The sequence below is a fragment of the Mesorhizobium sp. B2-4-2 genome, from assembly GCF_006442845.1.
Lineage (GTDB): Bacteria > Pseudomonadota > Alphaproteobacteria > Rhizobiales > Rhizobiaceae > Mesorhizobium.
Map to the genome: position 1 here is coordinate 509995 of NZ_VFVM01000001.1, position 57671 is coordinate 567665.

General features: G+C 62.9%; 47 protein-coding genes and 1 tRNA gene (2 of these 48 only partly in view). 25 read left to right on the forward strand and 23 right to left on the reverse strand.

Translation table 11 applies throughout. The features are described from left to right. The 4 genes from FJ942_RS02480 to FJ942_RS02495 form a co-directional block, all read right to left on the reverse strand. Positions 1 to 957: the 5' portion of a DegT/DnrJ/EryC1/StrS aminotransferase family protein gene (locus FJ942_RS02480; protein WP_140897162.1), read on the reverse strand. It extends 186 nt beyond the left edge of the window; only the first 957 of its 1143 coding nucleotides appear in the window; it begins with the start codon at positions 955 to 957; its stop codon lies off the left edge, out of view. 495 nt (positions 958 to 1452) lie between these two features. Next, positions 1453 to 2376, reverse strand: a complete 924-nt coding sequence (locus FJ942_RS02485) for a carbohydrate kinase (protein ID WP_140494831.1) — start codon at positions 2374 to 2376, stop codon at positions 1453 to 1455. Further along, on the reverse strand, positions 2373 to 2819 hold the full coding sequence (locus FJ942_RS02490) for an RbsD/FucU domain-containing protein (protein ID WP_140494830.1): 447 nt from the start codon (positions 2817 to 2819) through the stop codon (positions 2373 to 2375). The genes FJ942_RS02485 and FJ942_RS02490 overlap by 4 nt, the downstream gene beginning before the upstream one ends. Further along, positions 2820 to 4046 carry an ROK family protein gene (locus tag FJ942_RS02495; RefSeq protein WP_140728149.1) on the reverse strand — a complete coding sequence of 409 codons (1227 nt, stop codon included), beginning with the start codon at positions 4044 to 4046 and terminating at the stop codon, positions 2820 to 2822. It lies immediately after the preceding gene. 228 nt (positions 4047 to 4274) lie between these two features. Between FJ942_RS02495 and FJ942_RS02500 the strand changes: the two genes are divergently transcribed. The 10 genes from FJ942_RS02500 to FJ942_RS02545 all read left to right on the forward strand — a co-directional run bounded on the left by FJ942_RS02500 (position 4275) and on the right by FJ942_RS02545 (position 20510). After that, positions 4275 to 5291, forward strand: coding sequence for a sugar ABC transporter substrate-binding protein (locus FJ942_RS02500; protein ID WP_181165177.1), 1017 nt, complete (start codon positions 4275 to 4277; stop codon positions 5289 to 5291). 156 nt (positions 5292 to 5447) lie between these two features. Continuing rightward, complete coding sequence (locus tag FJ942_RS02505; protein ID WP_140494823.1) at positions 5448 to 6509, forward strand: ABC transporter permease; 1062 nt, start codon at positions 5448 to 5450, stop codon at positions 6507 to 6509. Further along, on the forward strand, positions 6506 to 7288 hold the full coding sequence (locus FJ942_RS02510; protein WP_140495053.1) for an ATP-binding cassette domain-containing protein: 783 nt from the start codon (positions 6506 to 6508) through the stop codon (positions 7286 to 7288). The genes FJ942_RS02505 and FJ942_RS02510 overlap by 4 nt, the downstream gene beginning before the upstream one ends. Before the next feature lie 132 nt (positions 7289 to 7420). After that, on the forward strand, positions 7421 to 9889 hold the full coding sequence (locus FJ942_RS02515) for a glycogen/starch/alpha-glucan phosphorylase (RefSeq protein WP_140897163.1): 2469 nt from the start codon (positions 7421 to 7423) through the stop codon (positions 9887 to 9889). A 104-nt stretch (positions 9890 to 9993) separates the two neighbouring features. Further along, positions 9994 to 12240, forward strand: coding sequence for a 1,4-alpha-glucan branching protein GlgB (glgB, locus tag FJ942_RS02520; RefSeq protein WP_140494818.1), 2247 nt, complete (start codon positions 9994 to 9996; stop codon positions 12238 to 12240). A 3-nt stretch (positions 12241 to 12243) separates the two neighbouring features. Continuing rightward, complete coding sequence (glgC, locus tag FJ942_RS02525; protein ID WP_140494816.1) at positions 12244 to 13509, forward strand: glucose-1-phosphate adenylyltransferase; 1266 nt, start codon at positions 12244 to 12246, stop codon at positions 13507 to 13509. A gap of 135 nt (positions 13510 to 13644) precedes the next feature. After that, positions 13645 to 15090 (forward strand): glycogen synthase GlgA, encoded by a 1446-nt coding sequence (gene glgA / locus FJ942_RS02530; protein WP_140897164.1) that lies wholly within the window; start codon positions 13645 to 13647, stop codon positions 15088 to 15090. A gap of 3 nt (positions 15091 to 15093) precedes the next feature. Then, complete coding sequence (locus FJ942_RS02535; RefSeq protein WP_140514918.1) at positions 15094 to 16722, forward strand: alpha-D-glucose phosphate-specific phosphoglucomutase; 1629 nt, start codon at positions 15094 to 15096, stop codon at positions 16720 to 16722. 157 nt (positions 16723 to 16879) lie between these two features. Beyond that, a complete protein-coding gene (gene glgX / locus FJ942_RS02540; protein WP_140897165.1) occupies positions 16880 to 18883 on the forward strand; it encodes a glycogen debranching protein GlgX in 2004 nt (667 codons plus the stop codon). Continuing rightward, positions 18876 to 20510: an alpha-glucosidase family protein gene (locus FJ942_RS02545; RefSeq protein WP_140897166.1), complete on the forward strand. Its 1635-nt coding sequence runs from the start codon at positions 18876 to 18878 to the stop codon at positions 20508 to 20510. Before glgX ends, FJ942_RS02545 begins: the two co-directional genes overlap by 8 nt. 20 nt (positions 20511 to 20530) lie before the next feature. Here FJ942_RS02545 and FJ942_RS02550 read toward each other — a convergent pair whose 3' ends face one another. Together FJ942_RS02550 and FJ942_RS02555 are read right to left on the reverse strand one after the other, a co-directional pair. After that, positions 20531 to 22300: a TadG family pilus assembly protein gene (locus FJ942_RS02550; RefSeq protein WP_140897167.1), complete on the reverse strand. Its 1770-nt coding sequence runs from the start codon at positions 22298 to 22300 to the stop codon at positions 20531 to 20533. Next, positions 22301 to 22747, reverse strand: a complete 447-nt coding sequence (locus FJ942_RS02555) for a TadE/TadG family type IV pilus assembly protein (protein WP_140897235.1) — start codon at positions 22745 to 22747, stop codon at positions 22301 to 22303. It abuts the gene before it with no gap. Between the two features lie 285 nt (positions 22748 to 23032). Between FJ942_RS02555 and FJ942_RS02560 the strand changes: the two genes are divergently transcribed. The 4 genes from FJ942_RS02560 to FJ942_RS02575 all read left to right on the forward strand — a co-directional run bounded on the left by FJ942_RS02560 (position 23033) and on the right by FJ942_RS02575 (position 28452). Further along, positions 23033 to 24625 (forward strand): peptide ABC transporter substrate-binding protein, encoded by a 1593-nt coding sequence (locus tag FJ942_RS02560; RefSeq protein WP_140897168.1) that lies wholly within the window; start codon positions 23033 to 23035, stop codon positions 24623 to 24625. 171 nt (positions 24626 to 24796) lie between these two features. Next, positions 24797 to 25720 (forward strand): ABC transporter permease subunit, encoded by a 924-nt coding sequence (locus FJ942_RS02565; RefSeq protein WP_140494801.1) that lies wholly within the window; start codon positions 24797 to 24799, stop codon positions 25718 to 25720. Further along, positions 25713 to 26831, forward strand: a complete 1119-nt coding sequence (locus tag FJ942_RS02570) for an ABC transporter permease subunit (protein ID WP_140494797.1) — start codon at positions 25713 to 25715, stop codon at positions 26829 to 26831. Before FJ942_RS02565 ends, FJ942_RS02570 begins: the two co-directional genes overlap by 8 nt. 1 nt (position 26832) lies before the next feature. Next, entirely contained in the window at positions 26833 to 28452 is a 1620-nt protein-coding gene (locus tag FJ942_RS02575; protein WP_140520752.1) for an ABC transporter ATP-binding protein, read from the forward strand. 27 nt (positions 28453 to 28479) lie between these two features. On the opposite strand, the gene FJ942_RS02580 is transcribed toward FJ942_RS02575, so the two are convergent. Then, positions 28480 to 28824, reverse strand: a complete 345-nt coding sequence (locus tag FJ942_RS02580) for a hypothetical protein (protein ID WP_140555952.1) — start codon at positions 28822 to 28824, stop codon at positions 28480 to 28482. Between the two features lie 304 nt (positions 28825 to 29128). Here FJ942_RS02580 and FJ942_RS02585 point away from each other — a divergent pair, with 304 nt between their 5' ends. Further along, the gene (locus FJ942_RS02585) at positions 29129 to 30247 is read left to right on the forward strand and encodes a glycosyltransferase family 9 protein (RefSeq protein WP_140520751.1); all 1119 of its coding nucleotides are present in this window, start codon (positions 29129 to 29131) and stop codon (positions 30245 to 30247) included. Between the two features lie 160 nt (positions 30248 to 30407). On the opposite strand, the gene FJ942_RS02590 is transcribed toward FJ942_RS02585, so the two are convergent. Next, positions 30408 to 30484 (reverse strand) — tRNA-Pro (locus FJ942_RS02590). Between the two features lie 199 nt (positions 30485 to 30683). Between FJ942_RS02590 and FJ942_RS28400 the strand changes: the two genes are divergently transcribed. Together FJ942_RS28400 and FJ942_RS02595 are read left to right on the forward strand one after the other, a co-directional pair. After that, positions 30684 to 30845 carry a hypothetical protein gene (locus FJ942_RS28400; protein WP_181167741.1) on the forward strand — a complete coding sequence of 54 codons (162 nt, stop codon included), beginning with the start codon at positions 30684 to 30686 and terminating at the stop codon, positions 30843 to 30845. Between the two features lie 10 nt (positions 30846 to 30855). Next, complete coding sequence (locus FJ942_RS02595; protein WP_140494790.1) at positions 30856 to 33096, forward strand: AGE family epimerase/isomerase; 2241 nt, start codon at positions 30856 to 30858, stop codon at positions 33094 to 33096. Between the two features lie 30 nt (positions 33097 to 33126). Here the strand turns inward: FJ942_RS02595 and betB are convergent, their stop codons facing one another. From betB to betI, 5 genes are read right to left on the reverse strand one after another with little or no spacing between them, the layout of a single operon-like run. Continuing rightward, positions 33127 to 34590, reverse strand: coding sequence for a betaine-aldehyde dehydrogenase (gene betB / locus FJ942_RS02600; RefSeq protein ID WP_140897169.1), 1464 nt, complete (start codon positions 34588 to 34590; stop codon positions 33127 to 33129). Positions 34591 to 34646: 56 nt separating this feature from the next. Further along, the gene (betA, locus tag FJ942_RS02605) at positions 34647 to 36299 is read right to left on the reverse strand and encodes a choline dehydrogenase (protein ID WP_140567645.1); all 1653 of its coding nucleotides are present in this window, start codon (positions 36297 to 36299) and stop codon (positions 34647 to 34649) included. A gap of 3 nt (positions 36300 to 36302) precedes the next feature. After that, complete coding sequence (locus FJ942_RS02610) at positions 36303 to 37310, reverse strand: threonine/serine dehydratase (protein ID WP_140520747.1); 1008 nt, start codon at positions 37308 to 37310, stop codon at positions 36303 to 36305. Next, entirely contained in the window at positions 37307 to 38836 is a 1530-nt protein-coding gene (gene betC, locus FJ942_RS02615; protein ID WP_140897170.1) for a choline-sulfatase, read from the reverse strand. The genes FJ942_RS02610 and betC overlap by 4 nt, the downstream gene beginning before the upstream one ends. After that, positions 38833 to 39423, reverse strand: coding sequence for a transcriptional regulator BetI (gene betI / locus FJ942_RS02620; RefSeq protein WP_140897171.1), 591 nt, complete (start codon positions 39421 to 39423; stop codon positions 38833 to 38835). The genes betC and betI overlap by 4 nt, the downstream gene beginning before the upstream one ends. A 188-nt stretch (positions 39424 to 39611) precedes the next feature. On the opposite strand from betI, the gene FJ942_RS02625 reads away from it, so the two are divergent. Together FJ942_RS02625 and FJ942_RS02630 are read left to right on the forward strand one after the other, a co-directional pair. Beyond that, complete coding sequence (locus tag FJ942_RS02625) at positions 39612 to 40778, forward strand: acetyl-CoA acetyltransferase (RefSeq protein ID WP_140520744.1); 1167 nt, start codon at positions 39612 to 39614, stop codon at positions 40776 to 40778. Between the two features lie 26 nt (positions 40779 to 40804). Continuing rightward, positions 40805 to 41809 (forward strand): asparaginase, encoded by a 1005-nt coding sequence (locus tag FJ942_RS02630; RefSeq protein WP_140897172.1) that lies wholly within the window; start codon positions 40805 to 40807, stop codon positions 41807 to 41809. 11 nt (positions 41810 to 41820) lie between these two features. Here FJ942_RS02630 and FJ942_RS02635 read toward each other — a convergent pair whose 3' ends face one another. Continuing rightward, entirely contained in the window at positions 41821 to 43197 is a 1377-nt protein-coding gene (locus tag FJ942_RS02635) for a TIGR03808 family TAT-translocated repetitive protein (protein WP_140897173.1), read from the reverse strand. Positions 43198 to 43312: 115 nt separating this feature from the next. On the opposite strand from FJ942_RS02635, the gene greA reads away from it, so the two are divergent. Further along, positions 43313 to 43789, forward strand: coding sequence for a transcription elongation factor GreA (gene greA, locus FJ942_RS02640; RefSeq protein WP_140494772.1), 477 nt, complete (start codon positions 43313 to 43315; stop codon positions 43787 to 43789). A 9-nt stretch (positions 43790 to 43798) separates the two neighbouring features. Here the strand turns inward: greA and FJ942_RS02645 are convergent, their stop codons facing one another. The 4 genes from FJ942_RS02645 to FJ942_RS02660 all read right to left on the reverse strand — a co-directional run bounded on the left by FJ942_RS02645 (position 43799) and on the right by FJ942_RS02660 (position 48077). Beyond that, positions 43799 to 44188: a type II toxin-antitoxin system death-on-curing family toxin gene (locus FJ942_RS02645; RefSeq protein WP_140494770.1), complete on the reverse strand. Its 390-nt coding sequence runs from the start codon at positions 44186 to 44188 to the stop codon at positions 43799 to 43801. After that, on the reverse strand, positions 44185 to 44406 hold the full coding sequence (locus tag FJ942_RS02650; RefSeq protein ID WP_140494768.1) for an AbrB/MazE/SpoVT family DNA-binding domain-containing protein: 222 nt from the start codon (positions 44404 to 44406) through the stop codon (positions 44185 to 44187). Before FJ942_RS02650 ends, FJ942_RS02645 begins: the two co-directional genes overlap by 4 nt. A gap of 111 nt (positions 44407 to 44517) precedes the next feature. Beyond that, positions 44518 to 46638, reverse strand: coding sequence for a methylmalonyl-CoA mutase (gene scpA / locus FJ942_RS02655; RefSeq protein WP_140897174.1), 2121 nt, complete (start codon positions 46636 to 46638; stop codon positions 44518 to 44520). Continuing rightward, positions 46635 to 48077 (reverse strand): methylmalonyl-CoA mutase subunit beta, encoded by a 1443-nt coding sequence (locus FJ942_RS02660; protein WP_140897175.1) that lies wholly within the window; start codon positions 48075 to 48077, stop codon positions 46635 to 46637. Before FJ942_RS02660 ends, scpA begins: the two co-directional genes overlap by 4 nt. 283 nt (positions 48078 to 48360) lie before the next feature. On the opposite strand from FJ942_RS02660, the gene FJ942_RS02665 reads away from it, so the two are divergent. Beyond that, the gene (locus tag FJ942_RS02665) at positions 48361 to 49899 is read left to right on the forward strand and encodes a helicase HerA-like C-terminal domain-containing protein (RefSeq protein ID WP_140897176.1); all 1539 of its coding nucleotides are present in this window, start codon (positions 48361 to 48363) and stop codon (positions 49897 to 49899) included. Between the two features lie 85 nt (positions 49900 to 49984). Here the strand turns inward: FJ942_RS02665 and FJ942_RS02670 are convergent, their stop codons facing one another. Both FJ942_RS02670 and FJ942_RS02675 read right to left on the reverse strand, forming a co-directional pair. Then, on the reverse strand, positions 49985 to 50809 hold the full coding sequence (locus FJ942_RS02670; protein WP_140494760.1) for a L,D-transpeptidase: 825 nt from the start codon (positions 50807 to 50809) through the stop codon (positions 49985 to 49987). A 215-nt stretch (positions 50810 to 51024) separates the two neighbouring features. Next, entirely contained in the window at positions 51025 to 51687 is a 663-nt protein-coding gene (locus tag FJ942_RS02675) for a haloacid dehalogenase type II (RefSeq protein WP_140494758.1), read from the reverse strand. A gap of 154 nt (positions 51688 to 51841) precedes the next feature. Between FJ942_RS02675 and FJ942_RS02680 the strand changes: the two genes are divergently transcribed. From FJ942_RS02680 to FJ942_RS02695, 4 genes are all read left to right on the forward strand, one after another. Next, positions 51842 to 52720, forward strand: a complete 879-nt coding sequence (locus FJ942_RS02680) for a branched-chain amino acid aminotransferase (protein WP_140517955.1) — start codon at positions 51842 to 51844, stop codon at positions 52718 to 52720. A 173-nt stretch (positions 52721 to 52893) separates the two neighbouring features. Beyond that, positions 52894 to 53496 carry a superoxide dismutase gene (locus tag FJ942_RS02685; protein WP_140567666.1) on the forward strand — a complete coding sequence of 201 codons (603 nt, stop codon included), beginning with the start codon at positions 52894 to 52896 and terminating at the stop codon, positions 53494 to 53496. Between the two features lie 157 nt (positions 53497 to 53653). Continuing rightward, positions 53654 to 54091, forward strand: coding sequence for a cytochrome c (locus tag FJ942_RS02690; protein ID WP_140559431.1), 438 nt, complete (start codon positions 53654 to 53656; stop codon positions 54089 to 54091). Positions 54092 to 54100: 9 nt separating this feature from the next. After that, on the forward strand, positions 54101 to 55051 hold the full coding sequence (locus FJ942_RS02695) for a cytochrome c (protein ID WP_140559432.1): 951 nt from the start codon (positions 54101 to 54103) through the stop codon (positions 55049 to 55051). On the opposite strand, the gene FJ942_RS02700 is transcribed toward FJ942_RS02695, so the two are convergent. The 3 genes from FJ942_RS02700 to FJ942_RS02710 form a co-directional block, all read right to left on the reverse strand. Continuing rightward, positions 55052 to 55441, reverse strand: coding sequence for an SET domain-containing protein-lysine N-methyltransferase (locus FJ942_RS02700; protein WP_140494748.1), 390 nt, complete (start codon positions 55439 to 55441; stop codon positions 55052 to 55054). 160 nt (positions 55442 to 55601) lie between these two features. Then, positions 55602 to 56228, reverse strand: a complete 627-nt coding sequence (locus tag FJ942_RS02705; RefSeq protein WP_140517957.1) for a LysE family translocator — start codon at positions 56226 to 56228, stop codon at positions 55602 to 55604. Positions 56229 to 56295: 67 nt separating this feature from the next. Further along, on the reverse strand, positions 56296 to 57671 hold the 3' portion of the coding sequence (locus tag FJ942_RS02710) for a S9 family peptidase (RefSeq protein WP_140567669.1). The gene runs 739 nt beyond the window's last position; the window shows 1376 of its 2115 coding nt (coding positions 740–2115); its start codon lies beyond the right edge, outside the window; the stop codon is at positions 56296 to 56298.

The following is a 57671-nucleotide window of genomic DNA, read 5'->3' on the forward strand; positions in this document are numbered from 1 at the left end:
CAGCGGCTTCACATAGTAGATGACCGACGGAATGCCTTTTTCGCCGAGATGAGCCTTCAGCCCGTCGCGCTTGGGCGTCTCGATGGCGTATTGCGCCCAGGCCGAGCGGCTGCCGTCCAGGTTGCGGGCTGCCGTGACGACATCAGCAAGCCCTTCGGCATAACGGTTCGCCACCATTTGCCGGGCAACCATCTCGTCCTCGAGAATGGCGAGCTTTTCGATCAGGATCGCGGCCTGCAGCGTGTCGAGCCGTGAATTGATGCCGACCCGGATGTTGTCATATTGCGTCTCGCCCTTGCCGTGGAAGGCGAAGGAGCGCAGCTTGTCGGCCAAGGCGTCGTCGTTGGTGAACATCGCTCCGCCGTCGCCGTAGCAGCCGAGCGGCTTCGCTGGATAGAAACTGGTCGAGCCGACCGTGCCTAACGACCCGCACATCTTGCCGTCCGCCGAACCGCCCATCGATTGGGCGGCATCCTCGATCACCATCAGGCCTTCTCGGTGGGCGATCGCCATGATGGCATCGTAGTCGGCGGCAAGGCCGAAGAGGTCGACCGGAATGATCGCCCTGGGCTTCAGCCGGCCTTCTTTCTTGATCATCGTGATCGCCGCCTCGAGGCTGGCGATGTCGATGTTGTAGGTCTTGGGATCGACGTCGACGAAAACCGGCTCGGCCTTGGCCAGCGCCACCACTTCCGCCGTGGCGGCAAAGGTGAAGCTCGGAACGAACACGGCATCGCCCGGGCCGATCCCGGCGGCGAACAGCGGCAAAAGCAGTGCGTCGGTGCCGTTGGCGCAGGCCACGACGTGCTTGACGCCGACATAGGCGGCGAGCTTTTTCTCGAATTCGGCTACCTGGGGACCGAGGATATAGCGGCCGTCCTCGACGACATGGTCGATCGCGGCCTTCAGCCGGTCGCGGATTCGTTCGCGCTGTGCGCCAAGATCGATGAACTGCATGTCGTCCTCAAACGATTTTAACCGGGCGGTCTGGCCTCGACCCGCTGGTATCAGAATTGCGCCTGCCGAGAAAGCCGGGCGCGCGGAGCGACAAATTGCCCGGTCGTGGCAGTCTGTTACCGCATTTTTCGGTGTCGGTCAGCCGGACGCCGGAAATCCGGGATTCGTGCGGCGCAATTACGGCCTTATAACCCCAGAGTCGACCCTGCTAAACATAAAGTGATCGGCCGGCTCAATCCATGTTGGGCCTTACCACGGCCCGAACTTGGGTCAGCCAAGGCCTGAGAACGGCCAGTCCGCAGTGCGGCAACTATCCGAAGATAGGAATTTTTTCTTGACGGGGTGAAGGCAACTATGCTACATATCTGCCTATGGTGCTGAGTTGCGCCAAGGACCCGCCGCACAGGCGGGTTTTCTTTACTGCCTCATCAACAGCGCGCCGGCGAAGGTTCCAAGGAACCTGTTAATTTGGATTCGTTTCCTCTGGCGCGCCACTCAGGCGATCTCATGGCGCCAGGGCGGATTGGCGCCGGCCCGCGATACCGTCACCGCCGCCGCTTTGGCGCCGAGTGTCAGGGCCGCACGGATGGCGTCCTCGGAAAGGCCTGAAATCGCCGCTTTCGTTAGCCGGCCCTGCTCATGCAGCGAGGCGAGGATGCCGGCATTGAACGTATCACCGGCGCCGACCGTATCGACCACCTCGACTTTTCGCGGCGTTACGCTGACCGTGTGGTCCCTGGTGTAGCCGACGGCGCCTTCGCTGCCATGGGTGACGACGATCAGCTTGGGTCCGCGGTCGAGCCAGTTGCGCACGACGTCCTCGTGCGAGCCGGCTTCGTCGAACCAGTGAAGATCTTCATCCGAGAGTTTCACGATATCGGCCATCGCCATCATCTCGCGGATACGCTTCAGATGCTTTGCCTTGTCCGGGATGAAGTTCGGCCGGATGTTGGGGTCGAGCATCATGACGCGACGACCATGCTCGCGCTTCATCAATTCCTCGTAGGCGGCCCCCGCCGGGTCCGAAATAAGGCTGATGGCGCCGAACAGCATGGCCTCGATCTCCGGACCAAGTTGCGGCAGATCCTCGCCGGTCAGCATGCGCCCGGCGGTGTTCTCGTCGTAGAAAGTGTAGGTTGCCTGGCCATCGTTCAGCCGCACGAAGGCGAGCGTCGTCGGCCGGGGCGAAGTGTGCGCATAGGTGGAACTGACCTTGCTCGCCCCGAGCGCTTCGCGGAGCTGGCCGCCGAACAGGTCCGACGACAGGCCCGAGAAGAAGCTGGCAGGAGCGCCCAGCCGGCCGAGCGCAATGGCGGTGTTGAACACCGCGCCGCCGACATAGGGTGCGAAGGCCCGTTCTCCCTCCGTCGTCGTGCGCGGCAGCATATCGATCAGGGCCTCGCCGCAGCAAAGGATCATTGTCTTGTCGTCTCCGGCGGATGGATCACGCCCTTGCGGATGATGATGTTGGCGTAGAGCCTGGGTTCGCTGGTCGCGACGATGGCGTGCGCGGCCCTGACGCGTGCATAGAAGTCGGCACCGGCCAGCGCAACCACCTTGCGCCCGGGCGCGCGTTTTGCACACAGCACTTCGATTTCATGATGCACGGGATCGGCGAGCGAGGGGTCGCCCTTGGCCGAGGCGCGAAACAGCGCCTCCGGCACGACGTCATCGACGGGCAGCACGCTCAATATGGCGTCCAGCACCGGAATGAGATGGTGGCCGTCGGCCCGCACCAGCCGCCTTGCCTGCTCTTCGGCCGGGTAGTTTCCATCGACCAGGGCGATTTCGTCGCCATGCCCCATCGCACGCAGGATCGCCAGAAGCTCCGGACCGAGCAGCGCCGGAATTCCGATCAGCATTCAGATGCTCCTGGAAATCGTGGTCGAACCGATCAGGAAGCGCTCGGATAGTGGCAGGCTGGCGCCGCCGAGAGCGCGCGCGTGAATACCGACGGTGCCTTCGCGGACGTTTGGCAGTTTCAATCCCTCGGCATCGATAGTGTCGATGGTGGCGATGACGGCGTCGACCAGCCTGCGGCGCACCTGCGTCGGCATCCAGCCGTCGATCACCGCCGCCTCGAAGTCGATGACGGACGACGCCGCGACGATGGCATAGGCGAGCGCCCGCGAGGCGTTTGTGATCCAGTCGTCGAGCTCGGCGCCGATCTCGCCCCAGTCCTCGGGCGACGTCCACAGATGCGACGCCTCGACGCCACGTGCATTGAGCGCTTTTTCGAGCATGGCGATCGAGGCCACGTCGATCAATTGGGTCGGCTTTCCCTCCGGTCCGGGCACCGGCATGGAGCCCAGCGCGCCGGCGTTGCCGGTCGGGCCGCCAAAGAGCCGTCCGTTGAGGACGATGCCGCCGCCGGCAAAGGCGCCGATATAGAAATAGACGAAATCGCGCGGGGCGCCTGCCTGACCGAAGACCAGTTCCGCGCCGCAGGCCGAAGTGGCGTCGTTCTGCAGATAGACCGGAAAATCGCATTGCGCCTGGATGTCGGCGCGGATATCGCGATGGCGCCATTCGTCCATGACGTCGCGCGGCGCGCCGGCGGTATCGGCCCAGTTCCAGAGCTCGAACGGCATGGCGATGCCGAGTCCCGCTATGCGTTTGTCCTGCGCGGGCGAAAGCTCGCCACGCATCTTCTTCATGCCTGATGTGACGAATTCCACCGTCTCGCGCGGGGCAGGGTAGCGGTAGGAATGCTGCAGCATCGAACGTACATTGCCGAGGAAATCGATCAGCACGAGTTCGGCGCTGCGGCGGCCGATCTTCAGGCCGATGAAGAACGCGCCTTCGGGATTGAGCGCCATGGGGATGGAGGGCTGGCCGATCTTGCCGCGCAGCGGCGCCTGCCGCAGCAACAGGCTTTCCTCCTCGAGCTCGCGCATGATCACGGAGACGGTTTGCGCCGACAGTCCGGTCATGCGGGCGATGTCGGACTTCGCCAGGCTGCCATGCTGGCGCACCAGCGACAGCACCAGCCGCTCATTGTGGTCCCGCATGCCGCTCTGGTTGGTGCCGCGGTGAATAAGGCTCTCATTCGCCTCGGGCGAACCATGCCTGGCAATGGCCGTCTCCACCCTGTTCCTCCCGTTATTACCCCTCGATGCTTTTGGGGCAGAATGTGCGAACGGCGCAAGGCTGTCAATAATAAATAAGAGTGATTTAATTATTGACAGAGAGATTGGTCTGGTGTCATTTGAGGCAGGCATCCGTACCGGGAGAGGTTGCTTGGATGCCGGAGGGGTGCCGGTTGGCCGGCATCTGAAATGTTCCACTGGGAGGAAATCGTGACCAATACAAAACTGTTGAAATCCACCGTTTTTGCGGCGGCTGCTCTGGGCCTGATGGCATTCGCCTCGTCCGCATCCGCGGCCGGTGTCGGCGCCTGCTTGATCACCAAGACCGACACCAATCCCTTCTTCGTCAAGATGAAGGAGGGTGCGACCGCCAAGGCCAAGGAGCTTGGTGTCGACCTCAAGACTTATGCCGGCAAGATCGACGGCGACAGCGAAAGCCAGGTCGCGGCGATCGAGAGCTGCATTGCCGACGGCGCCAAGGGCATCCTCATCACCGCGTCCGACACCAAGGGCATCGTGCCGACGGTGAAGAAGGCGCGTGATGCCGGCCTGCTGGTGATCGCGCTCGACACGCCGCTCGATCCGATCGACGCCGCCGACGCGACCTTTGCTACCGACAATTTGGAGGCCGGCAAACTGATCGGCGCCTGGGCCGCCGCGACGCTCGGCGACAAGGCCAAGGACGCCAAGATCGGCTTCCTCGACCTGACCCCCTCGCAGCCGACCGTGGACGTGCTGCGCGACCAGGGCTTCATGATGGGCTACGGCATCGACGTGAAGGATCCCAACAAGATCGGCGACGAGGATGACGCGCGCATCGTCGGCCATGACGTCACCAACGGCAATGAGGAGGGCGGCCGCAAGGCGATGGAGAACCTTCTGCAGAAGGACAACACCATCAACGTCATCCACACCATCAACGAGCCGGCCGCGGTCGGCGCCTATCAGGCGCTCAAGGCCGTCGGCCTGGAAAGCCAGGTGCTGATCGTCTCCGTTGATGGCGGCTGCCCCGGCGTGAAGTCGGTGGCCGAAGGCGTCATCGGCGCGACATCGCAGCAATATCCGCTGCAGATGGCGGCGCTCGGCATCGAGGCCATCGCCAACTTCGCCAAGGACGGCACCAAGCCGAAGCCGACCGAAGGCAAGAACTTCTTCGACACCGGCGTCAATCTGGTGACCGACAAGCCGGCCAATGGCGTGAAGTCCATCGACACCAAGGAAGGCCTCGCCAAGTGCTGGGGCTGATGCCGGTCTGACTGGCAACTAAAAACGGAGCGGCCGGACTTGATCCCCGGCCGCTTCGGGTGGACGATGGTCGCGTGACCGCGAACAATCCCGGCAGGAGACCGGAAAAGCGTGGACGGGTGTCGCCGCGTGGCGGATACCCTACGGGGAGGAAACATGTCTCAAGCTCAGGAATTCGAGAAGGTTCTCTCAGGCAGCGACACGAGCGTTGCCGCGTTTGACGAGCATAAATCGGCGGTCAGACGCATCCAGCATTTTCTGCATTCGACGCCAGCCGCGGTGCCGCTGATCGTTCTGGTCCTGGCGATCATCGTGTTCGGCCTCACCATTGGCGGGCGTTTCTTCTCGTCCTACACGCTGACGCTGATCCTGCAGCAGATCGCCATCGTCGGCATACTGGGTGCCGCCCAGACCCTGGTCATCCTCACCGCCGGCATCGACCTGTCGATTGGCGTCATCATGGTGATTTCGGCTGTGATCATGGGCAATTGCGCCGTCAGCTACGGCCTGCCGAGCGTCCTTGCCGTGGCGATCGGACTTGCCGCGGGTGCTGCCTGCGGGCTGCTCAACGGGGTGCTTGTCGCCTACATGAAACTGCCGCCATTCATCGTGACGCTCGGCACCTGGAACATCGTCATGGCGACGAACTTCATCTATTCGGCCAATGAGACGATCCGCGACACCGACGTCGACGTTCAGGCGCCGCTGCTGCATCTGTTCGCGCTCAGCTTCAAGGTCGGCACCGCTGTGCTGACGGCCGGCGTGATTGCGATGGTCGCGCTCGTGCTGCTCCTCTGGTACGTGCTCAATCACACGGCATGGGGCCGCCATGTCTACGCTGTCGGCGACGACCAGGAGGCGGCGAAACTGTCGGGTATCCAGACCAAGAAGGTGCTCATGACGGTCTATACCCTGGCCGGGCTGATCGCCGCTTTCGCCGCCTGGGTCTCCATCGGTCGCAATGGGTCGATCTCGCCGTCGGCCGCCGTGACCGACTACAATCTGCAGGCGATTACCGCCACGGTGATCGGCGGTATTTCTCTTTTCGGCGGCCGCGGCTCGATCCTCGGCACGCTGTTCGGCGCGATGATCGTCGGTGTCGTCTCCATGGGCCTCAACATGCTGGGCGCCGATCCGCAATGGAAAGTGCTGCTCACCGGCGTGCTGATCATCGGCGCAGTGGCGGTTGATCAATGGATCAGAAAGGTTTCGGCATGACCCAGGACCCTATCCTCACCGCTCGTGGACTGGTCAAGCGCTACGGCCGCGTCACCGCCTTGGACAATGCCGATTTCGACCTCTACCCCGGCGAAATCCTCGCTGTTATCGGCGACAACGGCGCCGGCAAGTCGTCGCTCATCAAGGCGATTTCAGGCGCTGTCGTGCCCGATGAAGGCGAAATCCGGCTTGAGGGCAAACCGGTCGCCTTCAAATCGCCCATGGAGGCCCGCGAAGCCGGCATCGAGACCGTCTACCAGAACCTGGCGCTGTCGCCGGCGCTGTCGATCGCCGACAACATGTTTCTCGGCCGCGAGATCCGCAAGCCCGGCTTTGTCGGCCAATGGCTTCGCATGCTCGACCGTCCGGCGATGGAAAAGCGCGCCCGCGACAAGCTGACTGAACTCGGCCTGATGACCATCCAGAACATCAGCCAGGCGGTGGAGACGCTATCCGGCGGCCAGCGCCAGGGCGTGGCAGTGGCGCGCGCCGCCGCTTTCGGCTCCAAGATGGTTATCATGGACGAGCCGACGGCAGCACTTGGCGTCAAGGAAAGCCGCCGCGTGCTGGAACTCATCCTCGACGTGAAGAAGCGGGGCCTGCCGATCGTGCTGATCTCGCACAACATGCCGCATGTCTTCGAAGTGGCAGACCGCATCCACATCCATCGGCTGGGTCGTCGGCTGTGCGTCATCGATCCCAAACAACATACAATGTCCGATGCCGTCGCATTCATGACCGGGGCAAAGACGCCGCCGGAGGCGGCGCTGGCGGCCTGAACTGCCAAATTGCCGCTGGGTAAGTCGCCTCCGGCTTACTTAAATCGATTGAACGTTTGCTGCAATGCGGTAGCATGGGCTGGGATGAATGATGAAAGCCGGTATGATCGTGGCAAACGCACGAGAGGCAGCATGACGCGCACGATGACATCCGCCCCCCTCCCGCCACTGCTTGAAAATCCCGACCCCAAGACGCTCGCAAGGGAAGTCTTGATGGCCCTCAAATACAGGGTCGGCAAGGACACCACCGTCGCCACCCAGTACGATTGGCTGACCGCCTCGATCAAGGTCGTGCGCGACCGCATCGTCGATCGCTGGATGCAGGCGACGAAAGAGGCCTACGCCCAGCAGGAAAAGCGCGTCTATTACCTCTCGCTGGAGTTCCTCATCGGCCGCCTGATGCGTGACGCCTTCTCCAATCTCGGCCTGATGGAGAACATGCGCGAGGCGTTGTCGTCGCTGGGTGTGGAACTCGACCTCATCGCCACGCTCGAGCCGGATGCAGCACTTGGCAATGGCGGCCTCGGCCGGCTCGCCGCCTGCTTCATGGAAAGCATGGCCACCGTCGATATTCCCGCGCATGGCTACGGTATCCGCTACGCCAACGGCATGTTCCGCCAGGAGATACATGACGGCTGGCAGGTAGAATTGCCCGAGACTTGGCTCGATCACGGTAACCCCTGGGAGTTCGAACGCCGCGAACGGTCGTTCGAGGTCGGGTTCGGCGGCTCGGTGGAATCGGTCACCACCAGGGATGGCCGGCTGGAACGCCATGTCTGGAAGCCGACCGAGCATGTGCTGGCCGTCGCCTACGACACACCCGTCGTGGGCTGGCGGGGGAACCGCGTCAACACCTTGCGGCTTTGGTCGGGCATGCCGGTCGATCCGATTCTGCTCGACAAGTTCAATGCTGGCGACCACATCGGCGCACTCGCCGAAAGCAACAAGGCCGACGCGCTGTCGCGCGTACTCTATCCCGCCGATTCCCACATGGCAGGGCAGGAACTCAGGCTGCGGCAGGAATATTTTTTCTCCACCGCCTCTTTGCAGGACATCGTGCAGCGGCATCTCAGCCAATATGGCGACTTGAAGTCGCTGCCCGACAAGGCGGCAATCCACCTCAACGACACCCATCCGGCGATCGCCGTGCCGGAGCTGATGCGCCTCCTGATGGACGTCCACGGCATGGATTTCGACCGGGCCTGGGACACCACCAAACGCACCTTCGGCTATACCAACCACACGCTGCTGCCGGAGGCGCTGGAAAGCTGGCCGGTGCCGCTGTTCGAGCGGCTTTTGCCGCGCCATATGCAGATCGTCTACGCCATCAACGCGCAGGTGCTGCTTGAGGCGCGCGCCACCAATCAGTTCTCCGGCGAGCAGATCAGCCGCATCTCGCTGATCCAGGAGAATGGCGACCGCCGCGTGCGCATGGGCAATCTCGCCTTCGTCGGTTCGCATTCGATCAACGGCGTCTCGGCGCTGCATACCGAGCTGATGAAGGAAACGGTATTCGCCGACCTGCACACGCTCTACCCCGACCGCATCAACAACAAGACCAACGGCATCACGCCGCGGCGCTGGCTGATCCAGTGCAACCCAGGTCTGACCGCACTCGCCCGCGAGGCGATCGGCGACCGCTTCCTGGATGACATCGAGGCCATCAAGGGGCTCGATGCCTTTGCCGACGATACCGCTTTCCGCGAAAAATTCGCCGGCGTGAAGCGGCAGAACAAGGTGAAGTTGGCCAATCTCGTCGCCGACCGGCTCGGTATCAGGCTTGATCCCTCGGCGCTGTTCGACATCCAGGTCAAGCGCATCCACGAATACAAGCGCCAACTCCTGAACATCCTCGAGGCGGTCGCGCTCTACGACCAGATCCGCTCGCACCCGGAGCGCGACTGGATGCCGCGCGTGAAATTCTTCGGCGGCAAGGCGGCGCCCAGCTACCACAATGCCAAGCTGATCATCAAACTGGCCAACGACGTTGCCAGGGTCATCAACCGCGATCCGGCCGTTCGCGGCTTGCTCAAGGTGGTGTTCGTGCCGAACTACAATGTCAGCCTCGCCGAGATCATGATGCCGGCCGCCGACCTCTCCGAGCAGATATCGACCGCCGGCATGGAGGCTTCGGGCACCGGCAACATGAAGTTCGCGCTGAACGGCGCGCTGACCATTGGCACGCTCGACGGCGCCAATGTCGAAATCAAGGAGTGCGTCGGCGACGACAACATCTTCATCTTCGGCCTGACCACGGCGGAGGTCGCCGAGCGCCGCAACAATGGCTACGATCCGCGTGGCGTCATCAAGGCATCGCCCGAACTGTCGCAGGCGCTCGCGGCCGTTTCATCGGGCGTCTTTTCGCCCGATGATCCCAACCGCTACCGCGATCTCATCAATGGTCTCTACGACAGCGACTGGTTCATGGTCGCGGCGGATTTCGACGCCTATGCCACTTGCCAGCGAGACGTCGACGCCGTCTGGCGCAACAGTCCGGACTGGTACGCCAGGGCAATCCGCAACGTCGCGCGCGTCGGCTGGTTCTCTTCCGATCGCACGATCCGCCAATACGCGAAAGACATCTGGAACGTACCTGCCTGATGTGATTGCATGAGGCCACGAACGATGTAGTCCGGGGTGTGAGTTCAAACGCCGAATTTATACCTTAAAACAAACATTTGGTGCCCGGGGAGGGACACTGCCCGATGAGGAAACCGCGCGCGACCGCTGCGACAAGCGGGCCGGACGGATCGGCCCCGGCCAGCGATGTCGCGGCGATTGTCGCCGGCACGCACGGCAATCCGTTTGCGGTCCTCGGCGTCCATGAGGTGGGCAAGAACCTGTTTGCCCGCTGTTTCGTTCCGCATGCGGAGTTCGTCACCGCCTATACGCTGACCGGCATGATTGCTGGTGAACTGTCCAGGCGTGACGATGGCGGCTTTTTCGAAGGCAAGCTGTCGATCAAGAAGCGCCAGCCATTGCGCTATCACGCCAGGAATGCCGGGGGCGACTGGTGGTTGACGGATCCCTATTCTTTTGGCCCGGTGCTCGGTCCGATGGACGATTACTACATTGCCGAGGGCTCGCATCTGAGGCTGTTCGACAAGCTCGGCGCGCATGTCATCGAGCACGAAGGCGCCACCGGAGTGCATTTCGCCGTCTGGGCCCCCAATGCAAGGCGCGTCTCGGTGGTCGGCGATTTCAACGACTGGGACGGTCGCCGCCATTCGATGCGCGACCGCCGCGACACCGGCATCTGGGAGGTATTCATCCCCGATATCGGCGCCGGCAGGCCCTACAAGTACGAGATCATCGGCCCCGATGGCGTGAGATTGCCGCTGAAGGCCGATCCGTTTGCCTTCAAGTCCGAACTGCGCCCGGCGACCGCGTCGGTGACCGCTGCGTCGCCCGCCCATCAATGGGGCGACGAGGCGCATCGCAGTTTCTGGCGCAATGCCGATCCCCGGCGCGAGGCCATCTCCATCTACGAGGTCCATGCCGGCTCCTGGCAGCTTCGCGACGATGGAACGTTTCTGTCATGGGATGAACTGGCCGACCGGCTGATCCCCTATGTCGTCGAGACCGGCTTCACCCACATCGAGTTCATGCCGATCTCCGAACATCCCTATGATCCCTCCTGGGGCTACCAGACGACAGGCCTCTATGCGCCATCGGCGCGCTTTGGCGACCCGGCCGGCTTTGCCCGCTTTGTCGACGGCGCCCACCGTGCCGGCGTCGGCGTCATCCTCGACTGGGTGCCGGCGCATTTTCCGGTCGACGAGCACGGCCTTGTCCATTTCGACGGCACTGCGCTCTACGAGCATGCCGATCCGCGCCAGGGCTTTCATCCCGACTGGAACACCGCGATCTACAATTTCGGCCGCCGCGAGGTGGTGTCGTTCCTGGTCAACAACGCGTTGTTCTGGGCCGAAAAATATCATGTCGACGGCCTGCGCGTCGACGCGGTCGCCTCGATGCTCTACCTCGATTATTCGCGCAAGGCAGGCGAATGGATTCCTAACGAGAAGGGCGGCCGCGAGAACCTCGAGGCGGTCAGCTTCCTGCAGAAGATGAACAAGGAGCTCTACGGCCACCATCCGGGCGTCATGACCATCGCCGAGGAATCGACCTCGTGGCCGAAGGTCTCGGCTCCGGTCCATGAAGGCGGGCTGGGCTTCGGCTTCAAGTGGAACATGGGCTTCATGCACGACACGCTGGAGTATTTCTCCAAGGAGCCGATCTTCCGCAAACACCACCACAACGACCTTACCTTCGGCCTGGTCTATGCCTTCTCGGAGAATTTCGTGCTGCCGCTCTCGCATGACGAGGTCGTGCACGGCAAAGGCACGCTGCTTGGCAAGATGGCCGGCGACGACTGGCAGAAATTCGCGACATTGCGCGCCTACTACGCTTTCATGTGGGGCTACCCCGGCAAGAAGCTGCTGTTCATGGGCCAGGAGTTCGCGCAGCGCCGCGAATGGAGCGAGGCGCGCGCGCTCGACTGGAATCTTCTCGATTTCCGCTCGCATCGCGGTGTCTGGCAGGTGGTGCGCGACCTCAACTATCTCTACCGCTCGCGACCGGCCCTGCACGGCCGCGACTGCGAGCCGGAAGGCTTTTCCTGGCTGATCGTCGACGACAGCCAGAATTCCGTCTTCGCCTGGCTGCGCAGCGCGCCGGGAGGCAATCCGGTCGCGATCATCTCCAATTTCACGCCGGTGCCGCGCGACAACTACCGCGTCCCGCTGCCGAAAGCCGGCACATGGCGCGAGATCATCAACACGGACGCTTCCGAATATGGCGGATCCGGCAAGGGCAATGGCGGCGCCGTCGAAGCGCGGGCGGAGGAAGGGGGCATCTCCGCAACGATGCTCTTGCCGCCGCTGTCGACGATCATGCTTGAACTGGTCGCGGAACAAGCCATGTCGAGACCGGGTAACTTGGGAGGGTAGAAAATGGCAAACTCGAAACGAACCCAGCCGCTGGCCCGCGACGCCATGGCCTATGTGCTGGCCGGCGGGCGCGGCAGCCGCCTCAAGGAACTGACCGACCGGCGCGCCAAGCCGGCGGTCTATTTCGGCGGCAAGACGCGCATCATCGATTTCGCGCTCTCCAACGCCCTCAACTCCGGCATCCGCCGCCTTGGGGTTGCAACCCAATACAAGGCGCATTCGCTGATCCGCCATTTGCAGCGCGGCTGGAACTTCCTGCGGCCCGAACGAAACGAAAGCTTCGATATCCTGCCGGCCAGCCAGCGCGTGTCGGAAACCCAGTGGTATGAAGGCACGGCCGACGCGGTCTACCAGAACATCGACATCATCGAGGCCTATGGCCCCGAATACATGGTCATCCTCGCCGGCGATCACATCTACAAGATGGACTACGAGCTGATGCTGCGCCAGCATGTCGACGCCGGCGCCGATGTCACCGTCGGCTGCCTCGAAGTGCCGCGCATGGAGGCCACGGGCTTCGGCGTCATGCATGTCGATGCCAAGGACAACATCATCGCCTTCGTCGAAAAGCCGGCCGACCCTCCCGGCATTCCAGACAAACCGGAGTTTGCCCTGGCCTCGATGGGCATCTACGTGTTCAAGACCAAGTTCCTGATGGAGCAGCTGCGCCGCGATGCGGCCGAGCCCGGTTCAAGCCGCGACTTCGGCAAGGACATCATCCCCTATATCGTCGAGCACGGTAAGGCGATCGCCCACCGCTTCGCCAAGTCCTGCGTGCGCTCGACCGCGGAAAATGAGGCCTACTGGCGCGATGTCGGCACCGTCGATGCCTATTGGGAAGCCAATATCGACCTGACCGACGTGACGCCCGAACTCGACCTCTACGATCGCGACTGGCCGATCTGGACCTATGCCGAGTTGAAGCCGCCGGCGAAGTTCGTGCATGACGAGGATGGACGGCGCGGTTCGGCCGTGTCCTCGCTGGTATCGGGCGACTGCATCGTCTCGGGCGCGACGCTCAGGAAAAGCCTGATTTTCACCGGCGCGCGCATCAATTCCTATTCGACGCTGGAAGAAGTCGTCATGCTGCCCGACGTCCATGTCGGCCGGAACGCAACGTTGAAGCGCGTCGTCATCGACCACGGTGTAAGGATACCGGAAGGGCTGGTGGTCGGTGAGGATCCCGTGCTCGACGCCAAGCGCTTCCGCGTTTCGGAAAAGGGCATCTGCCTGATCACGCAGGACATGATCAACAAGTTGTCAACCTGATCAGTTTGATCAACAAGTTGTCAATCCGATCGGGTTGATCAACAAGCTGTCACTTTAGGGTGGTTTGTGCATGTCCTTGCCCCAGAACCGCTGCACGGTTTGGGCTACATGCACCAGGAGCGGTTCGGTAAGCGCATGCAGGTTCTGTCGGTCACGCCCGAGATATTTCCGCTGATCAAGACCGGCGGGCTTGCCGATGTGACCGGCGCGCTGCCCGTCGCGCTGGCCGCCAAAGGCGTGACCATGCGCACGCTTATTCCCGGTTTTCCCATGGTGATGGACGCCTTCAAGAAAAAAAAGTCTGTCTACAAGTATCCGCTGCTGCAGGGCGGCAAGGCTTCGGTCCATTCTGTCCAGCTTGCCGGGCTCGATCTTTTCGTGCTCGATGCGCCGCATCTGTTCGATCGTCCCGGCGGTCCTTATGGCAATGCCGCGGGTGCCGATTGGCCGGACAATTGGCGCCGTTTCGCAGCGCTCAGCCAGGCCGGCGCCGACATCGCCGGCGGTGCCATCTCCGGTTACATGCCCGATATCGTGCATGCCCATGACTGGCAGTCGGCGATGACGCTGGCCTATATGCGCTATGGCAAGGCGGTCGGCACACCGTCGATGATGACTGTCCACAACCTCGCCTTCCAGGGGCAGTTCGGCGCCGGCATCTTCGGCGAACTCGGATTGCCGACGGCGGCGATGGCGCTTGACGGTGTGGAATATTATGGCGGCGTCGGCTTCCTCAAGGCCGGCCTGCAGGCTGCCTGGGCAATCACCACCGTCAGCCCGACCTATGCGCAGGAAATCCGCTCACCGGAATTCGGCATGGGTCTCGACGGCCTGATCAACATGCGCTCCAGCGATCTCTATGGCATCGTCAACGGCATCGACACCGCCATCTGGAACCCGGAGACCGACAAGCATCTGGTGTCGAACTATACAGCCGCCTCGCTCAAGGCGCGCGCGCCCAACAGGGCCGCTGTCGAGGGCCGTTTCGGGCTCGATCGCGACGGTAGCCCGATCGTCTGCGTCGTTAGCCGCCTGACCTGGCAGAAGGGCATGGACATACTGGCGACGGCGGTCGACGGCATCGTTGCGACGGGCGCGCGGTTGGCTATTCTGGGTTCGGGCGATGCCGGCCTCGAAGGCGCGCTGCTCGCCGCCGCCGCACGCCACCGCGGCCGCATAGGCGTCGTCGTGGGGTATGACGAAGGCCTGTCTCACGTCATGCAGGGCGGCTGCGACGCCATCGTCATCCCGTCGCGCTTCGAGCCTTGTGGACTGACGCAGCTTTATGGCCTGCGCTATGGCTGCGTGCCGGTGGTCGCCCGCACCGGGGGGCTCGCCGACACCATCATCGACGCCAACGAGGCGGCGATTGCCGCCGGCGTGGCGACCGGGTTCCAGTTCGCGCCCAGCGACGGCGGCGCGCTGCTTCATGCCATCCGCCGCCTGGCCGAGGCCCATGCCAGCCCCGCGATCTTCGAGGCCATCCAGCGCCAGGGCATGAAGACCGACCTGTCCTGGGACCGAAGCGCTGACAAATACGTTAAACTCTATCGCCTGCTGCTTTCGAAAAGGGTTGCTTGAAGCATGATACGCACCGTTCCCACCAAACCCTATTCCGACCAGAAGCCCGGCACTTCGGGGCTGCGCAAGAAGGTGCCTGTATTCCAGCAGGAGCACTATGCCGAGAACTTCATCCAGTCGATCTTCGACGCGCTGGACGGGTTCAAGGGCGAGACCCTGGTGATCGGCGGCGACGGCCGCTTCTACAATCGCGAGGTCATCCAGAAGGCCATCGCCATGGCCGCCGCCAACGGATTCGGCAAGGTGATGGTCGGGCAGGGCGGCATCTTGTCGACGCCGGCCGCTTCGCATGTCATCCGCAAATACAAGACGTTCGGCGGCATCATCCTGTCGGCCAGCCACAATCCGGGCGGCCCGCACGAGGATTTCGGCATCAAGTACAATGCCGGCAATGGCGGCCCGGCGCCGGAAAAGCTGACCGATGCGATCTTCGCCAGGACCAAGGCGATCTCCAGCTTCAAGACCGTCGACATCGATCCGATCGACATCGACGCGATCGGCACGGTCAAGGCCGCCGGCATGACGGTCGAGATCATCGATCCGGTCGTCGACTATGCCGAGCTGATGGAAAGCCTGTTCGATTTCGACGCGCTGCGCAAACTGTTCAAGTCGGGCTTTCGCATGCGCTTCGACGCCATGCACGCGGTGACCGGCCCCTACGCCAAGGAGATCCTCGAACACCGGCTTGGCGCGCCCGACGGCACCTGCCGCAACTTCAAGCCGCTGCCGGATTTCGGCGGCCACCATCCGGATCCGAACCTGGTCCATGCCAAACATCTCTATGACGAGATGATGGGACCGGACGCCCCGGATTTCGGTGCCGCTTCCGACGGTGACGGCGACCGCAATTTGATCATCGGCAAGGGCATTTTCGTCACCCCGTCGGATTCTGTCGCCATGCTTGCCGCCAACGCCCGCCTGGCGCCGGGCTACAAGGAAGGCCTGAAGGGCATTGCGCGCTCGATGCCGACCAGTGGGGCCGCCGACCGCGTCGCCGAAAAACTCGGCATTGGCATGTATGAGACGCCGACCGGCTGGAAATTCTTCGGCAATTTGCTCGACGCCGGCATGGCGACGATCTGCGGCGAGGAAAGTGCGGGCACCGGCTCCAACCATGTGCGCGAGAAGGACGGCCTGTGGGCCGTGCTTTTGTGGCTCAACATCCTCGCCGCGCGCGGCGAGAGCTGTAAGCAGATCGTCACCGAGCACTGGGCGACCTACGGCCGAAACTATTATTCGCGCCATGATTACGAGGAAGTCGAGAGCGGGCGCGCCAATGCGCTGGTCGATGAACTGCGCGCAAAGCTTGGCTCGCTGCCGGGCACCAGCGTGCGCGGCCTGAAGATCGCCAATGCCGACGACTTCACCTATCACGATCCGGTCGACGGTTCGGTGAGCGAGCATCAAGGCATCAGGGTGCTGTTCGAAGGCGGCTCGCGCGTCGTCTTCCGGCTTTCCGGCACGGGCACCTCGGGCGCCACCTTGCGCGTCTACATCGAGCGCTACGAGCCGGACAAGGCCAGGCACGATCTCGATACGCAGAAGGCGCTCGCCGATCTGATCGCAGCAGCGGATGACATCGCGGGAATCAGGAGCCATACCGGCCGCGACAAGCCGAGCGTGATTACTTGAGCGTGGCGGTGGCTTCACCCTCCCCCTTGTGGGGAGGGTCGATCCGCGTAGCGGGTCGGGGTGGGGGTGCTCGTAGAGGGCTTTGCCGGCGTCACCCCCCACCCCGCTCACTTCGTTCGCGACCCTTCCCACAAGGGGGAGGGTGGAGGACGCGCCGATGACCTCACTAGGCGCCACCATCACCCCCGACGGCATCCGCTTTGCCGCCTGGTCCTCGTCGGCGCGCCGCCTCTGGGTGTCGATCTTCGATGAGCAGGGTGAGCGCGAACTCGACAGGCTGGAGCTGAAACCGGAAGGCGACAGCGTGCATGGCCTCTTCGTCTCCGGCCTCGGCGAGGGCACCCGCTACGGCTTTCGCGCCGATGGCGATTACGCGCCCGAGCGCGGATTTTGGTTCGACCCCGACAAGCTGCTGACCGATCCCTACGCCGTCGAGATCGATCGGCCCTATGCCTATCACTGGCGTCTCGCCGCGCGGCGCAACGAAGGAGCCGACACCGCGCCGCTGATGCCCAAGGCGGTGGCGAAAGCCTTGTCCACGGCTGTGCCTGTGCTGCCGCCGCTGTTCCGTCCCGGCGACCTGATCTACGAAGTGCCGGTGCGCGCCTTCACCAAGCTGCATCCGGATGTGCCGGAAAAACAGCGCGGCACGACCGCCGCGCTTGCTCATCCGGCTATCGTCGAGCACCTGCGAAGGCTCGGCGTCTCCGCCGTCGAGCTGATGCCGGTGACCGCATCGATCGACGAGCGGCATCTGCCGCCGCTCGGGTTGAGCAACGCCTGGGGTTATAACCCTGTCACCTTCATGGCACTAGACCCGCGCCTGGCCCCTGGCGGCCTAGCCGAATTGCGCGTTACCGTTGCCGCGCTGCGTGCGGCCGGCATCGGCACCATTCTCGACCTCGTCTTCAACCACACGGGCGAAAGTGACAGGCTCGGTCCGACATTGTCGCTGCGCGGCCTAGACAATCAGGCTTATTACCGGCATCAGCCGGATGGCAGGCTGGTCAATGACACCGGTACCGGCAACACGATTGCCTGCGATCACCCGGCGGTGCAGGAAATGGTGCTCGACACGCTTCGCCATTTTGTCCGCCATGCCGGCGTCGACGGTTTTCGTTTCGACCTGGCACCGGTGCTGGGGCGCGTCAACGGCACATTCGAAGCGCAAGCGCCGTTGCTGGAGGCGATGCGCGAGGATGCGCTGTTGGCCGGCCGTGTGTTGATCGCCGAGCCCTGGGACATCGGTCTCGATGGCTATCAGCTCGGCAACTTCCCCTCCCGCTTCCTGGAATGGAACGATCGTTATCGCGACGATGCCAGGCGCTTCTGGCGCGGCGATGCCGGCATGGTTGGTACGCTGGCGACACGACTTGCCGGTTCGTCCGATATTTTCGCCAAGGGCGGCCAGCCCGCCAGCCGCACGGTGAATTTCATCGCGGCCCATGACGGCATGACGCTGGCCGACATCGTTGCTTATGAGGAGAAGCATAACGAGGCCAATGGTGAGCAAAATCGCGATGGCCACAACGAGAACCTGTCCTGGAACAACGGCGTCGAGGGCGCGACGGACGACGCGGCAATCGCGAAGGCGCGCTTCAGCGACCAGTGTGCGCTGCTCGCCACGCTGTTCGCCTCGCGCGGCACGATCATGCTGACGGCCGGCGACGAATTCAGCCGCAGCCACCAAGGCAATAACAACGCTTATGCGCAGGACAACAACATCACCTGGCTCGACTGGAAGGGGCGTGACCAGGCGCTGGAAGGCTACGCGCGTGCACTGGCCGCCTTGCGCCGCGCGGTGCCGGCGCTCTCTAATACAGATTTCCTCACCGGCCAGCCGCTGGCCGGGTCGGACACTGCCGACGTCGCCTGGCTCACCGAGACGGGGGCGCTGCTCGGCGAGGCGGAGTGGAACGATCCCGCCCGGCATCGCCTCGTCATGCTGCTCGGCGGCGTGGATGGCCGGCTTGCCGTCATGGTCAATGGCGATCGCCGCCAATGCATCTTCACATTGCCCGCGCGAGACGGATTCCGATGGCATCCCGCCATCGAAGCGCAAGCAGTTGATCTTTCTCGCGCGCTGCCGGGCCGCAGCGTGAATTTCATGATCGAGCGCAGGACGGAAGGGCCCAGACAGGGAAAGGGTCGTGATGACTGACGACAATGCCGAGCGAGCGGCCGACTGGTGGCGCGGTTGCGTCATTTACCAGGTCTACCCGCGTTCCTTCCAGGACACGACCGGCGACGGCAGCGGCGATCTCGCCGGCATCACATCAAGGCTCGCCCACATTGCCTCGCTCGGCGCCGATGCCGTCTGGCTGTCGCCTTTCTTCAAGTCGCCGATGGCCGATATGGGCTACGACGTGTCGGATTATTGCGACGTCGATCCGATGTTCGGCACGTTGGAGGATTTCGATACACTGGTTGCCGAAGCGCACCGGCTTGGCCTGAAAATCATCATCGACCAGGTGCTGTCGCACTCCTCCGACAGGCACGAATGGTTCGTCGAAAGCCGCGCCAGCCGCGACAATCCAAAGGCCGACTGGTATGTGTGGGCCGACGCCAGACCGGATGGTGGTGTGCCCAATAACTGGCTGTCGGTCTTCGGCGGCCCCTCGTGGGAATGGGATGCGACCCGCCGGCAGTACTATCTGCACAATTTCCTCGCTTCGCAGCCGGATCTCAACTTTCACAACCCGGAGGTCCAGGACGCGCTCCTGGATACAGTGCGGTTCTGGTTGGAGCGCGGCGTCGGCGGCTTCCGGCTGGACACCGTCAACTACTACGTCCACGACCGCTGGCTGCGCAGCAACCCGCCCTTGGCGTCGAGCGTTGCAGGCACCAACACCGAGACCAACACCTACCTCTACCAGGAGCACCTGTTCGACAAGACGCAGCCGGAAAATCTAGCGTTCCTGCGGCGCTTTCGGGCGCTGCTCGACGAGTACGGGGATCGCGCCGCCGTCGGCGAAATCGGTGATGAGGGGCGCTCCCTACAGACGCTGGCCGCCTACACCTCCGGCGGCGACAAGCTGCAGATGTGCTACACCTTCGATCTGCTTGGCCCGCAATTTTCGGCGGCGCATGTGCGCGGCTGTGTCGAGGCTTTCGAAAACGCTGTCGTAGATGGCTGGGTCTGCTGGGCGTTTTCCAACCATGACGTCATGCGTCATGTCAGCCGCTGGACGCGGCCGGGCGGCGATCCTGACGTGGTGGCCAAATTCTCGATCATGCTGCTCTCTTGCCTGCGTGGCTCGATCTGCCTCTACCAGGGCGAGGAACTCGGTTTGCCGGAGGCGGAACTTGCCTATGAGGACCTGCGCGATCCGGTAGGCATCCGCTTCTGGCCCGGTGTGAAGGGAAGGGATGGCTGCCGCACGCCCATGGTCTGGGAGTCCGGCGCCGATAATGCGGGCTTCTCCACCGGTAAACCCTGGCTGCCGGTGCCGGAAAGCCATCGCGCTCGCGCGGTCGATGTACAGAGCGGCGATGAGCAATCGGTACTTTCCGCCTACCGTTCGGCACTCGCTTTGCGCAAGCGGCATCCGGCGCTGGTCGGCGGTTCGATCCGCTTTCTCGACGCCGAAGGCGACGTGCTGGCCTTTGTCCGCGAGCATGGCGATGAGAGGCTGCTTTGTGCCTTCAATTTCGCCGGGGAACCGGCCAATTGGCCGCTGCCGCAAGACTTAGGAGCGGTTGCGAAACTTGGCGGCGATGCCTCGCTCGCCGGAGAAGCCGTGCTTTTGCTGCCGACACTCGGATGCTTTCTTGGACACCTTGCCTAGATCAGCGCGTGCCGGCCATCTTACTGGACAAGCACGGCACGTCCGCACGTTGCGCCGGTGACCCGGACGTCGGCTTCACCGAGACGCACGCCAAGAGCTCCGAGCAGATTGGTAAGCAACGTGTCGACCGGAGCTGTTACGCTGTTCAGAAGTGCCACCACTGGCGGGCTTACGGTTGCGATCAGCGTGTTCAGATTCAGCAGCGGCAGACCGAGTAAATTCGCCGTCAGCGACAAATCGCTGACCAGCGACGTAGTCAACGACTGGGTAAAATTTTGGGTGTAAGCGGTCCTTATCGTCTTGGCATCGATATCGGCCTTGTTGAAAGTCAACGTCGTTGGCGTGTTGTTGGCCATGTCGAACGCCGCTGAGCCCACCACCGACAGCACCGGGATGATCAGAAGTTTCACGCTCGCGATTTCCGTGTTGGAAAACGTCTCCTTGTTGGTGAAATCGGCAAAGCCGGCGCTGCTGCTGTCGCCGAGATGCCCTTCGACGATACCGGGACGGGTGGCGATGGTCACCTTGATGCTGCTGGGGCCTGTCGGACAACTTATGTCGGTGAGCTTGGCCTCGGCATAGGCGACTTCGACATGCAGAGGCAGACTGAACGACACCAGGGTGATACCGCCTCCGACATTGCTGTTGCCGGCTCCGATCTTCACCACCAGCTTGATACCGGTCTGGGCCGTCCGCACAATGGTGCCGACTTCGCCAACCTTCAGCCATGGCGAGGATTGCGGCGGTTCGCCAAAGGCGATGGCGAGCGTGCTCGACAGCACCCCCGGTATGCCGGTGCTGAGACCGAGGTCGATCTGCTTCGAACCGTTTGCCAGTTCGGCGGCGGCCATCAGCATTCCCATCGCGCTGGCGTCAACGCCAAGGCCGGCCGGCCTCTGCCCGAGGCCAAGTCTGCCGAGGGGGCCGAGGTCAATGAGATGGCTGAGCGGAATTTTGACCGTGTTGGTCGATTTGCTTGCCATGGTTTGCAAGGCGACCTTGGCCGTGTTGCCGAGCCCGGGAACATTGGCCATGGCGGTGGCGATCTGGCCGACTGTAGCCTTTGAGGCCAGAACGTCCGAATAGGTCACGCCCGTCAGGTTCAATTGCACCGCCAGGGCATCGACGAAGGAAAGCACGCTGACATCGGCGGAGATCAATCCGTTGTAGTCCATGACGCTGAGCGAGATGTTACCGCCTAGGAGGCCGCCGAGAAGCGCGTTGAGGATGGGGCTGTTGCTGGTATTGACGCTGAGCAACCTCGATCCGACCGAGAAAGTGGCCTGTGGCGTCATGCTGGCGGTGGCTTCGGTGCCGATGATGGGCGTTGGGATCAGCGAGCTTGCGAAATAGCGGTTGGGGATCTTGCGCAGGGTCACATGAACCGCGTTGTAAGGGGTTACGCCTGCTTGGAAGCGTTGATCCACATTGACCGAGGATGCCCCTGCATATCGGCCCCGCGTGACCGTCACGACGGTTTTGCCCACCGCCGCGGGAATGGTTTGACCCGAGCCCTGAACGACGACACCTGGCATCCCGTTGTCGGTGAGCGTGGTCAAGACCGCGGTCTGGACGTTGTTGATGTTCGAAGCCGCGGTGATCGCTGCCAGGTCGACCATCGCCTGTGCTTCTCGGCGCTCGGTGTAAATGGAGGCCTCGTCGATCGCCACCGCCGCCAGCGCCAGCGCGACCGGCGCGCTCAACGCCGTCATCACCGTGAAATTCGCTCGCCGGTCACCAAGCATCAGGCGTGCAAGCCTGCCAATCTTCAAGTGCGCGCAGAGCAGCATTCAGATGCCCCCGACCCTGATCGTTGATTGGCGTTTGATCGTTGTACCCGGCATGGCTATGCCCGGAAAGAGATTCCAGATCGGCAGGTTTCGGGCATCGTACTGGATCGACACCACGAACTGATTGCCGTCCGCCGTGCTGTCATTGGCCTGATAAGTCAGCTTGCTGGCGTCGACGAAGGGATATCCACCGGCATTATTGGCGAGAAACGAGGCCACGAGCGTCTGCCGCTCGGTCTGGTTCAGCCCCGAGATGGCCGTCCGGGCGGCGTCCGCCGCGATCTGCTGTATTGAATTGGCCGCGCCGAAATAGACACCGTATGCAACCATTCCGAGCAGGAGAAGGATGAATATCGGTGATAGCAGAGCGAACTCAACCGCCGAAGTTGCCGAAGTGTCTGTCTGGAATCGGCGCCCCTGGATCCGGCGAATGAGGTTCTGAACCATGCCGCCGAGCATGCCAAAGTTCGCATGCAAAAAGCGAAAACTCTAGGCGCAACCTGGAAGTGTGTATGATTGAAAAGCTACGCTAATTTAGCCGCGGCTTCTTTGATTCCTGGCTATTGACTTAGGGTCAATCAGTACTCGGTTGAAAAGAGCTTGCCGCCTGTCTAGTCTCCTGCCACCAGCCGACGGAGGGAACCGGCGGCGCGCTCAAAGGGGCCAGACATCGGTCCCGGGGCGTCAACACGCAAAGGCGCGCCGTTGGCAGCGCCGACAGGGAGAAACTTCATGCTGAAAAACATGCTGAAGGCGACGGCATTCGCCACAACCATGGCGCTGGCCGCCGGAACATTCTACACGCCGGCCTTTGCCGAGGTCGTCTACAACAGAGGCACTGCTGCCGAATCCGAGTCGGTTGATCCGCATAAGACCTCGACGGTCTATGAAGCCAACGTCTTGCGCGACCTGTTCCAAGGGCTGGTGATGCAGGACCAGAAGGCCAACGTCATCCCCGGCGCCGCCGAGAGCTGGACGGTGTCGGATGACGGCACCGTTTACACCTTCAAGCTCAGGAAGGACGGCCAGTGGTCCGACGGCAGCCCGGTGACGGCCGAAGACTTCGTCTTCGCTTTCCGCCGCCTCGAAGACCCGGCGACGGCCGCCGAATATGCCTCGATGCTCTATCCCGTCAAGAACGCCGAGGAAGTCAACACCAAGAAGGGCAAGCCCGAGGACATGGGCGTCAAGGCCATCGACGCGACCACCCTTGAAGTGACGCTGAAGGCGCCGACGCCCTATTTCCTCGAAATGCTGACCCACCAGGCGACCTATCCGGTCAACAAGGCGTCCATGGACAAGCTCGGCGCCGACTGGATCAAGCCCGGCAATCTCGTTTCCAACGGCCCCTATACGTTGGCCGAGTGGGTTCCCAACGATCATATGAAACTGGTCAAGAATCCGAAATTCTGGGATGCCGGAAGCGTCAAGATCGACGTCGTCAACTACATCCCGACAGAGGATCGCTCCTCGGCGATGAAGCGCTTCGAGGCCGGCGAACTCGACAGCTACGACGATCTACCGACCGAGCAGCTCGCCGACCTCAAGGCCAAGTTCGGTGATCAGATCAAGGTGGGGCCGTATCTCGGCACCTATTACTACGCGATCAAGACCGACAAGAAGCCCTGGGACAATGTCGAGCTGCGCAATGCCATCTCGATGGCCATCGACCGCGATTTCATTGCCGAAAAGGTCTGGCAGAATTCAATGCTGCCAGGCTATTCGATGGTCCCTCCGGGCATCGAGGGCTACACGCCGGCGATGGCCAAATATGCCGACATGTCGCAGATCGACCGCGAGGACGCAGCCAAGAAGATACTCGAGAAACTCGGTTACACGCCGGAGCATCCGCTGAAGATGGAGATCCGATACAACACCTCGGAGAACCACAAGAATACCGCGGTCGCCATCCAGGAACAGCTGAAGCCGCTCGGCGTCGACGTCACGCTGCTCAACACCGACACCAAGACCCACTACTCCTTCCTCGAGCAGAGGGGTGACTATGACGTTGCGCGCGCCGCCTGGATTGCCGACTACAAGGATCCCGAAACCTTCCTGGGCATCTCGCGCAAGGCCAGCGGCAACAACTATTCGGTCTATGACAGCCCGCAATATGAGGCTGCCATGGACAAGGCGGCCGCCGCCGGCGGCAAGCCGGAAGAGCGCATGAAGGAACTCGCCGCCGCCGAACGTGTCCTCGTCGACGACGTCGGCCAGATCCCGCTTCTCTACTATAGCTACCACGATATCGTTTCCCCGAAGCTGCACGGCTTCGTCGACAACGTCATGGACGTGCATCCGTCCCGCTTCATCTCCAAGGATTGAAAACCTTGATCGAACCGCCGCCCGTTCAGGACGGCGGTTCGATCTGTCGTCGCATGGGGCCCGAAAGTCGAAATCGATTTTCGCAGGCCATGGTGCGAAGATGAGAGGTGCCAGAGCGCTGCGGGCGTCCGGTTGGATGCCCGTCACCCTGGCCGAAGCAGGGCACCGCCGATGCTACGCTACATTTTCAGGCGGCTTCTGACCGCCATTCCAACGCTATTCGTCATCGTGACCTTGGCGTTCTTCCTGATGCGCGTCGCACCGGGCGGCCCGTTCAACCAGGAGCGGGGCCTGAGCCCCGAGATCAGGGCCAATCTTGAAGCCCAGTTCGGGCTCGCCGACCCGCTCTGGCTGCAATATGTCCACTATCTCGGCAATCTCCTGCGCGGCAATTTTGGCCCGAGCTACAATATGCCGGACTTTACCGTCACCGAGCTTTTCGCGAAGGGCTTGCCTATTTCCATTCAGCTCGGCGCCTCCGCGCTGATCTTGGCGCTGCTGCTCGGCAGCGTGCTCGGTACCATTGCGGCGCTCAACCAGAACAAACTTGGCGACTACACGGTGATTGCGCTGGCAACCGCGGGCAGCACCATCCCGACCTTCGTCATCGCGCCGATTATCCAGCTCGTGTTCGGATTGACCTGGAAGCTGTTGCCGATCGGCGGCTGGGGCGATGGCGCGCTTATCAACAAGATCGGTCCCGTGCTGACGCTTGCCCTGCCGCAGATCGCCATCGTCGCCCGCCTGATGCGCGGCTCGATGATCGAATCGCTGCGCTCGCATCACATCCGCACGGCGCGCGCGCTCGGCCTGTCCGACTGGTCGGTGGTGGTCAAGCACGCGCTGCGCGGCGCCGTCCTGCCGATCGTCTCCTTCACCGGTCCGGCTGCCGCCGCCCTGCTCACCGGCTCGATCATCGTCGAGACGATCTTCTCCATTCCCGGCGTCGGGCGCTACTTCGTCGATGCCGCGCTCAACCGCGACTACACGCTGGTGATGGGGACGGTGGTGGTCATCGCCATCTTCACCATCGTCTTCAACCTGATCGTCGACGTCATGTATGCCGTCGTCGATCCGAGGGTGCGCTATGACTGATATCGCGATCGCCGCACCGGTCGTCGGCCGTTCGCTGTGGGGCGATGCCTGGGCGCGCCTCAAGGCCAACCGCGCTGCCATGTTCAGCCTCTACTATCTGATCCTGATCGCCGTGATCAGCGTGTTCGGGCCCTGGTTCGTGCCGCACCAATACACCACCATCTATGGTGATTATGTGCGTACGCCGCCGAGCCTGTCGGCCTATCCGAAGGCGGACATGATCGAGACCGCGCTTAATGAGGCGATCAAGCGCATGCGTGTCGACATCAAGGACTGGCGCCAGGACGGCAATCGCGTCTTCGTCACCGTCACCTCCAGCAAGGCGATCGACGACCGCAACATCCGCTATCTCGACCGGTCCGACGCCTTCGACGACACCAGGATCGAAAGCAAGTCGCCTGACGGCCTCGAAGCGACGATGAGCGCCTCGGTCAAGCAGCAATATTTTCTTTTCGGCACCGACAACACCGGCCGTGATCTGTTGTCGCGGACGCTGATGGCCGGGCGTGTCTCGCTGGCCATCGGTCTGCTCGCCGGCGTCGTGGCCGTGGCCATCGGCGTGCTCTACGGCGCCACTGCCGGCTTTGCCGGAGGCAGGGTAGACGAGGTGATGATGCGCATCGTCGACGTGCTTTATTCGCTGCCCTTCATCTTCTTCGTCATCATGCTTGTGGTGTTCTTCGGCCGCAACTTCGTGCTGATGTTCCTGGCGGTCGGCGCCGTGCTGTGGCTCGACATGGCCCGCATCGTGCGCGGCCAGGCGCTGTCCATCCGCCGCCAGGAATATGTCCAGGCGGCAGAGGCCATGGGCGTCGGCCAGCGCGGCATCCTTTTGCGCCACGTCATTCCCAACCTGCTCGGGCCGGTGGTGATCTACATGACGCTGCTGGTGCCGCAGGTCATTATCCTGGAGAGTTTTCTGTCGTTCCTCGGGCTCGGCATTCAGGAGCCGATGACCAGCTGGGGCGTGCTGATCTCGGTCGGCGCCAAGAACATCGGCACTGCAAACTGGCTGCTTCTGTTCCCTGCCTTCTTCCTGGTCTCCACCTTGTTCGCCCTGAACTTCGTCGGCGACGGCCTGCGCGATGCGCTCGACCCCAAGGACCGCTAAGATGGACGCAGCAGAGACCATCCTCAGCGTAAAAGATCTTCGCGTGCGCTTCCGCACCCTCGACGGCGCGGTCGAGGCGGTGAAAGGCATCAACATCCACGTCAAGGCGGGCGAAACCGTCGCCGTGGTCGGCGAATCCGGCTCAGGCAAAAGCCAGACGATGATGGCGGCGATGAGCCTGCTGGCCTCCAATGGAGAAGCCACCGGCAGCGTCGATTATCGCGGCCGTAATCTTCTGACGCTAAGCAAATCCGAGCTGAACAAGGTCCGCGGCCGCAAGATCAGCATGATCTTCCAGGAGCCGATGACCTCGCTCGATCCGCTCTATTCGATCGGCAACCAGCTGATCGAACCGATCCGCCGGCACCGGGGCTTGAATGCGGCGCAAGCGCGCGAGGAGGCGCTCAACCTGCTCAGGCTGGTGCATATTCCCGATCCCGAACGGCGCATGAAATCCTATCCGCACGAAATGTCGGGTGGCCAGCGCCAGCGCGTCATGATCGCCATGGCTTTGGCAAACGATCCCGATATCCTGATTGCCGACGAACCAACGACGGCGCTCGACGTCACCATCCAGGCGCAGATCCTCATGCTACTTGCCGAGCTGCAGCGCAAGCTCGGCATGGCGATCGTCTTCATCACCCACGATCTCGGCATCGTGCGGCGCTTTGCCGACCGGGTCTATGTCATGCGCTCCGGCGAGGTGGTGGAGGAGGGGGACGCGCAAGCCATCTTCGCCAGTCCTCAGCATGCCTACACCAAGATGCTGCTGGCGGCCGAGCCGACCGGGACCAAGGCGCCGCCGCCGGCCAATGCGCCCGTCCTGCTCGAAGGCAGAAACGTCGAGGTCACCTTCCGCATCGGCGGCGGCTTTCTGGCCGGCGAACCGCTGATGCTGCGCGCCGTCGACCATATCTCGATCAGGCTGAGGCGCAATCAGACGATCGGCATCGTCGGCGAATCAGGCTCTGGAAAATCGACGCTTGGCCGCGCTTTGCTGCGGCTGTTGCCGAGCGATGGCGTGATCCGCTTCGGCGACCGCGATATCTCGACCGCCGACCGCCAGACGATGCGGCCGCTGCGGCGCCAATTGCAGCTGGTCTTCCAGGATCCGTTCGGTTCGCTGTCGCCGCGCATGACCATCGGCCAGGTCATTACCGAAGGGTTGCTGGTGCATGAACCGAACCTCTCGGGCAAGCAGCGCGACCAGCGCGCCGTCGAGGCGCTGCGTGAAGTCGGCCTCGATCCCAATTCGCGCAATCGCTATCCGCACGAATTCTCAGGCGGCCAGCGCCAGCGCATCGCAATCGCCCGGGCCATGATTCTCAAGCCCAAGCTGGTGGTGCTGGACGAGCCGACCTCCGCCCTCGACCGCTCGGTGCAGAAGCAGATCGTGGAGTTGCTGCGCAAGCTGCAGGCCGACCATGAGCTGTCTTACCTCTTCATCAGCCACGATCTGGCCGTGGTGCGCGCCATGGCCGACTACATCATCGTCATGAAGCAGGGCAAGATCGTCGAGGAAGGGCCGACGGAAGACATTTTCAGCAATCCGCAGGCCGGCTACACGCAGACGCTGATGAGCGCCGCAATCGATGTCACGCGGTTTCGCTTGAGTGCGTGAGGCGAGCCGGGGCGGCGGCGCCTCAGCTCAACTCGCCAGCCCTGGGCATTTGCGCGCCCTGGCGGCGGCCATGGCCGCTTGCTGCTGCTTCAGCCGATCGATCCTGGTCGTTTCGCGATTGGCGACGGCGGCCTTGACGCTTGAGCCGCCCAGCAGCCATCTCGGAACACTGGTGCTGGCGACCTTGCCCCGCGTGATGGCTGTCTGCGAGATGCCTTTGGCGGCTTCGCCTATGGCGCTGTTCAGTTCGGCGCATGTCATCTTGTCGTAATTCGCCGGATCGATCGATCCGCTGGTCGACGCGCAGCCTCCGACAAGGGCGAGGAGGAGCACGGGGATGAACGGCCTGCTGGGGGTCGAATGCAATTTCATGTCCACGACCTTACTCCAGCGTAAGCGACCATGGCCACCCTCCGATATGTCCGCATGCGTGCGTACGCCGAAACGAACCGGGGTCATTCACATTCACGACGGACACGAGTTCGACCTCGGCGGAACCCTTGAAAGAGAGCCTGCGAGCCCCATCTGCGTTGACAAATATTCCTGGTTGGTTGATGGCTGAGGCGATATCCTATATCAGCGGACAGAACGAGCTTGTCATTGCGCGGCTATTGCCTACATCGATCGTTTGTCGAAAATTTTGGATTCTTTTTGGCTGAAATGGAATAGTCATTCCATGAAAAGTTGGATCAAGAATTCAAAAGAGCCGGCAAAGGCGCTGCCGAAGGCTGGCAACGTACAATCAATACTCATAAATCAGACGAAGTTTATCGGGGATGTTGTTCTAACTTCGGTTCTGGTCAGGCATCTGCGGGCAGAGTTTCCGAACGCGACGATCACCATGCTATGCCAGGCGGCGCTGGCGAAATTCGTTCTGGAGCAAGGCATCGCCGACAGCGTGGTTTCGCTCGATCGCGGCAAAATGCGCGGCTCCCCTTTCGAGCGCATGTCCGGAATGACCAGGCTCCTGCACGATCTGAGGAAGTCGGATTATGATCTTATCATCGATCTGTCCGACTCCAAGACATCACGGCTTGTGATGCGCTTCGTCAAGGCGCCTTTTCGCGTAGGCTATGTTCCATCGGAGCAGCCCCTGAAATTCTGGGAGCGCCAAAGCGCCAACATCTTTGCCGCCACATACGGCCATGGCGGCGAGCATTATCTGCATCGGTACCTGTCGCCGCTGTTTGCCCTTGGCATTCCTGTGACCGATCCTATTCCGTCCCTCAAGCCAACCGAATCCGGTTCGCGTCAGGCAAAGCAGCTGCTTGCCCGACACGAATTGGAAACGAAGTCGTTTGTCGCCGTCCATGCCGGCGCCAGTTTCCCAGGCCGTTGCTGGCAGCCTGACCGTTTCGCATCGGTCCTGGGAGAGATTTACCGTCGAAAGGGTCTCCGGGCGGTCATCGTTGGCGGCCCGGACGAGGCAGGTATCGCAGGCAAGGTGTTGGATGCGGCAACATCGCCGATCGTGAATCTCGTTGGCCAGGCACCCCTGACCACCCTTTTGCCCCTGCTGGGCGAGGCCCTGATCTTCCTGGGCAACGAAAGCGGACCCATGCACCTGGCCGCGGCCATGAAAACGCCCGTCGTTGGCCTGTTCGGTCTGACCCAACCTGACATCTGGGGGCCTCTTGGCGTTCCTAACCGTACGCTGCAGCCTCCGATGCCATGCAAGTGCATAGCGCCGGGCCTCTGCAAGGTGGGCAATGCAGGGGGCGTTTATTGCGTTCAACGGCTTGACGCCGCCGACGTCACCAAAGCGGCAATCGAACTCATAGAACGCGTCAGCTAAACCAATTCCAGGAAAACTGCGCAGCGGTTTTTCCGTCCGGAATTGCGTAAAGCGATGAATTGGAGCCGGAATTGCGTAAAGCGATGAATTGGAGCAGGCGACGATCAAACATCGAGCCGCTGCAGCGGGAACAACAAACACGCGTATCGCTTTGTTTTTCTGGTCGGAGTGGCAGGATTTGAACCTGCGACCCCCTCGTCCCGAACGAGGTGCGCTACCAGGCTGCGCTACACTCCGTGACCAGACGCGGGCTTATAGCCGCCGCATCTGGTTCCTGCAAGCGTCAATGGCAGCACTTCTGTCGCATTTCGCCAGCTTTCTTCGCGAGCCTGTTTCAGCGCCTCGAATAAACGCCGCTTAAAGGCTTCCGTGGTAGGGCACTCCTCGGCAAACGTTTGCGCGATTTGTGTTTCCAGCCGCCCGGAGATTTCCAGTCTTGACCCTCAGGATCGTTGGCGAAGCACGGCCCAACAGTTTCGGATTGCCGGAGCTTGTCGTGGTGGTGGAGAGCCCGGTATCGTGGCAGCGGCGCCGGCAGACGTTCGACGCGGTGCTGCGCCGTAGTCCGGAAGTCGGCGCCTACAACCAGATCTTTTGACAAGGGCATCATGAGCCAGCGCATCGTCAGTTTCGTCATGAGCGGCGGCGTCGGCTCGCGGCTCTGGCCGCTGTCGCGCGAGGACAATCCCAAGCAGTTCCACGACCTTTCGGGCGACGGCTCGATGCTGGCAAAGACCTTGCGCCGGCTGGCGTCACGGCCCAGCGGCGATACGCCCATCTTCATGATCGCTTCCGAACGCCATGCCGAGCGCGTCCATGCCGATCTCGCCGGCATAAACCTTGCCGGCGGTGGGCCGCTGTTCGAACCTACCGGCCGCAACACCGCCGCGGCGGTGGCGCTGGCAAGCCTGCGCACGCTCGCCGAATTCGGTGACGAACTGGTGCTGGTGGTGCCGTCCGATCACGAGATTTCGACCGCGCGGCAATTCTGGCAGAGCGTCGAGGCGGGCACCGCCGCTGCCAGCGCCGGGCGGCTGGTGGTGTTCGGCCTCAAGCCGACACAGCCGGAGACCGGCTATGGCTACATCGAAGTCGCCGCCGAAAGAGCAGGCGTGTTCGATGTCTCGCGCTTCGTCGAAAAGCCGGACCTTGCCACCGCCCAGGCCTATCTCGAAGCCGGCAATTTCCACTGGAACACCGGCATCTTCCTGTTTCGCGCCGGCGCCATGCGTGATGCTTTCGCAGCTTTCGAGCCGAAGATCTGGCAGGCGACCGAAGCTGCCTACAAGGCTGCGACATCGGACCTTTCCGGCTTCTACATGCCGCTGGACCTCTACGGCGCCATTCCTTCGGTCTCGATCGACTATGCCATCATGGAGCGGGCAAAGGACATCGCCATGGTGCCGGCCAGCTTTCGCTGGAACGATCTCGGCTCCTGGCAGTCGCTGCTCGATGTCGGGCCTGCCGATAGCCAAGGCAATGTCATCGCCGGCGACGTCGTCGCCATCGATTGCGAGAATTCCTACATTCGCAGCGATGGCCGGCTGCTGTCGGCCATCGGCATGAGAGATGTCGCCATCGTCTCGACATCGGACGCTACCTTCGTCGCCCCGGTCAGCCATAGCCAGCACGTCAAGAAGATCGTCGAGCAGCTCGAAAAATCCGGCCGGTTGGAAACCCGCTTCACGCCTGCCCACGACCGGGTCATCGAAAGCGGCGCTTGGCGTCGCCGCGTCCATCACTGGCTGTTTCAGGAGACGCTTCCGCTGTGGTCGACATCAGGCGTCGACGAACGCTATGGCGGATTCCACGAGGCTCTTGGCTTCGACGCCACGCCGCTGATGAAGCCCAAGCGCATGCGCACGCAGGCCCGCCAGGTCTACGCCTTTGCGGTCGCCAAGCAACGCGGCTGGGACGGCCCGGCCGACCGGCTCATCGCCCACGGCATCGACTTCATGGCCGGAAGCGGCCGAACGGCAAGGGGCGGCTGGGTGCGTACCCTCGACATCGACGGTTCGGTCGCCGACCCGGTCGAGGACGCCTACGATCATTCCTGCGTGCTTCTGGCGCTGGCGCATGCCCACATGTCGGGCCATCCGGATGCGCTGCGGCTCGGCGAAGAGACCTTCGCCTTCCTCGATGCCCATCTCGAGGATAGCCGCATGACCGGCTTTCTCGAAACCTCGGACGGGCAGGGCGAGCGGCGCTCCAATCCGCACATGCATTTTTTGGAAGCCTTCCTCGCCTGGCACGAGGCGACAGGCGAGCGCGCTTATCTGCGCCGCGCGGCACGCATCATCGACCTGTTCCGCAACCACTTCTTCGATCCCGAAAGCTGGACGCTGGGTGAATATTTCGACGCCGGCTGGAGGCCCGTGGCGGGCGAGAAGGGTACCTGGACCGAGCCCGGCCATCATTTCGAATGGGCCGCGCTGCTTGTCGATTTCGCCGCTCTTAGCGGCCAGGCCGAACTGAGTGGCTTCGCCAGGAAACTCTATGCCTCGGCCATCGCCAATGGCCTCAACCGCGCCACAGGCCTTGCGTATGGCGCCGTCTCCCGGCAGGGTCTGCCGCTGGACCTGGTCTCGCGTAGTTGGCCACAGGCCGAAGCGGTCAAGGCGGCGATTGCGTTGGACGGTTCTGGCGGACCCGATCTCAAGCCGGAGATCGAGGAACGCGTAGGCCGGCTGTTCCGCTGGCACATCGACCCGGCGCCGCTGGGTCTGTGGATCGACCGCGTCGACGAGCGCGGCCGCTCGCGGGCATCAGATGTGCCGGCCAGCATTTTTTATCATCTCGTGTGCGCGCTCACGCAGTATCTGGATGGGACTGCCGAGAAGGGCGGCTGAGAAAGAGGCGCTGTCCCGACGACATTTTGCTCAATAAGGGCTGACCACATCCCCGGTCTCGACATAAACCGCCTTCATCTGCGAATAGAGCGCCAGCGCGGCCAGTGAATTTTCTCGCCCAATGCCGGATTGCTTGACACCGCCGAAGGGGATTTCGACCGGGGTCAGGTTGTAGGTGTTGATCCAGCACGTGCCGGCCCGCAGCTCGGCGATGACGCGGTGGGCGCGCGACAGGTCGCGCGTGAACACGCCGGCCGCGAGACCGAACTCAGTGTCGTTGGCGCGCTCGACCACCTCGTCCTCGCCGTCGAATTTCAGCACGCTCATGACAGGCCCAAAGATTTCTTCGCGCGCGATGCGCATGCTGTCGCTCACCCCGGTGAACACCGTCGGCTCGACGAAGAAGCCGCCTTCAAAACCTTGCAGCGAAGGCACGTTGCCGCCGCAGGCGAGCGTGGCGCCTTCTTGCTTGCCCGCCGCGATGTAGGAGACGACCTTCTCCTGCTGTGCCTTGCTGACCAGCGGGCCCATCTGGGTTTCGGCATCGAGTGGGTCGCCGATGCGGATCTTCTTGGTTCGCTCGACGAGCCGGTCGACGAAGCGGTCATGGATGCCCTTCTGGACGAAGACGCGCGTGCCGTTGGAGCAGATCTGCCCCGTCGAATAGAAATTGCCGAGCATGGCGCCGCCGACGGCATTCTCGAGATCGGCGTCGTCGAAGACGATCAGCGGCGACTTGCCGCCGAGTTCCATCGTCGCGTGCTTCATCTTCGAGCCGGCGAGCGACAGCACCTTGCGGCCGGTCGGCACCGAGCCGGTCACCGACACCTTGGCCACGACATCGTGGCTGACTAGGCTGGCGCCGACATCGCCATAGCCTTGCACGACGTTGAACAGCCCGTCGGGCAGGCCTGCCTCGCTGTAGATCTCGGCCAGGGCCAATGCCGACAATGGCGTGTTTTCCGATGGTTTGAACACCATGGCGTTGCCCATGGCGAGCGCGGGCGCGGATTTCCAGCCGGCGATCTGGATTGGATAGTTCCGGGCGCCTATGCCGACGCAAACGCCGAGCGCCTCGCGCCGCGTGTAGGCGAAGGCCCCGCCCAAATCGACAGCCTCGCCATTGTAAGCTGCAACCGCGCCGCCGAAATATTCCAGGCAATCCGCGGCCGATGGCGCATCCGCCACCAGCGTTTCCTGAATCGCCTTACCGGTGTCGAGCGTCTCGAGGCGGGCAAGATCGGCGTTGCGGGCGCGCAAGATGTCGGCGGCGCGGCGCAGGATGCGGCCGCGCTCCACCGGCTTCAGCCGCGCCCAAGCCGGTTGCGCGGCACGCGCAGCCTCGATGGCGAGTTCCAGCACGTTCGGCGTCGCCGAGCGCAGCAGGGCGATGGTCTCGCCGGTTGCCGGATAGATGACCGGCAGTGGCGCGCCTTGCTCGTCGTCTATGTAGCGTCCGTTGACATAGTGCGATGCCGTTGGCTGGGCGCGCATGGGCTTCTCCAAATCGTCTTAGCGGCATGCCGATCGTGCGGTTGCACGATCATGCTCTATCTGTCGGACGCCTGCCAGCGGGGATTGATCCATGGTTCCTGGTTGGAAGGCGCCAGCGGCGTGCGGCCGAGAATGTGGTCGGAAGCCTTCTCGCCAGTCATGATCGACGGCGCGTTGAGGTTGCCGTTGGTGACGCGCGGGAAGATAGAGGAATCGGCTACCCGCAGGCCCTCGACGCCGATCACGCGGCATTCCGGATCGACGACGCTCGTGACCTCGTCGGCGCGGCCCATCCGGCAGGTGCCGCAGGGATGATAGGCGCTTTCGGCGTGATCCCTGATGAAGATGTCGAGGTCGTCGTCCGATTGCACGTGGCTGCCGGGCGAAATTTCCTGGCCGCGGAAGCCGTCGAAGGCCTTCTGGCCGAAAATCTCGCGCGTCAGCCTGATGCAGTGGCGGAACTCGCTCCAGTCGTCGGGATGCGACATGTAGTTGAAGTGGATCACCGGTTTCGAATTCGGATCCGGCGAGCGCAGCGTCACCGAGCCGCGCGACTTCGAGCGCATTGGCCCGACATGCGCCTGAAAACCATGCGACTTCGCCGCCGCCTTGCCGTCATAGCGCACCGCCGCCGGGATGAAGTGGTACTGGATATCAGGATAGTCGACCCCGGCGCGCGAGCGCACGAAGGCCGCCGCCTCGAAATGATTGGTGGCGCCAAGGCCGGTCTTGAAGAACAGCCACTGCGCCCCGATCATCGCCTTGGAAAACGGGTTGAGCACCGAATTCAGCGTGATCGGCTTTGTCGATTCCTGCTGGATATAAAGTTCCAGATGGTCCTGCAGGTTGCGGCCGACGCCGGGTCTATCGGCCACCACCGCGATGCCGTTTTCCCTGAGATGTTCCGCAGGCCCGATGCCCGACAGCATCAGGATTTTCGGCGAGTTGATCGACGATGCCGCGACGATCACCTCACGTCGCGCCTTAACGACTTGAATCTGTTTGCGAGCTTCGATTTCGACCCCGATGGCGCGTTGATTCTCGATGATCACCCGTCGCGCAAAGCCCTTGACCAGGCTTACGTTTTTGCGCCTGAGCGCCGGCCTCAGATAGGCTGATGCCGCCGACCAGCGGCGGCCGCCGAAAATGGTCTGCTCCATCGGGCCGAACCCCTCTTGCCTGGAGCCGTTATAGTCGTCGGTCAGTTCGAAGCCGGCCTGGCGGCCCGCTTCGACGAAGGCGCCATAGAGCGGATTTTTCCGCGTGCCGCGCCGCACGTGCAGCGGCCCACCACGGCCCCGCCAGCCGTCCTCGCCGCCCTCCGCATCTTCCATGCGCTTGAAATAGGGAAGCACGTCGGCGAAACCCCAGCCGGCGGCTCCCTGTTCGGCCCAGTGGTCGAAGTCGCGGGCGTGGCCGCGCACATAGACCATGCCGTTGATCGAGGACGAGCCTCCGATCACCTTGCCGCGCGGCGTCGCCAGCACGCGGCCGCCGAGATGCGGCTCGGGCTCGCTGGCAAAACCCCAGTCGTAGAGGCTCATATTGAGCGGGATCGACAGCGCCGATGGCATCTGGATCAGCGGCCCGATATCGGAGCCGCCGAATTCGATAACGATGACCGAGTGCTTGCCATCCTCCGACAGGCGATAGGCCATGGCCGAGCCGGCGGAGCCGGAGCCGATGATGACGAAATCCGCTTCAAGCATTGTTCATATGCGCCCATCGTTCATATGCGTGATGAAATCGGCGAGCGAGACATTGCCGCCGGTAGCCACCACAAGGACGGTCTTGCCGGCCACATCCACCTTGCCGCCGAGCAGTGCCGCCAGCGAGGCAGCTCCGGACGGCTCAAGCACCAGCTTCATCCGCTCGAAGGCGATTTTCATTGCCCGCCGCACCAAGGCGTCGTCGACAGTGATGCCGCGAACGCCGGCGGTTCTGACCGCCGCGAACGGCGCGTCGCCGGGCCGCCGCGACATCAGCCCGTCACAGATCGAATTCGGGGCGAGCGGCATGGTCTCGATGCTGCCATGCGCCAGCGAGGCGCCCATGCCGTTGAAACCTTCGGGCTCGACGCCGATGATTTCTGTGGCCGGCGACAGGTAGTGGAAAGCGAGCGAAACGCCGCCGATCAGGCCGCCGCCGCCGACCGAGCAGAACAGCACGTCCGCCTTCGCGCCCTTGGCAGAAAGCTGCTCCAGCGCCTCCAGCCCGGCACCTGCCTGGCCGGCGACGATTTCCGGATCGTCGAAGGGATGCAGCAATGTCAGCCCTTCGGTCTCGGCGATCTCGCGCGCCTTGGCGGCGGCGACTTCCTCACGCGCGCGCTCGCCGTGATCGGTAAGCACCACGCGCGCGCCGTAGCCTGCTGTGGCGTCGCGCTTGGCGGCCGGCGCGTCGATCGGCATGACGATGGTAACGGGGATGCCGAGCGCCTGGCCCGCAGCCGCCAGTCCTTGCGCAAAATTGCCGGAAGAATAAGCGACGACGCCCTTCTTGGCTTCGTCGGGCGACAGCCGCTTCAGCCGCCAATAGGCGCCCCGAACCTTGAACGATCCCGCCCATTGCAGCGATTCCGCCTTGACGAAGACGCGAGCGGCGCCGGTTTCCCTGGCGAGCGCCGCCGATTCCAGCAGCGGCGTGATCTGCGTCGCCTTGGCGGTGACCGCATAGGCTTGCTTCAGGTGGTCGAGTGAGGGGACAAGCGTAGTCATCATTCGCCTCGCGGATACCGCTTGCTCTCTTCGAGATTGTCGAGGTTCATGTGGTTGCGCATGTAGCGCTCGGACGCTTTCTGCAGCGGCTGGAAATCCCAAGGGTAGTAGGCGCCGTTGCGCAGCGCCCGATAGACGACCCAGCGGCGCGCCTGGCTTTCGCGCACCGCAGCGTCGAAGGCGGCCATGTTCCAGCGCGCCCGCACCTTGTCCATGAACGCCGCGACCAGCGGTTCGTTGGCCGGATCGGCCGCGAGGTTTTCCCGCTCCAGCGGATCGGATTGGAGATCGAACAGTTGCGGCGCATCGAGCTCGCAATGGACGAACTTGTATCGGCCCTCGCGGATAGCCACCAGAGGCGCGTATGAACCCTCAGCCGCATATTCCATCAGCACAGGCGCGCTGCGCCGCTCACCGTCGATCAGAGGCAGCAGCGATTGGCCATCGGTCCATGGCGAGACGGCATCGATGTCGATGCCAGCGAGTTCGCAAAGCGTCGGCGTCACGTCGAGATTGGAAACCGGCGCTTCGATCAGCCCGGCCGCAACGCCCCTGCCGGCAATCATCAGCGGCACCCGCGCCGAGCCCTCGAAGAAGCTCATCTTGAACCACAGGCCGCGCTCGCCGAGCATGTCGCCATGGTCGGAGCAGAACAGGATGGTGGTGTCGTCAAGCATGCGCGTCCGCTTGAGGACGTCTAGGAGCTCGCCGAGCTTGTCGTCGACATAGGAAATATTGGCGAAATAGCCACGCCGCGAACGGCGCACCTGCTCAGGGGTGATCTGGAACGACGGATAATCGCTGGCGACATACAGCCGCTGCGAATGCGTATCCTGTTCGTCATACGCAATGAAATTGGTTTCCGGGTCGAGCGCTTGGCAATTTTCGTAGAGATCCCAGTACTGCTTGCGCGCGACATAGGGGTCGTGCGGATGTGACAGCGAAACGGTCAGGCACCAGGGCCGGCGCTCCTCATCATCCTGCTCCCGCGAAAGCTGGTAGAGCTTCTGCGTGGCGAGGAACACGACCTCGTCGTCATATTCCATCTGGTTGGTGGTTTCCGCAATGCCGGCCCCGGTCACCGAACCCAGATTGTGATACCACCAGTCGATGCGCTCGCCGGGCTTACGATAATCCGGCGTCCAACCGAAATCGGCGGGGTAGATGTCCGTGGTCAGCCGTTCCTCGAAGCCGTGCAACTGGTCCGGCCCGACGAAGTGCATCTTGCCCGACAGGCAAGTATGGTAGCCGGCGGCGCGCAGATGATGAGCGAAGGTCGGGATCGACGAGGCGAACTCGGCGGCATTGTCATAGACTCCGGTGCGCGACGGCAACTGGCCGCTCATGAACGAGGCACGGCCCGGCGCACAGAGCGGCGAGCCGGTGTAATTGTTGCGGAAGCGCGCTGAGCGGGCGGCCAACGCCTTCAGATGCGGCGCGTGCAGGAAGTCAGCCGGCCCGTCCGGAAAGAAAGTTCCGTTGAGCTGATCGACCATGACGATCAGGAAGTTAGGGTGCTTGCGTGTCACTGCGTCTGCCGTCCGCTGAGTTTCGTTTCGAGATAGTCTTCGACCAATGCGATCGCGGTCGCGGCATCGGGCACGCCGTCCTTGAGCGCGCGCCGGATGTAGAGCCCGTCGATCATCGCCGCCGTCGCTTCGGCGACGCGGTCGGCCTCGGCTCGGGACAGGATGCCGGCCAGCCCGCTCATCAGGTTCGAATGCAGCCGCCGCGCATAAATCCTGAGCAGCCGGCGCAGCGCAGCCGATTTCTGCGCCTCGACATAGAAGGCGAGCCAGGCGGCGATCGTTTCGGCTCGGAACTGGATGTCGGAGAAATTGACGGCCACGACCGCCGAGACGCGCTCGCGTGGGGAACCGGCGGATTGAAGCGCGCGCCGCATGTCTGTGGTCAGTTCGGCCAGGATATGCCGCATCGTCGCGAACAGCAGCTCATCCTTGGCGCCGAAATAGTGATGGGCCAGCGCCGACGACACGCCGGCGCGCCCGGCGATCTCCGACATCGTCACGTCAAGCGAGCCGCGCTCGCCGATCGCCGAGATCGTCGCGTCGATGAGCGCTTTACGGCGCAGTGGCTCCATTCCGACTTTCGGCATGCTGTTCCCATTGTTTCGGTGAAGATTATTTTTTATTGACGGGTCAATCAACAAAAATTCAGCCCAAACAACAACCGATTGTCGGCTCTGGCTCATCCCGCGGACTGGAAAACGGTTCATTATTGAACAATATTGAGTGCTCAGGCCGCGATATGACGTGTTAGGATCCGCGGCAAATGGAGGTTGCCATGACCGCATGCATCGTTGGCTGGGCGCATTCGCGCTTCGGCAAGCTTGAAGGCGAAACATTGGAGAGCCTGATCGTCAAAGTGGCAACCGAGGCGCTCGACCATGCCGGCATTGGCCCGGACGACGTCGACGAGATTGTGCTCGGACATTTCAACGCCGGCTTTTCCGCACAGGATTTCACCGCCAGCCTTGTCCTCCAGGCCGACGACCGGCTGCGCTTCAAGCCGGCGACGCGCGTCGAGAACGCCTGCGCCACCGGTTCGGCCGCTGTCCGGCAAGGCATCCGCGCCATCGATGCCAATGCCGCCCGCATCGTGCTGGTGGTCGGCGCCGAGCAGATGACCACGACGCCCGGCCCCGAGATCGGCAGGAACCTGCTGAAAGCCTCCTATTTGCCCGAGGATGGCGACACGCCGGCGGGCTTTGCCGGCGTCTTCGGCAAGATCGCGCAAGCCTATTTCCAGCGCTATGGCGACCAGTCGGATGCGCTTGCCATGATCGCCGCCAAGAACCACAAGAACGGCGTCGACAATCCCTATGCGCAGATGCGCAAGGATTTCGGCTACGAATTCTGCCGCCAGGAGAGCGAGAAGAACCCCTTCGTCGCTGGCCCGCTGAAGCGCACCGACTGCTCGCTTGTCTCCGACGGTGCCGCCGCTCTCGTCCTCACCGACACAGCGACGGCACTGAAGATGCGCCGCGCCGTCACCTTCCGCGCCAACGAGCACGTGCAGGATTTCCTGCCGATGTCGAAGCGCGACATCCTGACCTTCGAAGGCTGCGAGCAGGCCTGGAGCCGGGCGCTCAGGAATGCCGGCGTGACGCTTGATGATCTCTCCTTCGTCGAGACGCATGACTGCTTCACCATCGCCGAATTGATCGAATATGAAGCCATGGGCCTGGCGAAACCCGGGGAGGGCGCGAGGCTGGCGCTGGACGGCACGACCGCAAAGGACGGACGGCTGCCGGTCAACCCGTCCGGCGGCCTGAAGGCGAAGGGTCATCCGATCGGCGCCACCGGCGTGTCGATGCATGTGCTGAGCGCCATGCAGCTCGTCGGTGAGGCCGGCGGCATCCAGGTGCCCAACGCCAAGCTTGGCGGCATCTTCAACATGGGCGGCGCGGCGGTCGCCAACTACGTTTCCATTCTCGATCGGATTCGGTAAAAGCGACCCGCATCCGCGGGGGCAACATGACAAATCCGGTTCTGATCGAAGTTCTGCGTGGCGCCATCGTCGAGAGCGCGCACCGATGCGCGGTCGCGGTTTTCGACGCCGATGGCAGGCCGGTTCTCGAGATCGGCGACACATCGAGGCCGGTGTTTCCGCGCTCCGCGGTCAAGGCGATCCAGGCGCTGCCTCTAGTCGAAAGCGGTGCTGCCGATGCCTACGGCTTCGGCAACTGCGAACTGGCGCTGGCCTGCGCCTCTCATTCGGGCGAACCGGCCCACGTCGAACTGGCGCGGTCGATGCTCGCCAGGGCCGGGCTGGACGGGTCGGCGCTTGAATGCGGCGCGCATTGGCCGTCGAGCCATGAGGCGACGATCGCACTCGCCCGCGCCGGCGGTTCCCCGAACGCTTTGCACAACAATTGCTCCGGTAAGCATTCCGGCTTTCTTTGCACCTGCGTCCATTCAGGCGTCGAGCCTCAAGGCTATGTCAGGGCGGATCACGCCTTGCAGGAGATGGTGCGCGACGCTATGCAGGCGGTGACAGGAGCTCGCCACGGCGCCGACGAGCGCGCGACCGACGGCTGTTCGATCCCGACCTACGCGGTGCCGCTCAGGAGTTTCGCGCTTGGCTTTGCCCGCATGGTGACCGGCACCGGCTTCGCGCCTGGGCGCGCCAAGGCGGCAAAGCGATTGTTGTCGGCTTGCATGGCCGAGCCGTTCTTCGTCGCCGGCACAGGCCGCGCCGATCTCGCGCTGATGCAGGCGGCGCCCGGCCGAATATTTGCGAAGGGCGGCGCCGAAGGGGTCCATTGCGCGGCGCTTCCCGAGCTTGGCCTCGGCATCGCACTCAAATGCGATGATGGTGCCGGCCGGGCCGCCGAATCCATGGTGGCCGTAATCATCGCCCGACTGCTGCGCGCGGACGAGGTTTTGGCGGCGAAGCTGCTCGAAATGGCGAATGCACCCATCGAAAGCCGGATAGGCGCCAAGGTCGGTGCGCTCAGGCCGACGGCGGCACTGGCCTGAGACGGACGCTCTCAACTGACATGATTGCGCTCGACGGTCAGATGCGGAAAGCCGGTATCGGCTGACGCGGCGAGATCGCCCGTGGCCGGATCGGCCCAGCGCTGCCCTACAATGGCGCCATTGCGTGCGCCGTCGATGACATTGTCGGAGATGATGGCGGTTCCGGCACCGTCGACCACGCTGACGACGATGCCGGTGCCAGCCTTGCGGATGATGTTGCCGGTGGCCACGACGTTGCGCAGATACGGTCCCCAGCCGATCGATATGCCGTAGAGCGGCGCGTTCTCGATGACGTTGTTGGACACTGTGGTGTCGGCCTCGACGCCGATGCCGACGCCGAATCCCGGCGGGTCGGCGGGGTAGGGGCCTGATGTCGACAGGTTGCGCACGATGTTGCCCGAGCAAACACCCATGCGTCCGCCTTCGTTGAAATTGACGATCGAGATGCCGTTGGCGGCACCATCGACGATGTTGTTGCTGATAACGGCGCCCTCGAACGAGAATTCGGAATAGACCGCCGTTTCGCCGGAACGCATGCAAGTGTTGCTCGATACTTGCAGATTGCTGGCGCTGTTGGCGCGGATGGCGGAGAATGCGCAGTCCGAAACGATGTTGCCGGAGACGATCACGTTGGCGGCGCGGAAGGCATTGATGCCATTGCCGTTCTGGCCAGTGCCGCCGCCGCGCGCCGCGATGCGTTCGACCCGGTTGCCGGTGACGATAGTGCCGTCCTCCGCCGCCTGCCAGCGGTGCACGAGGATGCCGCCATTGGCGCAGTCGGAGACGGTGTTGCCTGTGATCGCCAGCCCTGCGGCCTCGACCGAATAGATGCCGGCGTCCGCCGCTCCGGATATTTCCGTGCGCTCGACCCGGCCCGCCGCGTGCTCGAGCGCCAGCCCGTTCTTGCCGCTGCCGGTTATCTGGCAATTATCGACGATGAGATGCGCCACGCGGCGCAGATCGAGCAGTCCTTGCGCGTAGTCGCCCATCGAGCGGTTTGAGCCGTCGAGGACCAGGCCGCTGAGCTCGATGTGATCGGCTTGTTCGGCCATGAACAGGTGGCCGTCGCCACCATAGACGATGCGCGTTGCGCCAGGCACGCCGGTAAGGCGCACCCGGCCGGGCAGCGTCAGGTTGGACACGACATAGGTGCCGGGCTGCAGGAAAACCGGCATGTCGCGATCGCTGGCCTCGCGCAGCAGCTTGGCGAAAGCCTTGCTCTGATCGTCAAAGGTGCCGGGTTGCACGCCAAGCTCGGTGGCGTTGATCGATCCGCGCATCGAGGCTTTCTCGACGCCGGGCAATCTCGCGGCGGCTGCCTTGCCCAGCGAAAGCCCGAACACGGCAAAACCGGCTGTCCGGACAAGCAGCTTGCGTCTGTTCAACATCGGCACAGGTCCTGGCTTTTGCCGTCTAGTGGCAGGATTCGTGCCAGTCAGGCACCTGCGTCCCCGGCGAGGGCAATGACTTGTGAAGTCGTGAGGGCGGGCATAAGTTCAAGGAATGAGCAGAGCCTTTACCCGCGAGGAAGACAGCGAAAACGCCATCGCAGGCGTCGGCGAACGGCCGATCAGTCAACACCGCAACCTGGTGACGGAGCGTGGCCTGGCAATGATCGACGAGAATCTGGCCGATCTGCGCGACATATTGGCCAAAGCCGAGCGGCGGGGAGACCGCGAGCGCATCGCACTGGTATCTCGCGACCTGCGCTATTGGACCGCGCGGCGCGAAAGTGCCGAGCTTTCGGTGCCCGAGCCCGGGAGCGACGTCATCCGCTTCGGCATGGGCGCCACGCTCGAAGCCGACGACGGCAAGAAGGTGCACTGGAAGATCGTCGGCGAGGACGAGGCTGACCCATCGAAAGGCAGCATTTCCCATGTATCGCCAATGGCGATTGCTTTGTTTGGCAAGAAGGTCGGCGATGTCGCCACCGTCAATGGCAAGGAATGGGAAATCGTCAAGCTGAGCGCGGGCGGCTGAACCCCAACATCAGTCCTCGGTCTTCACGATGTGGTCGCGAAAAAATGCGGCGGCACCCGCTTCATCGATCTCGCCGGCGGCGATAGCCATCACGAATTCATAAAGCGTGCCGTTGTCCGCCGTCAGGACGTGACCGTTGACGATCAGGAAGGCGCCGGCGGCGACAATAGCCGTGCGTTTGTTGCCGTCGACAAAGGCATGATTTCTGGCAATGCCGAAGACATAGGCTGCTGCAAGATCTGCAATCGACGGAGTGCCGTAATTAGCCTTGTTCTCGGCCCGGGCCAGTGCCGATTCAAGTGCATTTTCATCCCGCAAACCTTGTGCGCCGCCATGCCGGCGCAATTGTTCGGCATGCATCGCCTCCACCGCGCGGCGCGACAGGAACTCCCAGTTCATTCGGCGAGCTTCTGAAGCGCGACCTTGTACTTGTCCATGACCTTGCGAGCAGCTTCCATCTGCCGCTCGAAACTATCGTCGACCGGTTTGAGGACGATGTCCTTGTCTGTTTCGAGAACCTGAAGCTGATCACCGGCTTTGAGATTCAGGCGGTCGAGTAGCTCCTTGGGCAGGATCACACCTTCGGAATTGCCGATCTTGCGAATGGTGGTGTTCATGCTGGATTGCTCCTGTTGCAACGTCAATTATAACTCGACCGCAGCACCGTTGCAACAGATATTATAACTTACGAATGGGAGGAAGGCCCGGACACACTCGTTGCCGATAACTCAGGACGCCAGCAGCCGGTCGATCAGCCGCTCCGCTGCTTCCGGGATCACGGTACCGGGCGGGAAGATTTCCGCCGCACCCGCTTGCAGCACGGCATCATAGTCCTGCGGAGGGATCACGCCGCCGGCAATGATCAGCATGTCGCTGTGGCCGAGCCTCTTCAGCGCATCCCTGAGTTCCGGGATGAGCGTCAGATGTCCCGCCGCCAGCGACGACGCGCCGACAATGTGCACATCCTGCTCGTGGGCGAGCTTCGCGATCTCCTCCGGCGTCTGGAACATGGCGCCGACGGTGACGTCGAAGCCGAGGTCGGCAAAGGCTGTGGCGATCACCTTCTGGCCGCGGTCATGTCCGTCCTGTCCCATTTTGGCGACCAGGATGCGCGGCTTGCCGCCGGTCTTCTTTTCGAACGCGCCGATCTTCTCCTGCAGCCGGTCGACGGCCGGATTGTCGCCGAGCGCCTGGCGGTAGACGCCGGAAATCGTCTGCACCGACGCGATGTGGCGGCCAAAGACCTTTTCCAGCGCCAGCGAAATCTCCCCGACCGTCGCATTGGCGCGCGCGGCGTGGATGGCGAATTCGAGCAGGTTCTCGCCGCTCTCGGCCGCGCGGGAGAGCGCTGCGAGCGCATTCTCGAGCACCGCGACGTCGCGCGTGCCCTTCAGCCGCTGCAGCTTCGATAGCTGCCGGGCTCTTACCTCGGCATTGTCGATCTTCAAGACGTCGACTTCGATATCCGCACCGGGCCGGTGCGCGTTGACGCCGACCAGCACCTGCTCGCCTGAATCGATGCGCGCCTGGGTGCGGGCGGCCGCCTCTTCGATGCGCAGCTTGGGAATGCCCTTCTCGGTGGCCGCGGCCATGCCGCCGAGCGCCTCGACCTCCTCGACATGGGCAAGCGCACGCGCTGCCAGATCATGCGTCAGCCTCTCGAGATAAGCCGAACCGCCCCACGGATCGATGATGCGCGTGGTGCCGGATTCCTTTTGCAGGATCAGCTGCGTGTTGCGGGCGATACGGGCCGAATGATCCGTCGGCAGCGCCATGGCCTCGTCGAAGGAATTGGTGTGCAGCGATTGTGTATGACCCTGTGTGGCGGCCATCGCCTCGATCATCGTGCGGATGATGTTGTTGTAGGGATCCTGCGCCGTCAGCGACCAGCCAGAAGTCTGGCAGTGGGTGCGCAAGGACAGCGAACGCTCGTCCTTCGGCGAAAAATTCTTCATCATCAGGCTTGACCACAGCAGCCGCGCCGCCCTGAGCTTGGCGACTTCCATGAAGAAGTTCATGCCAACAGCCCAGAAGAAGGACAGGCGCGGGGCGAAGCGGTCGATGTCGAGCCCGGCCGCGACGCCGGCGCGGGCATATTCGATTCCGTCGGCAATCGTATAGGCGAGCTCCAGGTCCGCCGTCGCGCCGGCCTCCTGCATATGGTAGCCGGAGATCGAGATCGAGTTGAATTTCGGCATATGCCTGGATGTGTAGGAGAAGATGTCCGACACGATCCGCATCGAGGGCTTCGGCGGATAGATATAGGTGTTGCGGACCATGAACTCCTTCAGAATGTCGTTCTGAATGGTCCCTGCGAGATCCTTCTGCGCAACCCCTTGTTCCTCGGCCGCCACGATGTAGAGCGCCATGATCGGCAGCACCGCGCCGTTCATGGTCATCGACACCGTCATCTCGCCGAGCGGAATGCCGTCGAAGAGCTGGCGCATGTCGAGGATGGAATCGATGGCCACGCCCGCCATTCCGACATCGCCGGCCACCCGCGGATGATCGCTGTCATAGCCGCGGTGCGTGGCGAGATCGAAGGCGACCGACAGGCCTTTCTGGCCGGCGGCAAGATTGCGCCTATAGAAGGCGTTGGACTCTTCCGCCGTCGAGAAACCGGCATATTGCCGGATCGTCCACGGCTGCTGGACATACATGGTCGGATAGGGTCCGCGCACGAAGGGCGGCATGCCCGGATAGGTGTCGAGATGCGGCAGCCCCTTGAGATCGCCCTGATTGTACAGATGTTTGACGGCAAGGCCTTCCGGCGTCATCCGCTGGCCCTTGATCTCGACCGGCGCCCGCCGCGGCGGCGCCCAGCCGACCTGGCTGAAATCCGGAATCAAGAAGCGGCTCCGATCGATTGATCGATGCGGACCGGAAACAGCGGCTCGCACATGACGATGCCTTCCGTGAAGGCAGGTCGCCGCTCCGCGGCCAGCGTCTCGACAGCGCGCTCGGTTTTCTGCGGATAGAGCGTGGCGCCGACGATGGCGCGCTCGCGGGATCGGAAGGCGGCAGCACGCCGGGCGGCGGCGGTGCGAACACGTTCCTGTATGCGTCCGTCCTGAAGGCTGGACAGCACGCCGCCCTCGGCCTCGATCGCCTGCAACTCGGACCAGGCCGCTTCGCAGAGGCCAGCGGTGAGCGCTTCGACGCCACCGGAGCCGCAGGCGGGATCGGCGACCTGATCGATGTGGCTTTCATTGGCCATGATCAACTGCGCATTACGGGCCACGCGGCGTGCGAAAGGCGCCGGCAGGCCATGCGCGACGGTGTGCGGCAGGATGGCGATCGAATCGGCTCCGCCCGCCGCCGCGGCGAAGCAGGCGATCGTCGTGCGCAGGATGTTGGTCTCCGGGTCCAATGCCGTCATCATCCGAAACGACGTCTCGGCGTGAATATTGGCCGTCGAAGTCGGGATCGAGCAGGCTTCTTGGACGCGAGCCCACAGCCTGCGCAAGGCCCTGACCTTGGCCATCGACAGGAACTGATCCTGGTCGGCGCTCAGCGCAAACCCGATATGGGGCGCTGCGTAGACGAGCGGTTGCCGTGCTTTCTCGAACATCCTGAGATAGGAGACGGCCGAAGCGAGCATGATGCCAAGCTCCTGCGCCTCCGTGGCGCCGGCATTGTGGAACACCCGCCCATCCGCCTCGAGCAGCACGCCGGGCACGCCCATCGAAAAGAAATGTGCCAGCGATTGCGGCATGGATTCCTGCAGCGCCTCGATCGACATGCGCAACCGGCCGGTTCCGGCCAGGATCGCCGCCGGATCGATGCCGAAGGAGAGGTTGAGCTTTGCCGGATCGGAGCGGCGCTTGCCAAGGAACGCCACCAGCCAGTCGGCCATGGGGCGGCTCCATGGGTGGGCGTCGATCCGGATCTGGACGCGGTTTAACGGGATGCCGTCCAGAACCGTCTCCAGCGCCTGCGCCGTTCTCGGCAGGCCGTAGCCGAAGGCGTTCGGGGCACCTTCGAAGACGAGCGACAATCCCGTCGCGCCCTGCGCGACGTCCTCCAGCGCCTGGGCTTTGGCGCGACCAATGTCGGGATCGTCGATGCGCTGGCTGACGATCCACGGCGATCCGGGGTTGGCGCGCACGATCGGCTCGGCCGCCGCCGCGCGCTCATAAAGCGGTTCCACGCGGATGCCGTCATCGGTGTGCGAGACCAGTTTTTCCTCGAAAGATGCGCCGGCGAGCGCCTTTTCAGCCAGGGCCAGCCATCGCTGCCGGTCGGCATTCGGAACTTCGTTATCCCTGGTCAAGGCTCCGGCGCTCATCCACTGTCCTCGTCACTATGCGGCCGCATCAGCCTGGAGCACTTCAGTCTACGGGTCCCGGTGCGATACCGCAATGCAATGCGCTTCCAAGACTCGAATTCGATCCCTCGAGCGTACACCAGCCTTCGAGCACGAAGCATGAACGATTGCCAAACATGGGCAAAATCCGCAAGCTCCAAAAAAGGCCATTTTCGCCGATCGCCATTGTCGCTGTGCAAGGCCCCCACTATACCTTCGGGCGAAGGGCTGGTTTTTATACACAGCAGTTGCGGAGACCGGACATATGGCTGACGACACCATTTTCATCGGCGCCAGCCGCAAGCCCGACGACAGCTATCAGCGTCCCGAAAACCTGCTTTTGCACTATGGCAACCGTCACGGCCTGGTGACCGGTGCCACCGGCACCGGCAAGACGGTCACCTTGCAAATATTGGCCGAGGGATTCTCCAATGCCGGCGTGCCGGTGTTCTGCGCCGACATCAAGGGCGATCTCTCCGGTATAGCCATGATCGGCACGGCGCAGGATTTCCTGGTCAAGCGCGCCGAGCAGGTCAAGCTCGCCCCCTATGACTTCCAGGAATTCCCCGTCATCTTCTGGGATCTGTTCGGCGAACAGGGCCACCCCATCCGCGCCACCATCTCCGAGATGGGCCCGCTGCTCTTGTCGCGGTTGATGAATCTGTCCGAAGCCCAGGAAGGGATCATGAACATCGCCTTCCGCATCGCCGATGAGGAAGGCCTGCTGCTGCTCGACCTCAAGGACCTGCAGGCGCTGCTCGCCAATATCGCCGGGCGCGCCGAAGAGATCAGCGCCCGCTACGGCAATGTGACGAAACCCTCGGTCGGCGCCATCCAGCGCACGCTGCTGGTGCTGGAGCAGCAGGGGGCGGCGAATTTCTTCGGCGAGCCGGCATTGCGCATCGCCGACATCATGCGCACCACCCGCGACGGCCGCGGCGCCATCAGCGTGCTGGCCGCCGACAAGCTGATGATGAATCCGCGACTCTACGCGACGTTCCTGCTTTGGCTGATGTCGGAACTGTTCGAGGAGCTGCCCGAAGTGGGCGATCCCGACAAGCCGAAGCTGGTCTTCTTCTTCGACGAGGCACATCTGCTTTTCGACGACGCGCCGAAGGTGCTGATCGACCGCGTCGAGCAGGTGGTGCGTCTGATCCGCTCGAAGGGGGTCGGCGTCTATTTCGTCACGCAGAACCCTCTGGATATTCCTGAGAAGGTTCTGGCCCAGCTCGGCAACCGGGTCCAGCATGCGTTGCGCGCCTACACGCCGCGCGAGCAGCAGGCGGTAAGGACCGCGGCCGAGACGTTCCGGCCAAATCCGGATTTCGATTGCGCGACCGTGATCACGCAACTGGGCACCGGCGAAGCGCTGGTTTCAGTGCTGGAAGCCAAGGGCATCCCGTCCATGGTCCAGCGCACGCTGATCCGTCCGCCATCGTCACGACTTGGGCCCATAACCCCAGCCGAGCGGCGGAAGCTGATCCAGGAAAGCCCGGTGATCGGTCAGTACGATGAGGGTGTCGATCGCGAATCGGCTTTCGAGATGCTGCAGAAAAAGGCCAAGGACGCGGCGGATGCCGAGGCACAGCAGGCCGACGCCGGCCGTTCACGCTGGACCATTCCGGGCTTCGGCAATGATGCTCCGCCGCCGCAACCCGGCGGCAGACGCCCGCCTCAACCACGCCCGTCCAACCGCCAGACGGTGGCGGAAGCCGCGATCAAGTCGGTGGTGCGCTCTGTCGGCTCGTCGGTCGGCCGCGCCATCGTGCGCGGGATACTCGGGAGTCTGTCGAGGGGCAGATAGGGAAGCGCGATCGCGCAACGGCCATGCAGGGACAGGCTGATGTGGAGGTGAAGGCGGCGAGTCGCCGCATTCACCCTCGCTCCCATCAGAAAATCGCGTCGCTCACCGCTTTCACCGGGCCAAGCAGCACCGATCCGTCCGGCACGCCGGCATCGATCGGGATGGCTTTGTGATTCGCGGTCGCCACCATGGGCTGGCTGGCGTCGCTGGTCACGATGACCGGGGTCTTCGAAGGCACGCGATCATATAGGTCTATAATGTCCTGGTTCATCAGGCGCACGCAGCCCGACGACACCGACTTGCCGATCGAACGCCATTCCGGCGAGCCGTGCAGCCGGTAGAGCGTGTCGACGTTGCCCTGGAAGAGATAGAGCGCACGTGCACCGAGCGGGTTTTTCAGCCCGCCCGGCATACCGCCATTGTCAGCGCTGTATTGCCTCAGTTCCGGCTGCCGGGCGATCATCTCGTCCGGCGGCGTCCATTTCGGCCACTTCTGTTTCCACTGGACGACGGCATCGCCCGACCATTCGAAGCCGGCGCGGCCGAGGCCGACGCCGTAGCGGATCGCCTGGCCGCCCGGACGAACCAGATAGAGGAAGTGGCCGGTCGTATCGACGACGATGGTTCCCGGCTTCTGGCCGGTCGGGTCGGGCACGATCTGGCGCAGGAATTGCGGATCGATCCTGTCGACGGGAATGGCCGGCACTTCGAAACCGCCATCGCTGACGGCGGCGTACATCGTCACGTAGTCGGCGAGCGGCGGCTCGACATAGGCCGGTGGCGGTGGCTCGACTGGCCCGGACCCGGTGGTGGCGCATGCGGAAACCGCGATCGAGGCGGCGCCCAGGGCTGCGGCATTGAGAAAGCCGCGACGGCTCAGGCGATAGGATTCGATTTCGGCTGGGAACATGGTTGCCTTCTTTAAGTCTGAAATCGCAACAAAGCGTGAATATGCCGACCGTTGCGAGGTGCCTGATCAACACTTGGGCGCGATAGGCGGTTCCGAATCTGGCCTCAAGGTGGACAAACAAAGGCGAAGCTGTGACCGCGTCGCCACTGTGGCGCTACGGTCACAGAAGTGTGCGGCCTAGAGCGAAAACCAGGATTACCTTTGGGACGCATGCGTTAGCCACCTGTGACAAGGGCATCGAGCGACGGCAGGATCAGGGCCGGTGGAAAATCCCGATACTCCTCCGGCTGGTTGGAGCGGTTGATCCACACGGTGCGGAAGCCGAACTTGGTCGCGCCGGCAATGTCCCAGCGGTTGGACGACTGGAAGGAGACCGCACCTGGATAGAGGCGCCAGCCTGTCGTGACCATGTCGTAGACCGACGGGTCGGTCTTGAAGCGCCGCACCGCATCGACGGAATAGATATCGTCCAGCACCTGGTCGAGCGCCGCGGATTTGACCGCTGCCTCAAGCATCTCCGGCGAACCGTTGGACAGGATTGCCAGCTTGGCACCAGACGCCTTCAGCGCCTTCAGCACGGCGGGCACTTCCGCATAGCAGTCCAGCCGCCAATAGGCATCCAGCAATGCCGCCTTGAGGCCGGGATCGGCAGAGGGCACCTTGTGCAACGCGAAATCAAGTGCCTGCTCGGTGAGTTGCCAAAAATCGGCATAGGCGCCCATCAACGTACGCACCCAGGAATATTCGAGTTGCTTGGCGCGCCAGATCTCGGACAGCAACTGGCCGTCCGGTCCGATGGCGTCGGCGTGGCGGCGCACGGCGGCATGAACATCGAACAGTGTGCCGTAGGCGTCGAAAACATAAGCGGCGTATTGCATGGCAACAGTTTTGAGGCGAGGCGGGGCAAGGTGCAAGTCTTGATTGCAGCGCGCCGTCCGTGGCCTCAACAAAACTCCCCGATGCTGGTTGACGACGCCGGCCAAAGCGTCATCCAATGCTGCAACACGAGATTGATCGGAACGGGACAAAGCAATGACACTGGCGGCTGCCGCACTTTCCGCGACATGGACTTTCGTCGACGGCGACTGGTACGAGGGCAATGTCGCCGTTTTGGGCCCGCGCAGCCACGCAATGTGGCTCGGCACCAGCGTGTTCGACGGCGCCCGCTGGTTCGAGGGCGTCGCTCCCGATCTTGAGCTTCATGCCGCGCGCGTGAATGCCTCGGCGATCGCGCTCGGTCTCAAGCCTTCGATGACGGCCGAGAAGATCGTCGGACTGACCTGGGACGGATTGAAGAAATTCGATGGCAAGACGGCTGTCTATATCAGGCCGATGTATTGGGCCGAGCACGGCGGCTATATGGGCGTGCCGGCCGATCCCGCCTCGACCCGTTTCTGCCTGTGCCTCTACGAATCGCCGATGATCTCGCCGACCGGCTTTTCCGTGACGGTTTCGCCGTTCCGGCGCCCGACTATCGAAACCATGCCGACCAACGCCAAGGCCGGCTGCCTCTATCCCAACAATGGCCGTGCCATCCTCGAAGCCAAGATGCGCGGCTTCGACAACGCCCTGGTGCTCGACATGCTGGGCAACGTCGCCGAGACCGGAACCTCGAACATCTTCCTGGTCAAGGACGGCCACGTCCTGACGCCGGCGCCGAACGGCACCTTCCTGTCCGGCATCACCCGCTCGCGCACGATGACGTTGCTTGGCGAGTACGGGTTCAAGACCACCGAAAAGGCGCTGTCGGTGCGTGAATTCCTCGAGGCGGATGAGATTTTTTCGACCGGCAACCATTCCAAGGTCATTCCGATCACGCGCATCGAGGACCGCAGCCTGCAGCCCGGGCCGGTGGCCAAGAAGGCGCGGGAGCTCTATTGGGATTGGGCGCATTCGACGTCGGCGGGCTGATCCGTCCAGACTTTTCGTCGCAATGCGCCCGGTTTCCGGAAACTGTGTGACAGTTCTCCGGAACCCGCTTAGAAAGAGCACCCGGCGCTTCACTTTTCGGAGTTGTCCGAACCCAATCCAGACCTATCTTAGTCCGGTATCGACACCGGATTTTCCTTGAGGGAGTACCTTCCATGGCTTTTGAATTGCCCGCTCTGCCTTACGACTATGAGGCCTTGCAGCCCTACATGTCGAAAGAGACGCTGGAATATCACCACGACAAGCACCACAAGGCCTATGTCGACAACGGCAACAAGCTTGCAGCCGAAGCCGGCCTTGGCGATCTGTCGGTAGAAGAGGTGGTCAAGCAGTCGTTCGGCAAGAATGCCGGCCTCTTCAACAATGCCGCCCAGCACTACAATCACATCCATTTCTGGAAGTGGATGAAAAAGGGCGGCGGCGGCAACAAGCTGCCGGGCGCGTTGCAGGAGGCTTTCGACAGCGATCTGGGCGGCTACGACAAATTCAAGGCCGACTTCATCGCCGCCGGCACGACCCAGTTCGGTTCCGGCTGGGCCTGGGTTTCGGTCAAGGATGGCAAGCTGGCGATCTCGAAGACGCCGAACGGCGAGAATCCCCTCGTCCATGGCGCGGCGCCGATTCTCGGCGTCGATGTCTGGGAGCACTCCTATTACATCGACTATCGCAACGCCCGGCCGAAATATCTCGAGGCCTTCGTCGACAGCCTGATCAACTGGGATCATGTTCTCGAACTCTACGAAAAAGCGAAAGCTTGATTGAGATTCAGAAAGCCCCGGCACTCCCGGGGCTTTTCTTTTTCTGTGCCGAGATCCCACAGCAAAGGTCTGCAAAATCGTCGGGGGAAGGGAATATTCCTCCCGCCACGTCCGTTAACGTCCTGTCCCGAAATGCCCTCATCATGGAGCTAATTGAATGAGAAAGCTTGTCGTCGCCATCTCTATGCTCGCGTTCGCCGGTTCGGCGGCCTTTGCCGACCCGATCCTCGACCGCCAGGCCCTGATGAAGGAACGCGGGAAGATCGTCGGCGGCCTGTCGAAAGTGGTCAAGGGTGAGGAGCCCTTTGATGCCGCCGCCGTACTGACTGCGCTGCAGGCGCTCCAGGCGAACGCGGAAAAATTCGACGCCGACGTCCTGTTCCCGGCGGGCAGCGACACGGGCGACACCACGGCGGCGCCGAAGATCTGGCAAGACATGGCCGGTTTCAAGGCGACAGAAGACAAGTATCTTGCCGACGTCAAGGCCGCGGTCGCCGCCGCCCCAGCCGACGTGGATTCCCTGAAGACGCAAATCGGCGTCATCGGCTCCGACTGCGGCACCTGCCACAAGGGCTACAGGGTCAAGAAAGGCTAATCGCCGGCCATGGCATGGCTGAGGAAGTTTGTCGGCGCCGCACTCGTGCTCGGCGGCGTCGGCGCGGTTGCCGCGTGGACGCTTTCGGCGCCGGTGAAGCTCGATGCGGAAACCCTGGCCAAGCTCGCGCCTGGTGACGCGGCCAGGGGCAAGCGCATTTTTTATGCCGGCGGCTGCACCTCCTGCCATGCAAAACCCGGTTCGAAAGGCGATGAGCGGCTCGAACTGGTCGGCGGCCTTGAACTCAAGACTCCGTTTGGCACGTTTGTGCCGCCCAACATTTCGCAAGACCCCAAGGACGGCATCGGCGCGTGGTCGGCCGAGGATCTCGCCAATGCCATGCTGAAGGGTGTCTCGCCGTCGGGCGAGCATTTCTATCCGGCATTTCCCTATACGTCCTACGCGCGCATGAAGCCCGCCGACATTGCCGATCTCTATGCCTTCCTGAAGACGCTGCCGGCGGTTGCCGGCCGAGCGCCGGCCAATTCGTTGAGTTTTCCGTTCAACATCCGTCGCGGCATCGGCTTGTGGAAACGGCTCTATCTCAGCGAGCAGCCTGTTGTGTCCCTGCCCGAAGGCGCGCCTGGTCCTGTGATTGCCGGTCGCTACCTGGTCGAGGGACCGGGTCATTGCGGCGAATGTCACACACCGCGTGACCTTGCGGGGGGGACAAAGAAGAGCGAGTGGCTGGCTGGAGCCACAGCCGCCGAAGGCAGCGGCATCGTCCCCAATATCACCTCCGGGGAGGGCGGCATCGGCGACTGGTCGCAGGCCGATATCGCCAACTATCTCGAAACCGGCTTCACGCCCGATTTCGATTCCGTTGGCGGGGCCATGGTCGACGTGCAGAGGAACATGGCCGAACTGGCGCCCGAGGACCGCGCGGCGATCGCGGCCTATCTCAAGGCGGTTCCGCCGCATCCGAACGGCTATCCGGCGCGCAAAAAACCGGCGAGCTGACTACGGGTGGCGATCGCCCAGGAAGTCGAAGCCCGCCGCGAAGAAATGATTGTAGTTGCAGGTCAGTTCCTCGCCGGCCGCGATGTCGCGCAACGCAAAGCTTTCCTCCGGCGAGGATACGTCGCAATTCGGCTCGTCGGCGTGGTTCATGTAGCGTGCATCGTCGGCCTCGAAGACGATGTAGTTCGGATCTCGCCTGTCCGGATAGGCATAGCGATCGAGATAGCTCTTCACCGGTCCTGTCTGGCTCTCATAGGTCTCGACCTCGATGAGCCGGTCGAATCTCGGATCCAGCTTCCAGATCATCGTGCCGCGGGAAATGGGATTCTTGGCAAAGACACCAATGCCCTGGATGGGGGATTTGTCGAGATAGACGTCGACGAGCAGCATGGCAGGCCCTTGTGCGATTGTGGGCTGTCATGGCCCGGGACAAAACGCGCCTTGGGTAGCGCGCGGGCATCGCAATTGCGAGCGAAAACCAGCAACACGGAATTCAAAAACCAATGATTGCCCGGCTCGCCGAGAAGGCCGCGCCGGTCACCGTTTCGCGTCAGCGCTGCTGAAGCGCCAGCCGCACGCCCAGGCCGCAATAGATGCCGCCGACAATCTTGCCCTGCCATTTTAACACCGTGGGATTTCGACGCAGGAAAGTGCCAAGCCCGCCTGCGCTCACCGCGAAAACCACTGTGCTGAAGAGGCCCAGCAGAACAAAGATGATCCCCAATACCGCCAGCTGGAGCATGACCGATCCGTTTTCGGGCCGGACGAACTGTGGCAGGAACGCGAGGAAGAAAAGCGCCGTCTTGGGGTTGAGCATCTCAGTCAGTATGGCTTGCCGAAACGCCTTGCCCGCTGAGATTGGGAACCTGCCGGCGGCGAGATCGGCCGGCGTCTTTTCCATGATCGCGCGAATGCCGAGATAAACGAGATATGCCGCACCGAGATACTTCACGGCGCTGAACAACACCGCCGATGCGGCGACGATCGCCGAGATGCCGACCATGGCCGTGAAGGTGTGAAACACGTCGCCGGCCGCGATCCCTGCGCCGGTTGCGATGCCGGCTTTGGTTCCCGAACTCGTTGCCCGCGCGACCGTCAGCAGCGTGGCGGGGCCGGGAATAAACACAAAACCGAGCACCACGGCGACATAGGTGGTCAATGTGGCCAGGTCGATCATTGCTCGCATCCTCCTCGGCGTTCGTCGCCGATCAAGTCACGCCAGGGGCCGAAGGGCAATGACCGCTTCAGCCCTGCGGCCCTGTTGCCTTGCCTGTCACTCTCAAGGCGAATGAATATGTGTAGGCGATCTCCTCCAGCCGGGAAAACCGGCCGGACGCGCCGGCATGGCCCGATTCCATGTTGATCTTGAACAGGACCGGATTGTCGCCCGTCTTGCGCTCGCGCAGCCGCGCCACCCATTTGGCCGGTTCCCAATAGGTGACGCGCGGGTCAGTGAGACCGGCTAGCGCCAGGATCGGTGGATAGCCGAGCGCGGCGACATTGTCATAGGGCGAGTAGGCGGCGATCGTCCGGTAATCGTCCGCCGACGCGATCGGATTGCCCCATTCAGGCCACTCCGGCGGGGTCAGCGGCAGGCTGGCGTCGAGCATGGTGGTGAGCACGTCGACGAAAGGCACCTCGGCAACGATGCCGCCGAAACAGTCCGGCGCCATGTTGGCGACCGCGCCCATCAGCATGCCGCCGGCGGATCCACCTTGCGCGACGATGCGGTCATGCACAGTGTAGCGTTCGGCGACCAGATGGCGTGCACAGGCGATGAAATCGGTGAAAGTGTTCATCTTGTGCGCCCGCTTGCCGTCATCGTACCAGCCATAGCCCTTGTCCTTGCCGCCGCGGACGTGGGCGATTGCAAAGACAAAGCCGCGGTCGACCAGCGAGAACCAGTTGGTGTTGAAGGCCGCCGGCACCGTGATGCCATAGGAACCGTAGCCGTAAAGCAGGCAAGGCGCGGAGCCGTCCAGCGGGGTATCGCGGCGGTACAAGAGCGAGACCGGCACCAATTCGCCATCAGCCGCGGGCGCCATCAGCCGACGCGTGACATAGCGCTCCGGGTCGTGGCCGGACGGCACCTCCTGGGTCTTGAGCAACACGCGCTCGCGGGTGCGCATGTTGTAGTCGAAGACCTGCGCCGGCGTCGTCATCGATGAATAGGTGAAGCGCATGATCTCGGTGTCGTATTCCAGGGATCCCGACAGGCCGAGCGAAAACGCCTCCTCGTCGAAGGAGATCAGGTGTTCCTCGCCGGTTGCACGGTCGCGCACGACGATGCGCGGCAGGCCCTCCTTGCGCTCCAGCCTGACCATATGGTTCTTGAAGCCGATCACCGACAGGATCAGCCGGCCGGCCTCGTGCGGAACCAGTTCCTGCCAGTTGGCGCGGATCGGATCGCTCGCCGGCGCCGTCATGATCTTGAAGTCCTTGGCCCCATCGGCGTTGGTCAGGATGAAGAAAATGTCGCCGCCTTCCTCCATCTCGTATTGAAGACCGGTCTCGCGCGCCGCCACCAGCTTCGGCTCGCCAAACGGCTCGCCCGCGCTCAGCAGCCGGTATTCCGATGTCTCGTGGTCGTTGATGGCAACCATGATCCATTCATTGGAGC

Bases quoted from the DNA above. Each gene is read 5' to 3' on its own strand.
- FJ942_RS02660 (WP_140897175.1), bottom strand. From the start codon at position 48,077: ATGAGCGCCGGAGCCTTGACCAGGGATAACGAAGTTCCGAATGCCGAC.
- FJ942_RS02570 (WP_140494797.1), top strand. From the start codon at position 25,713: ATGACTGATATCGCGATCGCCGCACCGGTCGTCGGCCGTTCGCTGTGG.
- glgX (WP_140897165.1), top strand. From the start codon at position 16,880: ATGACCTCACTAGGCGCCACCATCACCCCCGACGGCATCCGCTTTGCC.
- greA (WP_140494772.1), top strand. From the start codon at position 43,313: ATGAGCAGAGCCTTTACCCGCGAGGAAGACAGCGAAAACGCCATCGCA.
- FJ942_RS02650 (WP_140494768.1), bottom strand. From the start codon at position 44,406: ATGAACACCACCATTCGCAAGATCGGCAATTCCGAAGGTGTGATCCTG.
- FJ942_RS02630 (WP_140897172.1), top strand. From the start codon at position 40,805: ATGACAAATCCGGTTCTGATCGAAGTTCTGCGTGGCGCCATCGTCGAG.
- betI (WP_140897171.1), bottom strand. From the start codon at position 39,423: ATGCCGAAAGTCGGAATGGAGCCACTGCGCCGTAAAGCGCTCATCGAC.
- FJ942_RS02545 (WP_140897166.1), top strand. From the start codon at position 18,876: ATGACTGACGACAATGCCGAGCGAGCGGCCGACTGGTGGCGCGGTTGC.
- FJ942_RS02490 (WP_140494830.1), bottom strand. From the start codon at position 2,819: ATGCTGATCGGAATTCCGGCGCTGCTCGGTCCGGAGCTTCTGGCGATC.
- FJ942_RS02485 (WP_140494831.1), bottom strand. From the start codon at position 2,376: ATGATCCTTTGCTGCGGCGAGGCCCTGATCGATATGCTGCCGCGCACG.
- FJ942_RS02695 (WP_140559432.1), top strand. From the start codon at position 54,101: ATGGCATGGCTGAGGAAGTTTGTCGGCGCCGCACTCGTGCTCGGCGGC.
- FJ942_RS02510 (WP_140495053.1), top strand. From the start codon at position 6,506: ATGACCCAGGACCCTATCCTCACCGCTCGTGGACTGGTCAAGCGCTAC.
- FJ942_RS02690 (WP_140559431.1), top strand. From the start codon at position 53,654: ATGAGAAAGCTTGTCGTCGCCATCTCTATGCTCGCGTTCGCCGGTTCG.
- FJ942_RS02700 (WP_140494748.1), bottom strand. From the start codon at position 55,441: ATGCTGCTCGTCGACGTCTATCTCGACAAATCCCCCATCCAGGGCATT.
- FJ942_RS02585 (WP_140520751.1), top strand. From the start codon at position 29,129: ATGAAAAGTTGGATCAAGAATTCAAAAGAGCCGGCAAAGGCGCTGCCG.
- FJ942_RS02675 (WP_140494758.1), bottom strand. From the start codon at position 51,687: ATGCAATACGCCGCTTATGTTTTCGACGCCTACGGCACACTGTTCGAT.
- FJ942_RS02505 (WP_140494823.1), top strand. From the start codon at position 5,448: ATGTCTCAAGCTCAGGAATTCGAGAAGGTTCTCTCAGGCAGCGACACG.
- FJ942_RS02685 (WP_140567666.1), top strand. From the start codon at position 52,894: ATGGCTTTTGAATTGCCCGCTCTGCCTTACGACTATGAGGCCTTGCAG.
- glgC (WP_140494816.1), top strand. From the start codon at position 12,244: ATGGCAAACTCGAAACGAACCCAGCCGCTGGCCCGCGACGCCATGGCC.
- FJ942_RS02550 (WP_140897167.1), bottom strand. From the start codon at position 22,300: ATGCTGCTCTGCGCGCACTTGAAGATTGGCAGGCTTGCACGCCTGATG.
- FJ942_RS02680 (WP_140517955.1), top strand. From the start codon at position 51,842: ATGACACTGGCGGCTGCCGCACTTTCCGCGACATGGACTTTCGTCGAC.
- FJ942_RS02665 (WP_140897176.1), top strand. From the start codon at position 48,361: ATGGCTGACGACACCATTTTCATCGGCGCCAGCCGCAAGCCCGACGAC.
- FJ942_RS02625 (WP_140520744.1), top strand. From the start codon at position 39,612: ATGACCGCATGCATCGTTGGCTGGGCGCATTCGCGCTTCGGCAAGCTT.
- FJ942_RS02535 (WP_140514918.1), top strand. From the start codon at position 15,094: ATGATACGCACCGTTCCCACCAAACCCTATTCCGACCAGAAGCCCGGC.
- betA (WP_140567645.1), bottom strand. From the start codon at position 36,299: ATGCTTGAAGCGGATTTCGTCATCATCGGCTCCGGCTCCGCCGGCTCG.
- FJ942_RS02705 (WP_140517957.1), bottom strand. From the start codon at position 56,228: ATGATCGACCTGGCCACATTGACCACCTATGTCGCCGTGGTGCTCGGT.
- betB (WP_140897169.1), bottom strand. From the start codon at position 34,590: ATGCGCGCCCAGCCAACGGCATCGCACTATGTCAACGGACGCTACATA.
- FJ942_RS02635 (WP_140897173.1), bottom strand. From the start codon at position 43,197: ATGTTGAACAGACGCAAGCTGCTTGTCCGGACAGCCGGTTTTGCCGTG.
- FJ942_RS02555 (WP_140897235.1), bottom strand. From the start codon at position 22,747: ATGGTTCAGAACCTCATTCGCCGGATCCAGGGGCGCCGATTCCAGACA.
- glgB (WP_140494818.1), top strand. From the start codon at position 9,994: ATGAGGAAACCGCGCGCGACCGCTGCGACAAGCGGGCCGGACGGATCG.
- FJ942_RS02645 (WP_140494770.1), bottom strand. From the start codon at position 44,188: ATGAACTGGGAGTTCCTGTCGCGCCGCGCGGTGGAGGCGATGCATGCC.
- glgA (WP_140897164.1), top strand. From the start codon at position 13,645: ATGCAGGTTCTGTCGGTCACGCCCGAGATATTTCCGCTGATCAAGACC.
- FJ942_RS02565 (WP_140494801.1), top strand. From the start codon at position 24,797: ATGCTACGCTACATTTTCAGGCGGCTTCTGACCGCCATTCCAACGCTA.
- FJ942_RS02515 (WP_140897163.1), top strand. From the start codon at position 7,421: ATGACGCGCACGATGACATCCGCCCCCCTCCCGCCACTGCTTGAAAAT.
- FJ942_RS02595 (WP_140494790.1), top strand. From the start codon at position 30,856: ATGAGCCAGCGCATCGTCAGTTTCGTCATGAGCGGCGGCGTCGGCTCG.
- FJ942_RS02610 (WP_140520747.1), bottom strand. From the start codon at position 37,310: ATGATGACTACGCTTGTCCCCTCACTCGACCACCTGAAGCAAGCCTAT.
- FJ942_RS02580 (WP_140555952.1), bottom strand. From the start codon at position 28,824: ATGAAATTGCATTCGACCCCCAGCAGGCCGTTCATCCCCGTGCTCCTC.
- FJ942_RS02670 (WP_140494760.1), bottom strand. From the start codon at position 50,809: ATGTTCCCAGCCGAAATCGAATCCTATCGCCTGAGCCGTCGCGGCTTT.
- FJ942_RS02560 (WP_140897168.1), top strand. From the start codon at position 23,033: ATGCTGAAAAACATGCTGAAGGCGACGGCATTCGCCACAACCATGGCG.
- FJ942_RS02575 (WP_140520752.1), top strand. From the start codon at position 26,833: ATGGACGCAGCAGAGACCATCCTCAGCGTAAAAGATCTTCGCGTGCGC.